This is a genomic window from Lactobacillus sp. B3795 (genome assembly GCF_026535805.1).
GTDB classification, from domain to species: domain Bacteria; phylum Bacillota; class Bacilli; order Lactobacillales; family Lactobacillaceae; genus Apilactobacillus; species Apilactobacillus kunkeei_C.
Window position 1 is genome coordinate 57,672 of sequence record NZ_JAFNPE010000015.1, and the last position, 57,671, is coordinate 115,342.

The window sequence follows — 57,671 nt, forward strand, 5'->3', positions numbered from 1 at the left end:
TACACGTCTCTTGCCGTAATGGAACTTCTTGTCTGTGTGAACCAATACTCCAGTCTTTCTGATGACACGGAATAATGGATGGTTAGTACGGTAGTATGCATCCCTAATGTTCTTGTTGAAGTAGATGTAACCACCATTAACCTTTAGACGTGGGTACTTGTTATGATCTAGAACAACGCCTCTAACCTTGAAGACATGTGCTAATCTTCTTGGTTTCTTAGCATAACCCTTCACACGATTCTTGATTGTGAAGTGAGCTGAACTGTGTAGGTATAGTCCCTTCACACTGTATACATATGAAGGAGCCTTTCTCTTCAATTCGGCCTTGTATGCTTTCATGTATCTAGATACATAATCGGCATCCTTGTGCTTCAAGTTTTCAACTGGTAATAGCTTAGCAGCACGTTTTCTACCGGCAGATTCAGGGGATTCACCTGCACGACTCTTAACCGCAACTACATGCATGGTTGTTGTACCATCGCTATTAACAACTACCTTAATGATTGTATTTTCATTAGCAGTGTAGTTGTAACCATGACCATTATTAACAACTGATTTGTGTTGAACAATCAAGTTGCCATTGCCATCAAGCTTGGCGATCACTTTTCCAATTGCATAGGTTTTATCACTGGCATCGAGGTGCGCATTGTCAATTGTAATTGTGCCGTCAGCGTTGATTGGGAATGATTCAACATGGTAGCTTCCATCTTGACTCTTGGTAACTGTTGACCCAGCAGGTACCAAGTACTTGTTATCACTTGAACGAGTTGGCTTAGTTACAATAATTGCTCCATTACCGTCACCCTTAACTGGGATGTTACCAATTGATTGAGTATCATTGCCACCGTGGTTGAAGTGAACATCGTTAATTTCATCATTAACAGGTGTTAATACTGGATCACTTGGTACTGGTTGACCTTCTGGAATAGTAGTTCCAGCGTAACCAGGGACGTTGGATTCAATTGTCTTTGAGCCATCGTTATTAGTGTGAATAGTTACCGCATCATCAACAGGTTTTGCATTTTCACCAGGACGAGCTGGTTGTGCTTCATCTTGTTGAATTGGGGTTGCGGCAACATGGTATGAAACATTGTTGTTCTCATCAACTTCAATTGTAATTGGTTCACCAGCATCGGCTTGGTAAGCACGGTGTGGAATGGTTGGGTCAGTTACAACTGAGGTCTTAGCAACTGTTAAGTCACCGGTATTTGGATCAACCTTAGCAACCAATGGTCCAATGACTGACTTAGTATTGTCATTCTTATCATCGTAGAATGCATTATCGATGTTTAGAGTACCATCAGCGTTGGTTGACATCTTAGTACCGTTTACTTGGTATGCTCCAGTGTCTTTATTCTTGGTGATTGATGAACCAGCAGGAACAATGTAGTAGTTACCATCGTTACCCTTAATGACCTTGGTCTTAGTTGTCACGATGTTTCCATTGTCATCAACTCTGGCCTTAAAGTCAGCTTGAGCTTGTGGATGACCACTATCATCAACGATGTTAGCGTTGGCGATATCAACATCACCGTTTGCATCGATTGGTAGTGAATCACCATGGTAAGTGCCGTCATCATTCTTAGTAATTGTAGTTCCAGCTGGAATTACGTACTTACCGTCGGTTGACTTAGTAGTCTTGGTTACGATGATGTTTCCATCGTCATCACCCTTAACAGGTAGGTCAGCCTTTGAACCGGTATCCTTACCACCGTTATCGAAGTGGACATCAGAAGCAGTACCTTGAGTTGGAGTCAATACTGGTTTAGTAGTGTCTTGACTAAATGGTACGTTTGTTTGGCCAGCGTAACCAGGGATGTTTGAGATGACATCCTTAGTACCATCACCGTTGTAGTGGATGGTTGCGCCATCTGGTTGAGCCTTACCATTCTTACCAGGTTGTGCTGGAACCTTTTCGTCTTGGACGATTGGAGTTGCATCAACGTGGTATTCAACACCACCCTTACCATCAGGCTTGATGGTCATTGGATCACCGGCAGTTGCCTTGTAGACACGACTTGGATCACTTGGATCAGGTACAACAGTGTCTTGACTTACGGTTAGCTTACCAGTGTTTTCATCGACGTTTGCCACGATACTGTTGATGACACCCTTACCTGGTTCTAGTTTGTCATCATAGTGGGCATTGTCGATTGTAACCTTGCCATCCTTAATTGGAAGAGGATTTCCGGCTACTTGGTATTGACCAGTTGCAGGGTTCTTGGTTACAGGTGAACCGGCAGGAATGATGTAATCATTGCCGTCATCACCCTTAGCAATTTCATCCTTGGCAGTTGTGATGTTACCTTGATCGTCAACGTTGGCTACTAAGTCCTTGTGAGCCTTAGTATCACCCTTACTATCGTTAACGTTAGCGTTATTAATAGTTACGGTGCCGTCTTCGTTGACTGGTAGAGAATCACCATGGTACTTGCCATTGTCACCCTTGGTAATGTTGGTTCCCTTTGGAATCATGTACTTACCGTCGGTTGACTTGGTGTTTTGAGTCACAACGATATTACCATCGTTATCACCCTTAACTGGAACGTCACCAGTTGAACCAGTGGCCTTCTTATCAGTATCAAATGATACGTCGTGAGCAACATCGTTAACTGGAGTCAACTTAGCATGACTGGTATCAGCATCGTTTGGTAGCCCAGTTTGACCAGTGTATCCAGGAACGTTTGAAACGATATCCTTAGTACCATCACTGTTGTAATGAACCTTGGCACCGTTTGGTTGAGTCTTACCATTGTCACCTAATTGAGCATCGATTGACTTATCTTGGTCAATTGGAGTGGCATCCATATGGTATTCAACACCACCCTTACCATCTGATTTGATGGTAATTGCGTCGCCTTCGTTGACTTGGTAAGCTCTGCCTGGGTTAGTTGGATCGTTGACAACTGCCGTCTTAGCAACTGTCATTGTACCCTTTTCAGGGTCAACCTTAGCAGTTACTGGTCCAACAGCAGACATTGTCTTATCATCTTTGTCATCGTAGTGAGCATTTGGAATATTAACGATTCCATCACTTGGTGAGTTCAACTTGCTACCAACAGCTTCATATGATTGGTCAGATGGGTTCATGTTGACGTTTGAACCACTTGGGATGATGTAGTAGTTACCATCTTTACCCTTGGCAATGACATTATCGTTTGTGGTGATGTTACCGTTATCGTCAGTTGTTACTGGTAGTGTTTGACCGTGGTCAACTTGAACGCTACCGGCTTGATCGTAAACTGAGGCGTTATCAATTTGACCCTTAGATGGGTAAATTGGTACTTGGTATAAGATCTTAGTTTTATCAGTTGGGTCAGTAACCATTTGAATTTGTCTACCAGTTGCGTACTTGTATCCATCTGGAATTGATGGAACAGCCTTGTAGGCGTCCGCACCACCTGCATAGATAGGAGTATTATCTTTATCACTTGCGTAGATGAAGTACTTAGTAGTGTCAGCTGAAACTGGCTTGTTGGTGTAGATATCAATGAATTGAACGTTATTTCTTGCTGAGTAAGGTGAGTTATCAGCAATTACAACCTTGGCATTTGGATCAACGTTTCCGTTGTTATCCATCCAATCAACCACTTGTGAGTCTGGGTTGTAAACGTGGAATCCATTGTTTTCATATCCGCCACTAGGTAAGTTAGCGTCTAGAACATGACCAGTGGTCTTATCGATGATAACTTGACCGTTACCCTTAGGCGCACCGTCGTTATTATCAATGAATGTAGCATTATTGATTACGGCGGTATCATCCTTGGCAGTCAATGAGAATGCCCCATTGTTGTTGTTAATTGGGGTACCAGCATTTGCTTGATATGCTTGCTTGCCCTTAACAATGTGAACACCGTTTTCATCAGCAAGAGTCATTGTGCCCTTGTTCAAATCGATGTTGGCGTGGACATCACGAACACCGATAACGTTACCTTGTTCATCCTTCACAGCAACGTTTGGCAATGTTACCTGACGAGTACCTGCATCATATGGATATGATGGAACTGTCCAGTTACCATTGCTATCCTTGGTGACTTCACTACCAGGTAGAATGATTCTACCGTTTGGAGTAGTTACAGGTTGAGTTACCTTAATTGTGCCATCGCTTTGACCTTGAATTGGAAGTTTATCAATGGTTGATCCAGTATCTTTTCCAACGTTATCTAGGATATGAACATTATCGATGGTACCAGTAGTTGGCTTCAATACTGGGTTAGTTGGTAGTGGTTCACCATTTGGAATGGTGTCACCAGTAAATCCAGGAACGTTTGAAATGATTGTCTTGCTACCATCATTATTTACATGAATTGTAGCAGCATTGTCTTGAACTGTACCGTTTTGACCGGTTTGGGCAGGAACCTTCTTATCTTGTTCGATAATCGTAGCTGGAATGTGATATTCAGGTTCACCGTTGTCATCCTTAGTGATAGTGATTGGGTCACCAGGATTTACTTGGTATGCCTTAGTTGGGTCGGTTGGATCAGTTACGACAGTGGTCTTGTTGACAGTCATTGTGCCGTTTGATGGATCGACGTTTGCTGAAACCTTACCAATTACAGACTTGGAAGGATCAGTCTTGTCATCTAGATGAGCTTTATCGATATCAACAGTACCATCTGGGTTAGCAACTAACTTGCTACCTTGAGCGGTGTAACTACCATCGCCAGAACTGTTTGGCACAACTGAGGTGTTCTTAGTGATGACGTAATAGTTGCCATCCTTACCCTTGGAAATGACATCCTTGGTAGTGTTGATTGAACCATCATCGTTGGTTTGAACTGGTAATGTTTGACTGTGGTCGACCTTAACGTCACCCTTTTGATCCAAGACGCTAGCATTGGTGATTTCACCTTGTGCTGGAACAACTGGAACAATGTAAGTACGCTTGTCCTTATCACTGTCATCATCATTATTAGTTTGTTGAACGGTGATTTGCTTACCCTTAGCGTAGCTGTATCCACTTGGAATACCAGTGACAGCTTGAGCAGCATTTGAACTACCAGCAAAGATTGGTAGTAAGTCATCATCGTTAACCTTAACTGATGGGTTATTAGTGTTATCAGTAAATACTTGGTTGTTGTAAACGTTTAGGAACTTCACATGGTTGTTTTCGTGGTATGGAGCATTGTCGGTAACTCTAACAATTGCGTTGTCATCAACGTTACCACTTGCATCGCTCCATTGAACGATTTGACCGGTTGGGTCATAAACATGGAATCCTGCGTTTTGGTTACCACCAGTAGTTGGTAAGTTTGCGGTTAAGACGTTACCAGTAGTCTTATCAACTCTAACTTCACCGTTTCCGACATTGGCATTATTTAGAACGTCAATCAATGTAGCGTTGTGAATAACGGCAGTATCGTTTTTGGTGTTTACATACAAGTGGTTGTTATCTGAAACGATTGGAGTTCCAGCATCAGCTTGGTATGCATCGGTACTTGTGGTTGCGTGAACTCCTTGTGGGTTAGCAACTGAAAGTGTCCCGCTTGCTAGGTCGACATTTGCGACTACGTCTTGGTGATCGATAACGTTGCCATTATCATCCTTGATTGGAAGTTGTGACAATGTTACCTGTCTATTTCCGGCATCGTATGGGTATGATTGAGCGTGCCAGTTACCATCTTTATCCTTAGTAAGAGTTGTGTTAGCAAGGATAATCTTACCGTCTGGAGTTGTGATTGACTTGGTAGTCTTGATTGAACCATCGTCTTGTCCAATAACTGGAACATTGTCGGTGGTTGAACCAGTATCGTTACCATTAATGTCATCCATGTGAACTCCATTAATAGTGCCTGCACTAGGTGTTAGCACTACTGGGTTTGGTACTGGTTGACCTTCTGGAATATCGTAACCCTTGAAACCAGGAACGTTTGAAATAACTGTCTTGCTACCGTCATCATTTACATGAATCTTAGCAGCGCCATCGGCCATGGTTCCGTTTTGACCAGCCTTTGCTGGAACTGGTTGATCTTGAGCAACCTTTTCAGCGTTAACGTGATATGAAACGGTGCCGTCTGGGCCGACTTCCTTGGTAATTGGTGCATTGGTGTGGGCGATGTAAACATTACCCTTATCATCCTTAGCAACAGTTGCCTTAGCGACGGTCATGTTTCCATTGTCATCAACCTTAGCAATTAGCTTACCTTGTTGTGATGTGTTGTCGGAAGCATCATAACTACCATTTGGAATGTTAATCGTTCCATCTGGGTTGACTGGGAATGATTCTGCATGGTAATTACCATCAGTTCCCTTAGTTATAGTAGAACCAGCCGGAACCATGTACTTGCCATCGCTTGACTTGGTGTTCTTAGTAACGACAATGTCACCATTTTGGTTACCCTTAACAGGAACGTCACCGGTTGAACCAGTGTCTTTGCCATCAGCGTTAAAGTGAACACCCTTGGCTACATCGTTAGTTGGTGTTAGGACAACGTTTCCAGTATCTTGATCAACTGGGACATTGGTTTGTCCAGCAAATCCTGGGATATTAGATTGAATTGTCTTAGTACCGTTATCTGGGTTGATGATAACTGTGGCAGCATTATCGATGCGTTGACCGTTAGTACCGGTCTTAGCAGGAATATTTTGAGTAGCTGGAACTGCATGTGCGGGTACGTGGTATTGAACGTCGCCGTTTTCATACTTAGGAGTTACTGTAGCCCCTGCATCAACTTGGTAGATTGTGCCATCTGGAGCCTTAGTTACTGAGGCCTTGGCGATGGTAATCTTACCAGTATCTGGATCAACGTTTGCGGTAATCTTACCTGGGTATGAAGTGTTTTCATCCTTGTCGTATTGTCCATTGGTAATGTTGAATGTACCATCTGGATTTGCGGGGATGGTGTATCCGTCAGCATGGTAAGTGCCGTCTGCTTCATGACGAACAGTTGAACCCTTTGGAACGAAGTAGTAGTTAGGATCATCATTCATTCCCTTAGCCACGTGATCTTCTGAAGTGGTGATTGAGCCATCACTAGCAGTGGTTACAGGCAACTTGGTAACTGCTTTTTCTTGGTTATCCTTACCGTCAATAACGGCTGTTGGTAGTTGAGCTTGTGTTGGAACAACTGGAATTACATATTCGTAACTGCCGTCAGCATTCTTGTTAACAATGATGTTCTTACCAGCATCGTATAGATAGTTATCTGGCAATTGATCAATTGCTTGGGAAACATTCTTGGTACCGTAATTAATTGGCATTCCATCTGAATGAGTAACCTTCAAAGTATATTTCTTGGAACCATCGGTAAAGACTTCACCAGTATATGAGTTCTTGAACTTAACATCATTGATGAAATCATATGGATAGTTTTCAACAACCTTAACAGAAGCGTTGGTGTCGACATTACCATTATCGTCGCTCCACTTAACGGTTTGAGTATCAGGATTACTAATGTGGTATCCTTCGTGGTTACCACCTAGAGTAGCAACATTTGATAGGTCTGAACTTGGTAGCACCTTACCAGTTGATTTATCAACATTGATTGAGGCTGTTCCATCAACCTTATTACCCTTTTCGTCGATTAATGTGGCATTAGTAATTCTTGCTGTGTCGTCTTCACTCTTAACTTGGTAACCGTTGCCGGTCTTAAAGACTGGAGTACCATTGTTAGCTTGGTATGCGTAACCGTCTTGAGTAATGGTGTGAATACCGCCGCCTTGTTGGTTCAATGTTAATGAACCATCATCATTTAGATGAGCAGTAATATTTTGACTGTTAATCTTGTTACCCTTGTCATCGGTAATAGCTGCATCGTTAATCAAAACGTTACCATCGTTATCCAATGGAAGAGTTTGAACATGGTAACTTCCATCAGGATTCTTGGTAACTGGTGAGTTTGCCATGGCAACATTAGCACCATCATCGGTCTTGGTGTTCTTAACAACGGTAATTGAACCATCATCGTGTCCTTGAACACTCATGTTGGAAATTGTCTTACCAGTATCATTACTCTTATCATCATCAGCATGAGTAGTTGGTAATGTAGTAACACCTGGAGTTAGAACTGGAAGACTGGTGTCAGTGTCCATTGAAACGTTATTAGCGCCAGTGAATCCAGGAACGTTGGATGTAATTGTCTTAGTTCCATCTGGATTGGTATGGATGGTTGCGCCACCTTGGACAGTTTGACCGTTCTTACCAGCCTTAGCTGGAACGACTTGATCTTGTTGTTGAACTTGACTGGCAATGTGGTAAGTAGTTGAGCCGTCTGGGTTAACTACTGGAGTAATGCTGGTGCCCTTCTTAGCAACGTAAACATTACCTTTTCCATCTTCAACGGCAGTATCGCTGTTAACAGTTAATGAACCGTCATCATTTAGATGGGCCACAACTGGTTGAACAACACTTGTACCGTTAGTACCATCATATGAAGCATTGTTAATAGTAACAGTGCCGTCTGGGTTTCTTGATAATGATTCAGCATGGTAAGTGCCGTCAGCATTCTTGGTGACCTTAGCACCTGCTGGAACGACGTACTTGCCATCCTTTGAAGTGGTGTTGGATACAACAGTGACAGTACCATCATCATGACCTTGAATTGGTAGTTGGTCGGTAGTTGAACCGGTGTCTGTACCGTTTTGGTCGTTGTGTACACCATCAATTGTTTCCTTGATTGGTGTTAGTTTGAATTGAGTAGTGTCAGTGTTTGCTGGAACTGTTTCGGTCTTTTGGCCGTTATCCAAACCAAATCCAGGAACGTTTGAAGTAACTGTCTTTACACCTGTGTTTGGATCGTATTTAACTGTTGCACCACCTGGTACAACTGGACCGTTTGCTCCGGCAGTTGCAGGTACGTCTTGTTTAATCTTGTTGCTTACAGTTTCAACATGGTATTCAATCTTACCTTGGTCATTAACAACCTTTTCAATTACTGTCTTGGCCTTAGCAGTGTATGCATTGTTGTCATTGCCGACTAATGTAGTGTCTTTTTGAACAGTAATAGTACCATCTGGGCCCAGTACACCCTTGATGTTTGTTTTTAGGCCAGTGTATTTTCTTCTGTGCATGAAGTGAACATTGCTGATTGTAACGGTTTGATCAGTTGGGTTGTATGCAAAACCATCAACACTTGGTTGGTTGTTAGCATCCTTAGTTACAACAGTTCCTGCAGGAATGATGTATGAACCATCCGCACTTGCTGTATTCTTTGTAACCACTTGATTGCCGTCAGCATCAGTCTTCACTGGAAGATTACTGATAGTTGAGTTGGTATTTTGACCATCAGAAGTGACAGGGACGTTACCCATTCCCACTAGTTGACCAGTGGTGTTGTAACCATTACCAACGGTGTTTGGTTGGTTTGGTTGAATGGTTTGACCAGTACTGATTTGGTAAGTGTTACCGTCAGATCCGGTAATAGTACCGTTATTTGGTACCTTGGTAATTGTAGTATTACCGTTATTATCACCACTTACTGTTACACTGACGTTTTGCGCAATCACATTTCCATTACCATCTGTAACAGAGATGTTAGTTTGCGCTGTGGTTGGTGTAACGATGTACTTATCTTGACCGTTGTACTTCTTAGCGTTTGATGATGTGAAACCAGGATTGTCTGGAGTTACAAATGGTGCACCGTTTCCGGTATTAGCGTTGTAAGTCCCCTTACCTACGCTTGAACCATTTGCAGTAACAACATCAACTGTTTGTTGGTCAGCTGGCGTACCGTCTGGTAGCAATGATAGGTAGTAGTAATCTGAATCAGAACTATTAGTAGCAACGTGAACTAAGATGTTCTTATTCACTGCTAAAGCATTACTGATTGTGTACTTGTTACCATCATTATCGGTAATCTTAACAACTGGTTTTGTAGTATCTGAAGTATCAGCAACAACACCGTCTGATTGTTGATCTGATACAGCTTGAATTTCAATATATACAGGTTTTGTATCTTGCTTTCTAGGATCATTGTGACCGTAAATTGATACGTTCACAACCTTATTAGTATCTCTACCAGTCAAAGCATTGTAAATGTGAATATTTACAGATTGGAGAGTTTGGTTAGTTGTAACGTTAAATGAACCACCTTGGTCATTTTGCGTTGCGTTATATCCTGGCAAATCAGGAGTAACAATCATATGACCGTTTTTGTCATAGCTGATTGTTCCAGGGAATGGAAGTGTGGTTCCATCTTCACGTTGGATAGGAACCTTATCACCTGTTTGATAGCTAAATGCTTGTTTAGTTACGTTAACAATTGGTGTGTAGTTACCTTGGCTATCCTTGTTCAAGTCAAGTGCAGTACCAGAAGTAACGGTGTAGCTGTAGTGCTTACCATCGGCATCTTGAGTTCCGACGAAACCGCCACTAACGACACTGGTAATGTATGAATTACCGTCTTCGTTACCTTGTACCATTACGGTCGCTGTACCAACCTTTTGGCCGGTTGCAGGATCGACAATATCAACGTTAGTTTGAACTGGTGCGGTAGCTGGTACTAAGACAGCATTACCGTTGTTGTCAAATTGAGCGTTAGTTGCTGTAGTGAATCCAGGGATATTAGCAGTAGCTTGTTTACCACCTGAAGCGTTAGCTGAGATGGTAGCACCACCCTTGATTGCGTTACCTGAATCAGTAACAGCGTTGACTTGTTCGGTACCAACATAAGTTGGGTTAACTGATACGCTGACCTTGCTTGGATCATTAGGGTCCACACTAATTGCAGTTCCGGTTGTAACGTTGTATCCGTTGTGTCCATCAGTCAATGTAGCATTGCTTGGAGTATCTACGGATGTAATGTATGAATTACCATCAGAGTTTCCTTGGACATGAACGGTCATGGTACCAATGTTCTTACCTGATTGAGCATCGTAAACATTGATAGTTGTTTGAACCGGACTCTTTGAAGGAGTCAATACAGCGTGGTTGTTAGCATCGATGTTAGCTGGAGTGCTGCCATCGAAACCTGGCATCTTAGAGATTGAACTCTTTACACCGTTTTCTGTATGAATAGTTGCACCTGCTGCGATTGGGTTACCCTTGTCAGTAACCGCACCTAAATCGACGTCTGCTGGTGTTTCAGGAGTGACTATGATTGTTGGAGTTACTCTACCACCATTGTATTGAGGAGTTAATGCTGCTCCTGTATTAACGGTGTAGGTATTACCATTACTGTCTGTGAAACTATTACTTTGTGAATCAACATTAGTAACGTATGAATGACCATCGTTTTTACCTTGAACATCCACATCAACGTTACCAACATGACTTCCGTCAACACTGCTGATTACTGGAACAGTAACCTTAACTGGGTTAGCAGATGGAGCTACAACGGCACTGTTACCCTTCATTTGACCAGGGTTAGTACCATCGAAACCTGGCATCCCTGGTTTGATAGTCAATGTACCATCACTATTTGTAACGGTAGCACCACCATCAACACTTGTCCCGTCAGCTAGAACGGCTGGAGTCTTGGTGATGACGTCCTTATCAACTTGTCCTTCAACGTATGTGATGACATTTCCTGAGTTGTCAGTGTATGCCTTCACATTATCACCAACATTAACCTTGTACTTACCAGAATCAGTGTTGAAGACTTGTCTACCCTTCACATCGGTAATCTTTGAAGTACCGTCATTTTGACCTTGAGCAGAAACGTCAACGTATACTGGTTGACCGTTAAAAGTTAATGGAGTTGTTGAGTTTGGTTGATATACCGGTACCTTAACGGTTACTGGTGTAGCAGATGGAGTCACAACATCCTTTTGGTTAGCGCCTGAACCAGTGGTTTGGGTAGTTGATGATGAATCGAATCCTGGTAGGTAGGTTACGGTGTGTAAAGTACCATCGGCATCTTGGCGTCTGTAACCACCTTGATCAACTGGGCTACCTGAAGGAGTAACAACGTTGACGTACTTCTTGTCACTAGTTGCGGTTAATTGAACGTGGTAAGTTGGGTTACCGTTAGCATCGGTAACAATACCAATCTTGGTCTTAGTATCAATGACGTATTGTAATCCGTCGTTCTTACCTGATGAAATAGTTACTGGTTTAACAGCGTTAACTGAACCATCACTGTTACCCTTTACTTGAACTGATGCGGTTAATCCAGTTGGGTTACCATTAGCATCATCTAGGTAAACAGTGGCAGTACCAACAGCTGGTTGAACTGTGTACATACCGTAACTATCAGGGTTTAGTCCTGTGTTGTTTTGGACAACGGCGAAACCAGGTAGTTGTGGAGTTACGGAAATTACGTTACCAGTATTCTTATCAACCTTAGCAATCCCCTTGAATGGAATTCTGCTTCCTGAAGGAGTATCGATTGGTAGCAATGTACCATCTTGCATGAATTGAACATCTGGAACGTAGATATCGTAAGTGGACTTATCGTATTGCTTCATTGGAGTCTTTGATAAATCAAGTGCGTAACCCTTGTTGTTGTTAGATACGTCACTAGCTAGCTTGGTAAAAGCAGTCTTAGCTTGGTAGTTAGAAGTATCTAGTGTACCATTTCCTAAGATTGTTGAAATTGGTAGTTTAGTAATACCAACCAGTCTAGTCTTGGCACCGTTAGAAGCGATAACTCTGACTGTGGCGTAGCTTGTATCTGTGTTATTACTATCAACACCACTATATGATGAATCATCAAATGGTGTGATGTTTTGGTTGTTAATTAAATATTCACGATATTCAGGACTTGGTAGTGGATCACTTGAAGTCTTATTTGTGTAGTATTGTGATTGACTTTGATCACTATCGTTTAAGTGACTCAAGATACCACTAATATTGTTCAAGAATCCTTGTGCTGTAGGCATAGCAGCAATTGAGTGCATATCGTTATCGGAACCGTAGTTACCCTTTAACTTAAGTTCTTGTCCATCATCTAGACGAGTCCATACACTGTTGAAACCTTCAACGTTGGTTTGGTAACTGTTGTTACCTGGACGAATGGAACTAGTTACACTGGCAATTGGTTGGTATGGGGATCCTTGCCAATCAGCTAAATCGGTACCCATGAATGTATTCAAACGAATACCAATAGTGTCAACTGCTTTAGTTCCTAAATCAATATCGCCACTGAACTTGATGCTGCCATCACTTTGGGTAGTATAATTGCTTGAATCAAGTGTAATGGTTTGGGCTAATGTTTCACTATTGTCATTAGCCTTGTACATATTACGGTAAACATCACCGTTGTTTGACTTCGCATCAAATGAACCAGTAACGAAGTGAACTTCAACTTGGTGTTCTTTAGCATCGTCACCTGGGTTGTTTAATGTGGCGTCAAACTTAGCATGGTAGTGACCATTATTATCTTGGTAAACTTCGATATTGTGGTCAAATTCAATTGAAGGAGAACCAGAGAAGTCGATGGAAGTATCGTTTCTGGCGTTTTGTCCTGAAATAACCTTTGGATTATTACCATTAAAGGCTTCATTGAATCTGCTGATAACCTTTGAATTATTAGACATACTTGCAACAGTCTTACCTAGTGCGTTGGCAATGTTGATGATAATGCCTGGTAGTTGAGGATCATTAATGTTCTTAAGCTTATTAATGAATTCCTTCTTACTCATTCCAGCAACTTCTTGGAATGTTTGACCATTCAAATATGATCTTTGACTATTAAGGCCACTTGCCCAGGTAGTATCATTTAAGACACCTGTTTGACCATTTACCCTGCTAACATCATTCTTCCAAACATTAGCAATTGCTGTATTGATTTCAGCTTGAGTTGGATTGTCACCATTCTTTGCTTTATCAGGATTGTATGCACCTGAACGACTTGTATCGTTGGTTACAATGTTACCGTTTTGGACTTGATCGCTGTATTGTTGCTTACTTGCAAGAATGTCTTCGTACAATTGAACAAAGTATTGTAGGTAATCAAAAGCGGTATCAAAGCTAACCCCATTGTCTGTAACACCAGTTGATGGAATTGTTGACCAAGTGTATGGATAACTGAAACTGAAACGTTTCTTACTACTATCAGATCCCGCTGGCTTGTAACCATTGGTTACCCCATTAATATCCTGGAAAATTTCACTACTGTTAAAGTTATCATCATTTTCACCCAATGCAGTACCATTACGACGGTAATGATAGATGTATGGGTTTAGTTGGTAACCACTGCTAGTTCTAATACTGTCAATGTTTCCATTATCCAAAATGGCACCAAAGACATCAATTGAAGATAGACTTAGCTTTGGACCAGCTGCACCGGTTAATGAGGTCCCCGGTGTAACGTTCAATGTTAAGTTAAACTTCTTTGGATTAAATGCAACGATTGGTAGGAAGGCAACACGAAGTGGGTGGTCCTTCGAACCAGTATTCATGTTAATATCCAAAGTACCGTTTTGTTGAACGATAATCTTACTTGTTGATTGGTTTCTACGACCACCGTTTTTCATTGTTGAGTAGGGTCCATAGATAAAGGCGTTGTACAATCCACCATTAGCGGTAGTAGGAATCTTGGCATCAACCTTGAAGGTACCACCACTTAGGATTTGCATACCATGACCTAGCCAAACAACGGCGTCAGTACGCTTGTTGTTCCATCCACTAGCAACAGATGATGTGTTCTTTGAACTATTAACTAAGTTAGGATCCAAAGCAGTTGGTGTAACTCCGTCTGGAACGACTAGGTTGATAGTCCCCTTGATAACAACGTTTCCGCTATCACCTGATCCAGTATCTGAAGGATCGTTAATGTTTCCAACACGGATACCGTTAGTATTGTTACCTAATGTGATGTTAACGGTAGCACCGGTGTGCACGTTAATGTTGTTATTGGCGATAATACCGTAGCTTGGCATGATAGTTGAATCTAAATCGGGTGTTTGAACTGTTTTTCCCCAGCTACTTTTGTATACATGATTATCAATTTCCACTGGGTTCAAGTTAACGGTTGAGCCTTCTTGAAACACAATATAGTTGGCAATCAATGAATTAAATGTGTATTGACCATTGGCACCAACAACGAACTTACCACCTTGGGTGTTTAAGTTCTTGTAGGTTTCATTGTAAGTGATGATACCATTGTTGGTAGTTGCATCTGAAGTGTATACATTGGCACCTAATACATAGTTACCATTACCGTTACTTGGATTGAATAGGTTGTCAAAAGTACCATTGTATCTAACGTTATCGTATTCAACGAATCCATTACCGTTTACAACGTATGAACTACCTAGACTGGTAACGTTTTGAATCTTAACAACAGAGCCACTATCGGACTTGTTGAAAGTGTATGCACCACTTAATGAGAACTTGTTTTGACCATCAATAGTCAAGTTCCCAAGGTTGGTAACAGTTCCACTTGAACTGATGTTGTTAGTCAACACAATCTTTTGAATGTTAGTAGTACCTGAGGCAACCATGGCACTATTAAATTGGGCATTGTTGTTAGCATAAACAATGCCGTTGTTAAAGTCGTTAACCATCTTATTGAAGGTTGCCTTGTATTGAGCAGCACTGGTATTAGTGTTGTTGTGTGGTACGTTCTTATCGTCTGGGTTGGCATCATATCCAGATGTGTTGAACTTGTTATTTGAATCGAATTGTTGATTTAAAGCGTTTCTAACACCCATGTAGGCGTTATCGTACATAGCTTGTAAACCAGAATCAGCACTAGGACGATTGCTTCCTTTAGTGTAATCATCTGATCCTGATGTGGTAGCATCATTAAATGCATCATCCGCGTTCTTCTTGAAATCAACACCATACTTGTAGGCAATGTATAGCATTGATGAAGTGTTGGCAGCTGCATTCTTGATATCATCAATTGATGAACTAGCCATGTTATCAGAAATACTCTTTGATTGGTCGGCATTAACCCCTTGGTAAGCAGCACTGTATAATTCCTTGATGTTGTTATCAGTTATGTCATCGTTGTTGGCATTACGGTTACTGTATGCGTCACTAACCCCTTGGTTAATTGCTTGAGTATATTGGGCATTGTTATCGTTAGCATCTTGAGTGTTACCTTGTAGATGCTTTTGGTAGTTTGCTGCAGCATCTGCAGATTGATTATTAACAATGTCGGTAGTTTGGTTTCGATTGTTGGATTGGTCACTAGAACCTAAACGATTTGATAGTTGTTGATCATCGTTATTGTTGTTGCTATCGTTTTGGTTTTGAGTACTATTGTTAGTAGTACTTTGACCATTATCCTTGTTAGCATCATTTTGGTTGCTTTGATTTTGTTGATCATTGCTTGATGCAATTTGACTATTATCATCCGTCTTTTGATCTGATGATTGCTGAGTGCTATTGGCTTGAACAACTGAAGTGTTGTTACCATTATCATCAGCGTGCGCGGAGACTCCGTGTGACATTAATGCCAACGAAGTTCCACCTAGAAAAGCAAAAGAAGCTAATGAGACTACAACCCATTGTTTCTTTACTTTACGTAGAATCTTTTTATCATTGGTCTTTTGAATTTCATTCTTATTGTATTGCAAAAGAAAGCCCTCCCCATTATTTTTGACTCTCTGGATTTTTAATTTAGTGTTTTATACAAACCGAACAACTAAATTAACCAATTTCAAAAGTTGAAGCCCTTTAAATTTGAACATAATATTCACGTAAATGCATTGTGAATGACAAAACTGATTGTAGATTAAATTTGGTTAAATACCTATGAAATCAACGTCCTTAAGCTTCACAATTTTATTCTACTACCACTATAACCTTTAGTTAATCTATCAAACTCAACCTTAAGGAAAACTTAAAAAAGATAAATAAACTGTATAAATTAGATTGGATTAAAAAAGACCTAGCAAAATTGCTAGGTCTTTTTTTCGACTATCTTACCTTCTTAACGAAGGTCTTGTTTGAAGTAAAGTATCTGTTGTGTCCTAGGTATAGTCTTGTCAATCCATAGTACTTAACAACCTTAACAACGTGAATCAATTGTCCTTGACGAACTCTTCTGATTACATTGTACTTGCTGTACTTCTTACTTGTATGGATCAATGCACCGGTAGGTTTAATTACACGGAATACCATTGGCTTGTTCTTAGTCTTCTTGTTGCCACTATTCTTAGTAGTCTTAGCAGTATCACCACGGTAATATGCATCTTGGACCATTTGACCGGCAGTAACTAGGCGACCACCAGATACAACATATCTTGGTACACGGTTCTTGTAGTACTTGATACCGATAACCTTGAATACGTGGGCGTTGTATCTTCTTGAGTACTTGTACTTGATGATTCTAGAACCCTTGGAGAACTTAGTTCTTCTGTGACTATAGATAGTCTTAACGTTGTAAATATATCTTGGCATGTGAGCCTTGAATTGACGTTTGTACTCTGCAATATATGCCTTAGCATATGCTGCTGAGTGGTTCTTGGTAATACTCATAGGAATTGGACTACGCTTGATTGCGCGGGCACTTCCGGACTTCTTACCAATCTTAGTTTGATGAGCTGTTTCAATCTTGAATCCTTGTTTGTAAGTGTATGCGAATACTTCACCCTTATCAGCCAATTGCTTAGCAGTTAACTTCTTGTGGGTACGAGCACTTGCTTGAGCTGCCTTAACACCTTGACGGTATCCGTTAAAGGCATTGACGTAAGTTACTCCACCTAGAGCCTTTAGTTCTTGGTTAGTCAACTTAGCGTTGGTCTTAGCCTTCTTCATTGCGGCAATCACAATCTTGGCAGCGTTGTAACCATTTACGTAGTAACCAGAATCAGGGTTCTTGATGCCGACATCCTTAATTCCATCAGCAAAGCCATCCCCGGTTTGCTTGTATGCTTGGTCATACGAGCTCTTGTCGGTTCTGCTGTCGAAGTCAGTCTTCTTACCATTGTATAGGTAATCTTCTTTAGCTGGAATAATGCTGGCAGCCTTGTTGTAACCATTGTTGTAAGCATTGACGAATGCTGGGTTATTTTGACTTGGGTTCTTAGGTTGTAGTCCTGCACCAGTCTTGTAACCTTCATAAGCACCGGCAAATACTTGACGATATGCATCTGGATCTAATCCATCAGGAACTGGAATGTCATTTACATTATCAAGCTTACCGTTGGCTTGAGCAAATGCTTGACCATCACGTAATGCGGCTTGAGCAGAATTGTAACCCAATACATAGTTTGGATCATCTGATTGTTGCTTGTTACCACTAGTTGCGTCGATAATTCCGGCTACGACTGACTTAGCCTTTTGGTAACCAATCTTTTGTGCAGGATTTGCATTGTCAGGAAGGTTATCATCGCCATTTACCAAGACATTTTCGTATTGTGCCTTAGCATCTTGGTAACCCTTGTTGTGGTCTAGACTATTTGCATCAACACCACTTGCAGAGTTTAGCTTGTTGTCATTGAATTCGTTAGCACCATCGGTGAATGAATTCATGGCTTCAGCTACTGCCTTGTCGTATGCCTTTTGGTAAATTGGATTATCTTCGCTCTTAGCGTGTTGTCCAGCATTTCCATTCTTCACATCGTTAAATGCGGCAGCTGCTCCACGGTAAGTGTCATCTAAATCATTTTGATCAATATGACTTTGAAGCATTGGATTTTGTTGTGCTAATTCGTAACCCTTCTTAGCATCGTTAAATCCAGTTGTAAATGAACTCTTTTCAGCTTGAGTGGCGAATGAATCCATCTTGTGGTCGTAATCTTGGCTATCAGTCAAGTATGTCAAAGCACCATCTTGGGTGTTTGATTGACCAGAAGTTAATGCCTTGTCGTATGCGGCAACGTATGCAGGATTATTTGAGTCATTTCTGTGTTGACCAACTGTGTGGTTGGAAACGTCGTTAAAGGCGTTTGCAGCACCGGAGTAGACTTCATCGTAATCACTGCCACTTCTGTGTTGGTCGACTTGACTAGCATCACTTTGGGCTGCAGCAAATGCAGCTTGAGCATCATTGTACCCCTTGGTGTAGTCCTTAACCTTAGCGCCAGAACTTGCAAATTGCTTAGTGTCATCACTTAGTGTGTGACCAAGACCAAATGCAGTAGCACCGCTATTTGCATTAACCTTACCTTCAGTAAATGCCTTGTTGTAAGCATTTTGGTAAACAAGATCAGCGATTGTTTGACCATGTTCACCTGGTTTGCCATCCGCAACATCGTTAAATGCCGCTGCGGCACCGGCATATGCTAGACCAGCATTAGTTGTTTCATCGGCTTTAGACTTATCATCAGGGTTACCTTGAGCTTCGCTGTATCCGTTTGTAGAATCATTGAAACCAGCTTGGTAAGCTTGCTTGTCAGCGTTGGTATTCAATTGACGAGCTTGCTTTGGACCGTTGGCATCGATAGCACCATCATGAGCTTTTTCAAATGCTTGTTGTGATGCTCTGTTGTATGCATCAACAAATGCCTTGTTGGAATCAACCTTGGCGTTTTGACCAGGTTGATGGTTGATAATATCACTAAATCCAAGTGCGGCACCACGGTAGACACGATCGTAGTTACTATCACTAGTATGGTCGTTTGCCTTACTGTGGTCATTTTCAGCATCCGCGTAGGCCTTAGTTGCATCATCGTATCCTGCGTTGTAGGCATCAGATAATGCCTTCTTACCAGCATATTGAGCAACATTAGTAGCTTGTGCTACACCCTTAACTGAATCATCAGCACCATTGTTTGCGATGGTGAATACTTCGTTGAAGGCCTTGTTGTAAGCAGATCCTGCAACGTCGTTTTCGGCATTGTCCTTAACTTGACCAGTTCTGTTGTTAACATCCTTAAATGCCTTAGCAGCATTGGTGTAGACTTGATCAGCATAGGAGTTAGTGTCGTGATGAGCTGCATCCAAATAATTAATTTCAGCAGCAGTGAAACCACTTTGTGCTTGGTTGTAACCAACATTGAATGCATCCCTATCACTTTGCTTAGTTTCATTAGCAAATGCAGCATCATGGTCATCGTTATTGAATGCCAATACACCGTTTAGGGCTGATTGCTTAGCTTGTGCTAATGCCTTGTTGTAAGTCAATGTTGCTAGGTCATTGCCACTCTTAGCAGGTGCTAATGGGTCGTTGATAGCATCATTGAAACCAGCAACAGCATTGGTGTAGACAACATCAAAGTTACTGTCAGTTGAATGAGTTGAACCTTGAGTTCTATCGTTTTGAGCTAATTCGTAAGCATCTTGTGCATCACTTGCACCCTTGTCGTATGCCTTCAACTTACCAGCAGCAGTTGGAGCATTACCAGTTGCGTTTGGTGAGATGAAGTCAGTTGCACCATTCAAGGCATCTTGAGTAGCTTCGACTTGAGCCTTAGCGTAAGCACTTGTGTATACATCACTTGTGGTTTCCTTTTCAGAAGCAGCCACACTATCAGTTGAAGCGTTAGCTCCAGGAGTGCCGTTGATGACATCTGTGAATGCGTTCATTGCACCACGGTATTGTTCATCGTCAACACTGTCTGATGTGTGTTTACCATCGTTTTCACCTGAGTCTTGGACGCTCTTGTATACGTCACTAGCGTTGTTGTAACCAGTTACGTAAGCATCCTTATCAGAACCAGCACTGATTTGTTGAGCTTGAGTATCTCTATTCAAACCATTGTTAAAATCAAGTGTGGCTTGATGGATTTGTGCTTGGGCTTCCTTAACGGCACGAGTGTAAGCATTTTGATAGGTTGGTGTTTGGTTATCGTTTTGATGTTTACCAACTTCACCGTTGATTGTGTCGGTGAATCCGGCAGCAGCACCGTTGTAAGATACATCGGAGTTACTATCTGAAGTGTGGTTGGCTTGGTCGTTTCTATTTTGTTGAGCAAGCTTGTAACCATCGCCTGAATCTCTGTAACCACGGTCGTATACGTCAATCAAACCTTGGTTACCATTCAAAGCATTGATACCAGTTTGTTCATCGACATTGTTAGCAGCATCAGCTGCACCTTGGTTTTGGTATTGCAAACCAAGTGCGTATGCCTTGTCGTAAGCAGTTGTGTATACAGGATCCGAGCTAATTGAACGACTAGCCTTACCATTGTTTCCGGCAATATCGTTAAATGCTGCGGCAGCACCGCTGTATGACTTATCGACATTACTGTTTGAAGTATGGTTGAAGTTCTTGCTTGGATCTTGGATAGCTGCAACGTAACCAGTGTAAGCATCGTTGTAACCAGAAGTTACGGCGTTGATTACAGCTTGGTCAGTTGAGCCATTCAAACCATCAGTAATTTGCTTACCAGTGTTACCTAGGATTGCACCTTGAGTTGCATAAGCAGTTGCTTCATTTGCAGCCTTAGTGTAAGCGTTTTGGTATACAGGGTTGCTATCGTTAGCAAATTGACTGTTGAATTGGTCACTTGCGACATCATTGAATCCGGCAGCAGCACCCTTGTAAGCTTCATCGTAATCACTTGTAGTGTTGTGATCGATTGTGTTGTTAGGGTTGGTTCTTGCATCAGCGTAAGCAGCGTTAGCGTTGGTTACACCGGTGTTGAACATCTTTTGAGCTGCCTGGTTGTTCTTGTAAACTGCAAGCGCTTGGTTGACAGCGTCATTACCAAGTGGTGCAGTTTGAGCACCCTTACTTGCGATTGCCTTACCTTCGTTCAATGCGCGAGCGTAAGTTGATGCGTAAACTGAGTTGCCATTTGTAGCATTCTTACCAGCTTGGTTGTTAGCAACATCATTAAATGCGGCAGCAGCACCATCGTATGCTTCATCGGCGTTGCTTTGACTTGTGTGGTTACCTTGATCACTTGGGTTAGCTTGTGCCTTAGCATAACTTACCCTAGCGTCATTGTATCCAGTAGTGTAAACAACCTTGGCAGCTTGGTTGTTACCAAATTGGGTACGACCCAGTGTTGCATCGACACTCTTACCGAAGTCAATTGCACCGGTTTGAGCAAACTTAGTAGCTTCTGCGAAGGCCTTGTTGTATGCAGCGGTGTAAGCCTTGTTAGTATCTGAAGCCTTACCAGCATCGGATGACTTGTGACTTGCTACAGCTTTGTAAGCGTCAGCGGTACCACGGAATGTTTCGTCAAAGTTGCTTTGACCAGTATGAGTGTTATCTGCTGGGTTAGCAGTTGCGGCTGCATAAGCATTCTTAGCATCGTTAAATCCAGTTGTGAATGCACGTTTTGCTGAATCATTTGGAAGGCTCTTCAAGCTATCATCTAATGTTTGACCATTTGAGAATGCTTGAGCACCATCATTGGCATGAGCAACGGCTTCAGCCAATGCCATGTTGTAGGCGTTTTGATATACAGAACTACTATCGGCGTTCTTACCAGCATTGATGGTGTTGTTGACAACATCATTGAATGCGGCTGCGGCACCACGATATGTGCTATCAAGGTTGCTGGTTGTACCATGTGCGCTTGATTTGGTCATATCGTTTTGAGCATCTGTATAACCCTTATCTGCATCGTTGAATCCAGTTGTGAATGCACTCTTAGCTGCGGTGTTGCCCATGTTCTTAACGCCGTCGCTTAGTGCTACGTTAGTTAATCTAGCGTTGGCACCAGAAGTGGCGTTTTGTTGAGCTTCGGCTAATGCCTTGTTGTAGACAACCTTGTAGACAACACTTTCGTTATCACGGTGAGCACCTGGAGTATCGTTTGTCACATCGTTAAATGCGGCTGCGGCACCCTTATAGGCATTGTCACTGTTGGTATCGTTAGTGTGTTGACTAGCTTGACTTGGATCACTTTGAGCGGCTGCGTAAGCAGTTTGTGCATCAGAGTAACCCTTATTGTACATCTTGGCATTGGAATCGCCAGCAGTTGATTGGTTCTTACCGTTAGCAAATGCAATTCCACCCTTCTTGGATTGAGCAATTCCATGACTCAATGCACGGTCGTACATTGCTTGGAATACTTCTGACTTACCATCCTTAGCGGTAGTGTCACTTTCGTTTCCGTTAACAACATTGTTAAAGGCAGCGACGGCACCACTGTAAGCTTGGTCATAAGCACTATCACTTGAATGATTTTCATTCAAGTTAGCTTGTGCTTCAACGTATGCACTTTGAGCTCCAACATAACCACTAATAATTGCATTACTGTAAGCAACTTGATTTGAAAAGTCTTTAACTGCTTCGTTGAATCCAGTTAGCTTACCGAATGCCACGGCACCACGGTTTACATAGGTCTTGGCATCATTTAGTGCCTTGTTGTATGCGGCAGTGAATACTGGATCGGTGTTTCCATTGGTACCTAGCGAAGTGTTTCCAACAGCGATTTCGTTAAATGCTAGTGAAGCACCATTGAATGTCTTATCGGCGTTACCACCTGATACGTATGAACTAGGTTCAGTTTGGTTAGGATCGGTAACGGCTGCGGTATAAGCACCAGTTGCATCTCTAACTCCCTTGTTGTAGATATCGGTATCAGCATTAGTACTTTGAGTAGCAGTTGTGTTATTCAAGTAATTCAATGCACCGGTTTGAGCAAGGTTGGTAGCGTAACGATATACGTTTGAGTATCCAGCGTTGTAAGGAGTGGTGTTTCCTGAAACCTTTTGTGGTTGGTTATTCAAGACATCGTTAATTGCATCGGTTACACCGTTGTATGTTTGGGTGTAATTACCAGTATCTGTGTTGTGGGCTTGCTTGTAGTTGTTGAATGCATCTTGTTTTGCCTTAGTAGCGTCGTTGTAACCTTGGCTAAATGCAAGTGATTGAATATCAGTCTTATTAGTATTCGCGTTACCAATTAGAGCATTTACTGCACCAAACTTAGCAGCTGCAGTACCTAATTGAGAGGTAACCCCATAGACGGCATTGTATACCAATGATTGAGCCGGATTAGTTGGGTTGCTGTTGGTAGTTACATTCTTACTACCATCAGCAAAACCATTAACAGCTGCTTGATATGCGGCATTGTATGCATCCTTGCTGTATTGAGCTGAAGAAGGATTGTTGTTACCAATTTGAGCATCGTTCATACCATTTGTTTGGTCAGTAGCCAAGTTGTACCCAGCCATGTATGAAACGTTTGAACTATTTGGATTACCTTCACTCATCTTATCTGAGTAACCAGATTGAGCTTGGTTGAATCCGTAGTTTTCAGCGTTAGATACTTGGTCGGTGTTGTTTGCACTAGCTGGTTGGTTTGCTCCGGCAGCGAATTCTGAAACACCCTTAACTGCAGCGTTAACAGCAGCTTGTTGGGCCTTCTTGTAAGCTGCCCAGTAAACTGGTTTAGCTGAAGTATCACTTGGGTAATTATTGTTACCTAAAGTACCATCAGCAAATCCGGCATTAGAACCTGCGTATGCATCAGTTGCATCGTTGATAGCAGTGTATGAACTTGCATTTTGGTTGGTGTTTGCATCGTTGTATGCCTTATCAGCAATTTGTTGACCGTATGCGTATGCATTTTGATCAGCTTGAGTCCAACTAGTTTGTGCGTTGTTTTGACCAGCTAACTTATCAATTGCACCAGCTTGAGCCTTGGATCTAGCTGAGTCGTAGGCTGCATTGTATGCATCTTGGTAAGCACGAGATTGACTTGAACTTGTATCGAATACTTGCTTTTGTTGACGAGCAATTCCGGCGAAGTATCCGTCACGAGTACCGTTAAAACCATCTTGGTCGTTTGCACTTGGGTTAGTGTTTGGATCAGTGGTGGTAGCAGTTGGATTGGTCAATTTGTTAAATGTTGCGATACCATTTCTGGATTCCTTAGCGGCTGCATAACCTAGTTGATATGCCTTAGTTTGACTAGTATCAACACTACCACTTGGGTTGCTTAGGTATGCTTGGTATCCAGCTTGAGCGTCATTGTAACCCTTTTGTTGAGCAATGCCGTCAGCAGTAATTACTGGAGCTTGGGCATCTGCTTGGATGTAAACATTGGCACCATTGATTGCTGAATTCAAACCACTAGCCTTAGCCAACTTGTAAGCATAATCATATGCATACTTTTGTGGAGCTAATGATGAGTCCATTGTGGTATTGCTGTTGTAACTACCGTCATGGTATCCATCACGGGTTGCTGCGTAGGCAGCCTTTTGAGTATCAGTACCAACGTAATCTGTACGACTTGGGTTGTTAGAAGCGTCTGAGATACCTAGTTGAACATCCTTAGCCATACGGATACCGGCCTTATATGATGAATCCTTGCCAGTAGAGTCTACCATTGCAGTTTGACCAATTTGAGCATTGAAACCAGCCTTGATTTGGTCATATGCATTAGTGTAAGCAACTGATTCTGCGTCATTCTTGCCTTGGTCTGCATTGTAAGTTGTATCCTTAACTGCTTGGAAGTCCTTAATTGCTTGAACTGTTTGAGCTCCAGCTTGGCTTCTAGAGTTGTTGTAGGCAGCTTGGTATGCAGCGGTTTGGGCAGTAACGTTAGCAACATTTCCTAGTTTTCCATCAGTGAATCCGGCTTGAGCCCCGTTAAAGACTTCTGAAGCATCGGAGTTATTGATGAACTTGTTCTTGTTGTTAACGTCATCGTGTGCCCATGCATAAGCACTTTGGGCATTGCTTTGACCGGCATTGTATGCGGCTTGTTGTAGAGTGTTGTAACCACTTGGGTTATTCTTTCCAGCAAGTTGATCCAATGCACCTTGGTTGGCGATTGACTTAGCATCATTGTATGCGTTGTTGTAAGCATCCTTGTAGGATTGACTTTGTTGACTCAAATCAGCTTGTGGGTTGTCATCTTGACCGTCAGTGTATCCGGCCTTAGTACCGTTGTAACCATCAGTGTAGGCATTGATGTAGTTTTGATCCTTGCCATCCTTAGATAGTTCATCAGCACTCTTGATTGAGTTACCGTTCTTAGCATCTTCAGAACCATCAGTAGCACCTGATAGTGAGTTAAAACCAATTAGGTAAGCAGTATCCGTTGAAGCATTGGTTGACTTGTTATCCTTAGCGTCTTGCTTACCAGTTTGAGCAGCAGCTGCACCATTATTTTGAGCATCGTTTGCCAATGTTTGACTACCAAAGTCGGTAGTTCCCTTAGATACGAATTGAGAAGCACCGTCATTTCTTGCATCGTTTGCCATCTTCATAGCGTAGTTGTATGCAGTAACGTAGTCTAATGATGCCTTGCTCAAATCACGCTTGGTGTTAGCGTTTGCATCACTGTAAGCGTCCTTGGTTGCTTGGTAAGCATCACTTGAATCCTTAGTGGTATCTTCATTTTGCTTGTTGAATGCATCCCTGTATCCATTAACAACCTTTTGACCTGCAGCGTAAGCTTGGTGACTCTTAGCATCTTGGTAAGTCAAACCACTCAATGGTTGGCTCTTCAACGCTTGAGCGTAAGCAGCCTTAGCGTTGTTGTAACCATCTTGGTCTGCTTGAGTGTCACCTGTTGGTGCAGACTTTCCTGCCATGAAGTCACTGTAACCTTGGTTGTAGTGTTGCTTCATTAGAGTCATCGCAGCACTGTAAGCGTCTTTGTAGACTTGGTTGTTGCTGTTTGGATCAGTTGATGGAAGGTTAACATCAGCATCTGGGTTGTTGTGCAATGCTTGCTTAGCAGCGATGGCTGCTTCAAATGCAGTATTGTACATTGGTCCAGTTTGTGATTGTTGGATTTCACCGTTAGCAACATTTTGAGCTGCAGCTAGTGCAACCAATGCTTGGTTGAATCCGACCTTCTTAGCACTGCTGTCGTTAGCACCTGGTTGAACGTTTAGGTTCAAAGTACCATCCGTGTTCTTAGCAGCTTGTAGCGCTTCTTCATAGCCGGCTTTCGCTTCGTTAAATCCTTGTTGTAGCAATTGCTTGGATTGATCGGAGTTAACTGCAGTTTCGTCGGCTGAAGTCTTACCATTTGAGTATTGTGAACCAAATTGGCTAGCACCGTTTTGGTATTGAGTTTGTAGAGCTGAGACAGCCTTGTTGTATACGTCTTGGTATGAAACAGACTTGCCTGCTGGTAGTCCTGCTGGGTTATCTGGATTGGATGAAACAGCGCTAGCAGCATCCCTGTAAGCTTGTTGTGCATCATTGTATGCACTTGGTTGCTTAGAAGCACTTGAGTTGTTTTGACCCTTGATAGCGTCAGCTAGACCATCTTGAGCAGCCTTGGCCATGTCACGACCCAATGTGTATGCGGCAGTAACGTTACCAGTTGGTTGCTTGTTATTAGCAAAATCATCGTGTCCACGTTTTGCATCGTTGTAACCGATGTTTTGGGCAAGTGATTGAATACCTTCATCAGTTGATGGTTGGTTACCACTTTCGTATCTTTGAGCCCCTTGCATTGCTTGCTTACCACCATCATTCCATGCTAATTGATATACATAGTTGTAGGCAGCAGCCTGAGCTGGACTTAGTGGGTTACTGTGGTCTTTATCTCCACTAGCACCATCTTTGTATCCGTTAACTGAAGCGTAGTATCCGTTAACTGCAGCATTGTATGCAGCAATTTCAGCTGGTGTCTTGGTACCATCAGCACCATAGTTCTTGATTGAACCGTTGGCATTAGCATCTGCAATCCCTTGTTTTACATGGTCTGACATTGCCTTACCAGCTAGGTATGAAGCGTCTTGGTTATTAGGATCAATGGTTTGAGGATTTGCGTTAGCATCATTGAAACCTTTTTGCATTTGGTTGTAACCATTTGATCTGGCAACACTCAACGCGTCTTGACCAGAACTTGCTCCATTAATGTTACCAGCTTCGAAGTCAGCTTGACCTTGTTTTGCAGCAGCGATTGCTTCGTTCTTAGCCTTATTGTAGGCATCCTTGAACAATTGTGACTTGCCGTTTAGGATACTGTCATCATTTGAACCGGTAGTTCCCGCAGCAAATCCAGCCTTAGCACCATCGAATGCTTCAGAAGCATCAGAACCACTTGTATTCTTGTTTACAGCGCTAATATTGGCCTTAACTGCGTTGTATGCTGATGTAGCATTTTCTTGACCTGCAGCATAAGCGTCCTTTTGTGGAGCACTCCAGTTGCTTTGAATATTGTCTTTGCCAGTCATTGCATCGTCAGCACCTTGGTTGGCGATTTCCTTGGCTTTTTCGTAGGCCTTCTTGAATGAGTCAATGTATGCTGGTGACTTACCAGTCATATCAGGAATACCCTTACCGTTTGGTCCGGCTTGGTAACCTGCTTGAGCACCATCGTAGGCGTCCTTTTGAGCTTGACTAGCGTTTGGATCCAATTGACCACCGTTTTCATAAGAATCATAGCCACTCATACTGTTTGAGTATGAATTGTAACCGGCCATGAATTCCTTATTGGCCTTTTGAGCATCTGTAAGAGCTGTTCCATTTGCAGCCGCGTCGTGTCCAGACTTGGCATCGTCATAACCTTGAGCCTTTGAGTTTTCAATTTGGGTTGTACCTGTTGGTCTGCTTTGACCTGATAGGTATTGTTGGGCCCCCATTGATCTTGAGTTTTGGGCTTCGTTAACAGCCTTATCGTAGGCTTGGATGTAGTCGAATGACTTACCATTAGCCTTTAGTTGAGCATCACTTAGCACTGTGCCACCGGCTGTCATTGCAACTTTGACACCATCGGAAGCACCGTTGTAACCATCAACTTGGTGTTGGTTTCGACTTCCGGCACTAGCTTGGTTGTTCATAGCATTAGTGTATCCGTTGTATACAAGTTGTCCTTGGTTGAAACCAGTTTGAACACCACTTGTTGAATTGGATGCCATTGTTGAACCTTGCATTGCTGTGGCGTATCCAGTCTTAGCATCGTTGTAACCTTGTGTTAGTTCACTAGGTACGTTGGATGGAGTAGCTTGTCCACTTAGGTATTGTGAAATACCTGCTTGGTAGTTAGCCTTCATTTGATCCACAGTTGCCTTGTAGGCGTTAGTGTATGGAGCAGTTGAAGAATTGCTATCACTTGTAGCTACCATATCTGAGATATCTGGGTTAGCATCGAATGCAGTCTTAGCCACGTTAGCTGCAGTTAAAGCCTTTTGGTAAATTGCGTCATTGTTACCTGCATCACCGGTAGTGTTTCCGTTAGCTACTTGGTTAGCAGCCTTCAATACAAGTTGTCCTTCATTGAAACCAGCTTGTTGAACTGGGGTGTCTGATGAACTTGCACTACCGTTTAGGTTGTTACCATTAATGGATTCGTTATAACCGCTTAGCATGTCATTGAATCCTTGGTTAACCAATGTTTGAGCTTGCGTTGAAGCAACACCACTTAGGTTAGCTGAGTTGTTTCCATTTGCGTATTGGCTGACGAATTGGTTTTGACCCGCAACGTATTGACCATGTAGGTAAGTCTTAGCTGCATTGTATGAGTCGTTGTATGCAGTTGACTTGTTAGCAAATGATTGATCTGCTGTGTCTTGTGGATGGGCTGTTACATAGTTGAATGCATCAGTGTATGCAGTTTGAGCATCACCATATGCAGTTGCATCTAGTGCGGTACCTTGACCACTGTTAGTTGCGTTTTGCGCATCGGCTAAACCACTAGCAGCTGACTTGGCGGCATTGTAACCAGTCATGTAAGCAGCAGTAGTTGATTGAGTGGACCTGTTTGCGACAAAGTCATCATGACCACTCTTAGCTTGGTTGTATCCAGCTAGTGTAGCGATTGAATTGTAGTCACTACCATTTGCTGGTTTACCAGTGTTTTGAACGAATGCTTGCGCACCGGTTGCAGCATTAGTTAAAGCAGTTGATTGAGCTTGACCATATGAATCCAAGTAAACCTTGGTTTCAGCGGTATCGTTGGAATCTGGAGTTTGGCCAGTAGCTGTACCGTTAATGACATCCTTGAATCCAGCGATAGTTGCGTTAAATGCGGCAACTTCTGCGGCTGATCCTGATGCTGTGGCATTTGGATTTGCGATTGCTGCATTGATACCGTTTCCTCTATCGATTGCCATTTGAACACCGGCTACGTATGCAACGTTGGTGTTAGTGCTATCAGCAGTACCACCAATTTGAGCAGCATAACCTTCACTAGCATTGTTGTAACCATTGTATAGAGCTTGGTTAGTAGCGTCAGTTTGGCTTTGCTTGCTGGTATCGTCAGCGTTCTTGGCGAAGTCAGCCACACCATTTAAAACGTTGGCGTTAGCTTCTGCTTGAGCCTTGTTGTAAGCGGCTGTGTAGACTGGGTCGTTTGATGCTGGTGTACCATTACCACTAATTCCGGCTACGAAACCATCGTGGGCACCATTGAAGGTGTTGTATGAATCGGTTCCGGCAGTGTATGGATTAGTGTTTGAAGCAGATAAGTCTGACTTAGCTTGGTTGTAACCAGTAACTGCGTTGTTCTTACCTGTTTGATATGCATCCAATTGTTTTACTTTGAATTGAGAAGTATCAGTTGTTGGATTGGTTGATAATGCATCGATTGCACCTTGAGTTGCCTTAGCTTTGGCATCTTGGTATGCAAGGTCGTAAGCAACTTGTGAGGCTGGGAAGACTTCGTTGTTAGTGTATTGAGCAGTTCCGTTCTTACCATCTCTGTATCCATCAATTGCTCCTTCGTAACCACGTGTTTGTTCCTTGTAGGAAGCGTTGTATGGAGCAGTATCAGATGTTGCGTTTTGCGCATCGTTGTAACCAATTACAGCGTCAACATAAGCGTAGAACCCTCTCATGAATGATGAGTTGTTCTTTTGATCATCTGTTAAACCGGTTGTGTCCTTGCTTTGATGGCTCTTAGCGTATGCAAAACCTTGAGAAGCATAATTGTATCCTTCCATAATCTTGGAGTATTGGCTGTTTGACTTGTCAGGAGTTTGTCCTCTTACGAAGTTAGTTGAACCTGTTAGAACAGCGTTCTTAACGTCATCATAAGCCTTAGCGTATGACTTTCTGTATGCCAAACTAGTTTGTGCTAATTGTGCATCAGTTTGCTTAGAACCAGAAATTGCATCCTTGTATCCGGCAGTAGCACCACTGTTAGCATCATTTTGAACTGAGTCGGTTGTTGGTGTGGTGTTGTTTTGCATTGCGGCGTTGTAACCAGACAATGCTCTTTGACCTACTGCTAGACCTTGTTGAGCACCGGAAGTAACGTATCCATATTGATTAGTATCTGGATAGTTAGGACCGTTCAATGCGTTATCGAAACCATTGTTGGCATCATTGAAACCAGCAGTGTATTCAGTTGAGGCGTTAGCTGGAAGTGGTTGACCACTTAGAAGTTGTTGTACCCCATTTGAGTAAGATGTTGAAAGTGTGTAAACAGTTGCACTGTACGCTAATGAGTAAACTGGGTTTGAGGCATTAGCATCATTTGATGGCACCTTACTTGGGATATCTGGGTTCATATCAAATGCAGTCTTAGCAGCAACGGCTGCGGCAAATGCCTTTTGGTATGAAGCATCGTTGTTGCCAGAATCTGGAGTAGTTTGGCCACCAGTTACTTCGTTTACGGCATTGATAGCTTGTTGTCCTTCAGCAAAACCAGCAGCGGCAGCACTTGTTGATAATGTAGGAGCACTGGCACCAGTCATACCATCTTGGAATCCTTTAACGGCTTCATTGAAACCTTGGTTGATTGCACTGATTCCTTGAGTTGACTTAGCAGAACTAGTATCAGCTTGAGTGGTTCCTGCTGCATATCTGTTCAAGAATTGTTGCTTACCAGCATTGTATTGAGCATTTAAATCTTGCTTAGCTTGATTGTATGCGTATTGGTAAGCTGGAGAGTTGTTTGTTTGAGTAACAGATGTGTCATCTGGGTTACTTGCAAGAGCTGTGCTTGCGTCATTGTAAGCAGTTTGAGCATCATTGTATGAATTCAAATCACTAATAGTACTTTGTGAATTCTTGTTGCCCGCTTCTGCTTCTGCCAAACCAATCTTAGCAGCGTTAACAGCTTGGTAACCAGTCTTGTATGATGCGTTGTTACTGTTATTTTGGTTGTTTAGTCCATCAGCAAAACCAGTTCGTGCTTTAGCATAACCAATTTGTTTAGCTTGAGCAGATAAACTGTCGCCTTGAGGAATGCTTGTGTTATTTACATATGCATTAGCACCATTTCTAGCATCTTGAGAACCTTGCTTCTTGGCTTGCTTATATGCGTCATTGTATACGTAAGCTTGTGTAGGATCAGATGGTTGAATGTTGTCACTTGTTCCATTTGCACCATCTTTGTATCCAGCGATGAAACCAAGGTATGCTGCCTTTTGAGCGGCACTTCCCTTGTATGAGTTACCTTGAGTTGGATCAAAGTTGGCATCATCAATACCACTGTATTTATCCTTATCCATTTGGGCACCAGCTTGGTATGAAGGATCAGTATTCGAACGACTTGCACCACTAAAGTCTTGATCACTGTAACCTTGTGATGCAGCTTGATAGCCCTTACTTTCAGCGTTACCTAAAGCATCGGTTGCGCCATACTTAGTATCATTACCATTTGCAGCAAAGTCTGCGACCCCTTGCTTGGCAACGGCCATTGCGGCTGCTCTAGCTTTGTTGTAAGCAGCTTGGTATTCAGCTGGTTGACTTGAAATGTCACGGGTTGCACCGACTGTTCCATCTGCGAAACCAGCCTTGGCACCATTGAAGGTATTAACCATGTTAGTACCGTTGTTGCTTGGTTTTGTTGCGTGGATGTTAGCTTGTGCTTCGTTGTATCCATCTTGAGCATTTTGCACACCAGTATCGTATGCCATTTGTTGTTCAGGGTTCCAACTTGAGTAAGCAACTGGCTTAGTGCCACTAAACGCGTTTTGTGCACCTAAGTTAGCCTTAGCGACCGCATCGTTGTATGCATCTTGTTGAGCTGCAGTGTATGAGTTGGATTGAGTATCTGCACCCTTGTTGTCAGAAGGCTTAGTTGAAAGAGTATTTCCGGCGTTGGCACCTTGTAGGTAACCATCCTTAGTACCGTAGTAAGCGTTCTTGGCATCCCCAGTTAATCCTGAGTCATCTTGGTTACCAGAAGCAACCGCAGCATTTGAACCACTAGCAGTAGCGACCCCTTGGTTGAAACCAGTTACGTAAGGTTTGTCAGTATTAGTTGGTTGAACTGAGCCTGAAGTTTGACCCGCTTGTTTACCATCTTCGAAACCACTAGCAGCGGTGTTTACACCGGTTGCATAGTTGCTGTCTGATTGCTTAACTTGTTGATCAACAGTTCCCTTGGTGTAGTCATTAGCACCGGCTTGTTGACGACCAGAAGCATTACCTTGGTTGTAGGCGTTTTGATAAATTGCGTTGTCGCCTTCAGTTGTTTGGTTAGCGTTCTTGTTTGTTGAATCACCCTTAGTGCTTGCAGCACCGTCTTTGTAACCATCAACGGCACCCTTGTAACCTGATTGGTAAGCACTAGCGTTAACACTGTTTTGACGAGAAGCTGGAACTGAAGTATCGCTTGAAGTGTTTGGATCGTTCTTCACAGCGTTAATACCATCGTTAGCACCGACTTCTTGTGAGTATGTCACTGCGTATAGTGGTGATGTGTTAGTTGTGTTTCTTGTGTTGTTTTGAGCATCGACTAAGGCACCCATAGTGTCCTTGTAGCCTGGTTCGGCGTTAGCATTGATATCTCTCTTACCTGCTAAGAAGTCGTTCATAGCGTCTTGGTAACCCTTTTGAACGGACTTAGCCATGTCGTATCCGGCCTTGGCATTTGGATTAGCTGGTTCGCTTGTAGGAGTTGTGCTTAATCCTTCCTTAAATCCAGCAGTGGCATCGTTATAAGCTTGTAGGTACACAGCTTGGTTAGCAACTGTTGATTGACTACTTGGATTTGCAACTAGACCAGACTTAAAGTCTGATAGACCTTCTTCACTAGCGGTAATAGCGTCATTTCCGGCCTTGTTGTAAGCCATTACGTATGCCGCAGTATGGCTTGAATCAACGGCAATTGGAGAGAATCCACCCGTTTGTTTTACTGAAGCGATTACGTCAGCAACACCCTTGTAAGTGTCTGAGGTAGAGTCGCTTGCACTTGGTGAGGCCTTGCCTTCAGCTGCTTGGTAGTCAGCCTTGGCTTGTTTACCTACTGCATATCCACGGTTGTATTCCTTAGAAACGTTGGCGTTGTTAGCACCACTAATTCCATCGGAGTAACCTGCTTGGGCATCAGTATAACCAGTTTCGTAGTTATTATCTTCTGCGCCCATTGCGCTACCCTTCAAGAAGTCGGTTGCACCGATTTCTTTTCTACCGACGGCATTACCTTGGGCATAGCCTTCTTGGTAAGCTGGGTTGTTCTTGTCAGGAGAAGCATCTTTATTAGCAGTTGATCCTTGGGTGCTTGCATTACCGTCGTGGTAACCATCCAAGACGGCGTTGTATCCAGTCTTGTATGAGCTATCACTTGAGACTTGGTTATTATTAACCGCATCATTTGGTCCAAGATTTTGAGCAGTTGATGCTGATTGAGCCAACTTAGTCATTGCATCGTTGATACCTAATTGTTGAGAAGCAGCAATTGAGTATACAGCTGAAGTGCTTTGCTTGTTAACTTGGTTGTTATTAGCATCGATGATTGCTTGGATAGCATCCTTGTAACCAACTAATTCTGGGTGCGCATTAGGATTTAGGTTACCAGATTGAGCATCTAATAATGCTTTTTGGTATCCAGCTGAGTAAGTTTGCGCAGCTTGGATTCCGGCAGTTTGGCTAGCATTGGCTCCGGTTGCGTTTGGATTAGTTAATCCGTCTTGGAAACCAATTTGAGCGTCTTTGTATGCTTGATCGTAAATCTTTTGAGGTTCGCTGTATGGAAGACTTGCGTGACCTTGACCACCGATAAAGTCGTTAGCACCTTGAGTAGCACTTGCTCTGGCTTGACTCAATGCAGTGTTGTAAGCATTAGCGTATTCAGCATTAACGCTGTCGCTAATTTGTTTTTCAGAAATACCGTTCTTGGCTTCATCAGTAGTTGCGTTATTGTAGTCATCCAATGCCTGTTTTGCACCGGCGTAGGTTTGACTGCCATCTGAAGCTTGGTCATTGACAGCTTTAACGTAACTATCATGCTTGTTTGCACCAGCGTTGTATCCAGAAATGTATGCCTTGGTCTTACCGGCTTCCATTTGGGTTTGTTGGTCTGTTCCATTGATCAAACCATCTTGGTAACCAGATTTGGCAATGTTGTAACCATCAATGTATTCATTATTAGTTTCTTGTTGAGGCTTACCGTTTACAAAGTCACTAGCACCAATTTGCGTTTGGTTAGTTTCTCTGGATAACTTGTAAGCATTTTCGCTCAGGTCGTTATCTTGATCAGTTGGGATTGGTTGTTGTAGATATTGGTAGTATGCACCTGTATAGATTGCTTTGTACGCCTCTGTTTGACCGTTATCGTATCCAGTCGGAATAGTTAGGTTGTTAATATCAACCTTAACGTCGTTATCTGAGTCATCCTTAGCTTGTTTCAAAGCAGCTTGTGCGGCTACGTAACCCTTGTAGGCAGTGGTAGTTGTATCGGCCGGTTGACTTGAAGCCATGGCACCAGCGTAGATGTTCTTACCATATACATAACCTGTACTTTGGGCGTTTTCACTCGGCTTAGCATTGTTAGCCTTGAATGCGGTCAATAGACCGGACTTAGCCTTGTCCCAACCGTTTTGGTAAGCAAAACCATCAAGGTTGTTTGGATTGTTAGGATCGGTTCTAGTTGTTCCGTTAACAAAACCAATTGCACCGTTAGTGTATGCAGTAACGGCATCTTGGGCGGCAATGTAGTAAACCTTCTTGTATAGACTTGATTTACCATCTAAAGCAGTCTTGGTTACCCCACTGTTTTTAACATCGTTAAATGCGTCGAAGACAGCTTGGGTAACATCGTCACTTGCTGTGGTTGCAGGAGTTGATTGGTTGTTAGCGTTTTGGAAGGCTTGTGCTTGAGCTTTACCTTCTGCTAGACCGGCTTGGAATGCGGGACCAGTGGTGATGAAACCTTGGTTCTTGTAGTTGGTCATATCTGAATCAGAAGTTGATCCAGTGATTCCAGCTTGGAATCCAAGTGCCTTGTTCAAGTAACCTTCACTGTATGCTGGTGTGTTATCGTATTTGAATGCACCAGTGTATGGAGTTTGGTTATCAAATGCACTTTGACCGTTGTTGTATTCAGTTTGTAGTGAGTTGAATAGGATGTTGTAGAAAGCATTGTAGACAATACTATCCTTGTTCAAGTCACTTTGGTTTTGACCAGTCCCTCTCAACATATCGTTGTATGCGTCGATTACGGCATTACTTGCATCATTGTTAGCGTATGTGCTAGTTGGCAAGCTTGTGTCGTTCTTGACGTGCGTTGCTGTTGAAATGTTGGCAGCAGTGTTAATAGCTGCTTGGTAAGTAGATTGACCTAGTTGGTAACCATTTTGGTATTGTGGTGAGTTACTGCTACTTGAACCTGATAGTCCGTCTTGGAAACCAGCAAGAATTGCATTAATAACAGCGTAGTATGCTAATGTCTTACCACCCTTGTCTTGTGGTGTAGTAGCACCAGTTACTCGACCATATACCAAGTCATTGTATGCTTGAGTACCAATTTGTTGACCAGTAGTCAATGCTTGGTTGTAGGCCAACTTGTAGATCTTGCTCTTGTTTGTAAGAGTAGTTGTGGTTTGTTGTGAGTTTGGATTGTATGCACCATCACTGTATCCTTGAACAGTTGCGTTGTATGCATCGTTAGCATCAGCGTTACCAGAAATGTTAGCTGGTTCTGAACTTGCATCAGCGTTTGCAGCATTAACTCCAGCTTGGAAGTTTTGGTATTGAGCTAGACCCGCTTGGTATCCAGCTGAGTTAACGTTGGCACCGTTTTGGGCTGCCTTTTGGTTGAAACCATCACTGGCGTCGTTGTATCCAGCGATACCGAAACCGTTAGTTGGTGTTGCATTACCTGCTAGGTAGGCGTTGTAACCATCAGCGTAACGCTTGTTACCACGAGCATCGATGAATTGACGTAGTGCTTGGTATAGCGGTGCAGTTGTATCGTTAGTTGCATTGTAGGTAGTTCCTTGAAGGTTTGCCAAAGAACCGTAGTACGCGTCTACGGCTGTTCCATATGCAACTGTTGGATTGTTTTGTGATGTGATGTTCTTTCCTTGAGCATCAAGTACTAGGAATGCTTGCTTTGCACCTACGTTTTGCGCGTTAAATGCATAGTAACCAATTGCAGTGGCACCGGCTGTGTCAGCTGTGTAGGTTCCAGCATCTTCGATTCCTAGATCTTTGTTTGTCTTGTTTAAGTTAGTTAATGCAGTGTTCAAACCTGCACTGGCGGCATTGAAACCGGCAGCGTAGTTACTTTGATAAGCAGCAGTTTGACCAGATGGAGTGGTTAGCTTTTGGTTGTTAGCAAAAGCGTTGGCACCATCAATGTAACCTTGAGCGTCTTTTTGAGCTTGAACGTATGCTGCGTACTTTTGAAGACCAGCATTAAAACCAATTACGTAAGAGTGATCAGTACTTGTAGTAGTTGGGTTTTGAGTAACTTGAGCTTGACTGTAAGCATCGTTAAAACCTTGAGTAGCAGCTGAAATACCGTCTGCGTACTTGGCATCAGTAGTTTTAACGGCGGTACTAATAGCGTTATTTACATAATCGTTAGCACCAGCAGTACGACGACCTTCATTCATACCAAATTGGTAACCAGAGTTGTAAATAGCTGGTTGAGTTGTGTCCTTGTTAGTTAATGTTGGGTTAGTTCCAGCGGAACCATCCTTGTAACCATCAACGGCAGCTTGGTAACCTAGCTTATATGAGCTTGGTTCACTGCTTTGGTTAGCAGCACCATCACTTGCAGTGTGACTTGCATTTGCGTTAGCTAAAACTGCGGAAAGACCGTCTTTCTGACCTTGAGCAAAAGCAGATTGAGCTTGTACATATGATTTTCGATAAGTTGTTGCAAGAACAGTCGTATCATTTTGAGCATAAGGTTGAGGCAAACCATTTTGGAAGTCTCTAATTGCATTTGCACTAGCAATTGGACCAATGGTCTTAATGTATCCAGCTAGTTGAAGTTGGTTTAGACCAGCATCTGACTTGCCTAGAAGTGCTTGGTAAGCACCAAATTTTGCTTGCTTATAAACAGTAACGTCACCTTGATAATTGTCTGAGCTCAATTGATCTGGACTGGTTGCTTGGGCTTCTTTAAGCGTTCTTATATCCTTACCATTAAGAGAGTTAACAGCTTGTTGAACGGCAGCAAACCCACTTTGTGCTGAGGCAAAACCAACATCTCCAGCACCTAAAAATGGGATATCATCCTTATTTACAGAAGGACTTTGTGAAGGTTTTACACTTGATCTAGCACCATTTACTAATGATTTACCCAGGTTAAATCCGTAGATTTCTGCATAATTTGCATTAGCATCCGGATTAGGATCAGATGGATTAGAAAGTGATAAAGCATTATTGAAACCAATTGCTACTGATAAGTATGAAGACATAACATCAGTAAGATTTGCAGATTGGATATATTTATACTGTTGACCGTTAAAACTACCAATTTTTGTTGAAGATCCAACATTTTCATCTGCGGTGAAATAATAAATAGCGTATTTATCATTAATTGCTTGTTGAATACCAACTTGTGGGAAGCCTGCTATATTGATATTTTTTGTTGAATCATAGGAAGGTATAGATGAACCCTTAACTGTGGTTTTATAATCATTCATCCCCTGAGTGAAAGCTGGATTATTAAAGTTCTTTAAATTTTTTAAATCAGAATTTCTAGCATAAGTAACACCAGCCAAGTATGAAGCTTCTTGATATCCTTGAATAAATGCTGCTGGGTTGGCAGAGTTATTGTAACTAGCTAGTTGTGTGTAGTCTGCATCTGGATTACTTGCATTAAATGCTTTGTAACCAGCCACAGCACTATCATATCCACTCAAGTAATCAGCACTGGTTTGGACATTAAATGTTCGACCAGCCTTTGCATTACCATTACCGTTGATGGAGTCATTGATACCATCAGTAGCACCTTGGTTAGTTTGGGCAACATTACCTTGACTAGTTTGCATAGCCCCATTGCTGTCGTACTTAACCTTTCCGTTAGTTCCCTTGTTGTATCCTTCAGTGGTATTCGTGTATGTTGTACCATCAGTAGTTTGAACAACAGAACTGATTCCATAGGTAAGTCTCATCCCAACGAATGAATTGTTTACCAAAGTCTTAGGGATGGTAAATGTTATTGGTACGACTTGACCATCTTGATAATTTGATGACAATGCTTGAGTAGCTGAGTATTGATTTGGATCAGCTGGGGCATTGGCATTTGTGATTGTTGAATTGGTACTTGGATTGTTAATTAATTTACTTGGCGTTCTTACAATTGTTGAATCTCCACCAGTGTATACACCGACATAGATTGGACCGTTGGATGGGTCATACTTGGCAACTTTAGCGTATGCAGTCACTACAGCTGTTCCGTCTGCGTTTAATGTCTTAGTAACTGGACCAACGAATGAGACTGATGGAACGTCACCAATTTCTAGTCGATTAGGATCGGTAATCTTACCAGAAACACTATTTCCGGAGCTGTCGATACCAGTGTAGTTAGTTGAACCAGAAGGTAAATTGAAGTAGTAGAATAGCTTATTATCAACTGATACGGTGTATGCACTAATTGCATTATTACTAAATGAACCTGTACTTGGGTTTTTGGCTAAAATAACGTGACTAGCACCGACGTTATTTACATTCAAATTACCATAGAATGGAATCATTCTTTGACCGGTACTATCTGTAGTAACAACTAGATTCCCACGGTTACCAACGTTCATTGATCCACCGGCAGCAAAGTTTATAATTCCATCAAATGCAGTGGCTTGTCCAGGGTTGTTAGTTAATTTAATTTGAATTAAACCACCATTTAAGACGTTCACGTTTGTATAAGCCTTAAAGTCGAATACTTGGTTATAAACACCTGGTTGCATTCCATCTACAATGTAGTTAATAGCACCACCATTAACGTTGATTGTAGTTGAACCATTAGTGGCAATACCACCACCAGCGTAGTTACTACCACCATTTTGTGAATAACTTGGGATAATATTTAATGTAGCATCTTTGTTAACGTTTAGTTGGCCACCACTATAGAAGAAGATTCCCCAGTCACCACCATCAAATGTACTTTGACCGTTATTTTGACCACGTGGAATCAATGTCATCTTAGAACCTTGTCCTAGAGTAACATTCCCGGTGGCGTTGATTATGGTTGCACCAATGGATTTACCAACTGTACCGAAGTAGTTAGCATTTGGTTCAAGAATGAAGTTTTTAATTTCCAAGTTTTCTTGATTCCCCCCACCTTCAACAACGACTCCATTGCTTCCAACAAATGGAGAGTAATATGTTGGAGTGGAAGTATCTTGAGGTACCAAAACGTTAACGTTACCAGCAAAATAAGTATCGTTGCTAGTGGCACTCAATAATTGAGAACCAATGTAGTTGATGTTCTTGTAGTGTAGGGTTTGACTACTGTTAGCAGGCGCAAATGGACCGTAGTAGTTGTATCCATAAAGTGCTTGCATGTTTTGAATATTGATTTGAGAAGCAGTATTAACTCTATATGATACACCGTGCATATCCAACATGTGGAATTGACCATCAACGGTAAATGGACCATTGTTACCTGTGTATGTGTTGTTGTTTTCACCACTGAATGGTGCACCAGTGAAGTCAACATCAGCTGCTAGTTTAACAGTCTTAACATTGCCTGGGGTGTTACCGCCCCATGAATAGCTAGCTTGTCCGTTAGTCATTACGGCGTCGAATTGGTTTGAGTTAGTAACATAAGCTACTCCTTGGTTGATGTTTTTTACAACATCGTTAAAACCAGTGACATAAGCTGAACCATATTGAGATGATGTGATTGCCTTTGGCAAGTTATTGTTTAGATAGTTGTTCTTACTATCATATTGTGCCTTAATGGCATCCTTAGCACCAATGTATGCCAAGTCGTATGGATTTTGTGAGTTATGTAAATCCGTATTGCCGTTGTCATAGAAGTCATATGATGTAGAAGTTCCATCCCCCTTAACACCTGTCCACTTACCTGCTTCGGCATCAGCATATCCTTGTTGAGTCAAGGCGTATGTCACCCCTTGATCAAATGCTGTAGCTAGCCCCGCTTTTTGGGCGTACTTGTTCCTATCATTTGTGATTAAAACGTCATTTGCGGTGGGAACATTAATTGTAAAACCATTAGTGAATTGCACACTACGGTTTGTGGTTTGATTTAATTTTCTCAAAAGTGTGTCTTGGTAATTTTGAGCAGAAGCATATCCAGCTTGAGTATCATCAGCACCACCCTGGTTAGGGTTACTTGGGGTGTTGTAACTTAGTGGAGTACCATCTGTAGGAGCTGAGGTGTATGAAGCGTTATTACCAGATCCAGTATCTTGGTTGGTAGTGTTGTTAACACCACCAGTATCACCTTTGGCACCGTCTGAAGTATTACCAGTGTAACCTTGTGGTCTATTAGGGGTGTTACCGTAGTATGTTGTATCTTGAGTACCTGTACCTTGGCCTTTAGTGTCAGTGTTGTATGCGTTCATTGCACTAAGAGCACCAGCATAACCAGCTTGGTAGTAGTCTTGGGCTTGGCCACTATAGTTCACTGCGTTATTTCCCTTGTTGTTATAAGCATCAGAAGCACCTTGGCTGATTTGTTGACTGAATTGCGCTGAGTTATCAGTATTGTCAGTGGTGTTTGATGAGCTATCTCCATCACGGTTAGTTAATTGATAATCGCCATCGCCTTGTTGACTATTATTAGAGTCTGATTGATTTTGGGCAGACTGATCCCCTGAATTATTAGAATTATTACTATCTGAACTATTGCCAGAATTAGAATTATTTTGATTATTATTATTTGATTGGACCACTTGTTGTGTGTTGTCATCAGCTTTAGCAGAAACACTATTCATGCCATAAGCGGATGCACCCAAAACAGACAAAGTCGCAATGGATACTACTACCCATTGTTTCTTTACCTTTTTCATGATCTTTTTATCATTAGATTTTATGAATTGATTTTTATTATATTGCATACATATCGCCCCTCTTGTCACGATTTTATGTACCTATACAAGGTGTACAATTATCCTAATCTTAATTTAACACTATTCTACTCTTATGTTCATAAAAAAGGCCTAATAATCATATTCTTAAATATTTCTTAATTATTTTGATTAAGTTTATATATGTATACAAAAAAGAGCCACTGGAATTAACCAGTGGCTCTTTTTTGTTAGCAATTATTTAATAACTGCTTTGACATAAGTCTTGTTAGAAGTAATGTATTCATTCTTGCCAACGTATAGACGAGTAATTCCATGGAATTTAACCACTTTACGTACGTGGAATACTTCTCCACGGTACAATCTTCTTACTGAATTACGTTCACTGAATGTCTTGCCTGTATGGATCAATGTTCCAGTAGGCTTGATTACACGGTACTCCTTGTATTGTTTCTTGTAGTAAGCGCTTTGTACTTGTTGACTTGCGGTTACCACATCACCATTACTCAAACGGTATCTTGGGATACGGTTCTTGTAGTACTTCACACCAACAACTCTAAATACAGTTGAATTGTATCTTGCTGAGTAAGCATATTCTCTGATTCGAGTGTGGTTAGTGAATTTAACACGGTTATGAGTGAAGATAGTCCCTACATTGTAGATGTATCTTGGCATATGTCTCTTCATTTCCTTCTTGTATGTCGCAACGAAAGTACGAGCATAAGTTGCAGAATGATGAGTGTAAATGTCCTTAGGAATTGCATGACGTTCTAGCGCCTTGTTAATTCCGGCCTTCTTACCGTGTGATCTTTGAATCTTGATTTCGTGCTTCAAACCTTCCTTGAAGGTGTAGCTGTATAGCTTGTCCTTGTTTAGAAGATCCTTAGCAGAAAGCTTCTTGTTCTTCTTAAGAGTTCTCTTAGCAGCTTCGATACCCTTTAGGTAACCATTGTAACCACTTATGAATGCAGCATCCTTAGTCTTAAGAATGTCGCGGTTGGCCTTAGTGTCACCCTTAGCGGCAAGTCTCATTCCAGCTAATCCGTCCATAGCTGTCTTGTAACTTTCCTTGTAGTATTCGTTGTTTGACTTAGAGCCTCTCTTCTTAAGAGCATCGTAGAAACCGGCCTTAGCTTGAGCATATTGTTCTTTGTATGCCTTAGCAACTGCAGGATCGGTAATCTTAGGTGCCTTATCGTTCTTCCAGAAGTCTAGCGGAGCAGAAGTATCTGTTGGGATACTTGCCTTACCCTTAGCAAATCCGATACCAAATGCAATGTTGTAGTAAGCATCATTTATACCAGCTTGAGTTGACTTACTGTTGTAACCATTGTAGAAACCACTTAGGATTCCAGCATAAGCATCGCGGTAAGCAACTGGGTCTACACCGTTTGGAACTGGGATTTGACTTAGGTCAGCTGGTAATTGCTTGTTAGCCTTTGCATCAGCAACAGCTTGAGCAACAGCAGCTTCAGCAGTAGCTAGTCCCTTTTGGTAATCAGGATCTGTGCTACCAGTGTTTGGATGACCATCAGCAATATCTTGTAGTGCTAGTACGTATTGGCTAGCTCTTTGACGTCCAGCAACAGCAGCTGGAGTGTTTGAAGTTGCGTCCTTGTCGTCTACACCATGTAGCTTGTCTAGGAATGCATTAGTTGCATCGTTGTAAGCTTGTGATTGCGCCTTTTGAGCAGCACCGTTTTGGCCCTTAGTTGCGTCTGGTTCGTTTGCGTTTGCAGCATCTGCACCAGTCTTAGCAACCTTTAGACCATCTAGGTAAGCTTTCTTGAAGGCGTCACGGTAAGCGATTGACTTATTGCCTAGGTTATTAGCGATGTATGCATCGATATCTTCAGGCTTGATGCTTCCATCAGTAGCAGCCTTGTTGTATCCATCAACAGTACCGTTGAATCCATCCTTTTCAGCTTGAGGAGCAGCGGCAGAAGGTTGGTTAGTTGCGTCAGCCTTAGCTTCTTCAACACCCTTAGCAGCATCTTGAGCACCCTTCAAACCAGTTAGGTAAGATGGATCCTTAGCGATTGATTGGTTATCATCGCTGACACGGCCACCGTTGTTAACTGCGTCTTCGTGACCCTTTTCAGCACGTTGTGCAGCTTCCTTAGCAACTTCACCTAGTCCTGCGTTGTCACCTTCAACAGATGGAACGTCGTTGACTGCCTTACCACCTAGGTAAGCATTAACACCATCAATTGCGGCTTGACTAACAGCAGCTTTGGCCTTTTCATAGTATGCCTTGTAAGCTTGAGCATTAGCTGGATCCATACCTGCAGCGGTTGGGTCCTCCTTAGCATTACCATTGTTCTTCAAGTAGTCATTGATAGCGTTTTGAGTTGCTTGGTAAGCAACTGAACTCTTATCAATACCATTGTGATCCTTTAGTTCTGGATCTTTGTTTTGAAGAGCATCTTTGTAAGCGTTGTTTGCGCCATTTCTTGCCTTTTCGTAAACAGCTTGAGCAAGACTATTTGGAGCATATGATGAACCGTTATCGTTAGTGTCAGTAGCACCATTAGTTGATGCAGTTTGAGCACGTGATAATGCGTTCTTGTATGCTGCGGCGTATACAGGATCCTTAGCAGCTAGTTCACTAGCAGTCAATGGTTGTTGACCATTCAATACAGCATTGTATGCATCTTGAGTTGCGTGGTATACGTTACCAGCATCTGTGTCGGCATTGTCGCCACTGTATTGTGCATCCTTAGAAGGATTATCTGCTTGGGCGTCTGATAGAGCGTCCTTAGCATTTTCTAGACCCTTGTTGAATGCCTTGTCTGAAGCAGTAGTTGCGTTTGGCTTAGCCAATGTTGATGCGCTAGCAGTTGAGTTTGTTGGGTTATCGTCACCAAACAATGCTTCAGCACCATCAGAAGCGTTGTTCTTACCTTCAGCTAATGCCTTTTGGTAAGCAGCTTCGTATACTGGGTTGTTGTCAGAAGTTGCATGATCTCCTGGCTTAGCATTGTCCTTACCAGCAACATCGTTAAATGCTGCAGCAGCACCCTTAGCAGCTTCATCACCATTTACAGAACCTGTATTTGGATTTTGACCTACTGCATCTGGGTTTTCTTGAGCATCTTGGTAACCTAAACGCGCATCAATGTATCCTTCTTGGTTAGCAACGGCATCTACTGATTTGTTGTTAGGGTCAGTAACGTGGTTACCTTCTTTACCGTCGGAAACGAATGCCTTGGCACCATCTTGAGCTGCCTTGGCAGCGGCGTTTTCAACAGTTGCATATGCATCAGCATAGATTTGAGCGTATGGCTTAAATGCATCAGGTACTTGACCTGCATTTGTAACCTTGTCTAAACCATTCTTACCGTCAGCTAATGCAGCCTTAGCGGCAGCGGCAGCAGCTTGAGCAGCACCGGATACATCAGCGTCAGTTGAGCTTTCACCTGGAGTAGGTTGAGCATCGTTACCGTTGTTTAAGATGTTGTCACGAGCAGCCACAGCCACCTTAGCCATTTCAACACCCTTTTGGTAACTTGCATCAGAATCACTTGAGAAGTCACCTGATGGATTACTCATCGCATCGTCGTAACCAGAAGCAGCTTTACTATAACCATTGTCGTGTGCATCAATAGCAGCTTGAGCATCTTCTGTTGGTTGACTAGCTGATAATCCCTTAGCAAAGTCTTCAACACCAGCTTGTGCAGCGGCCTTAGCATCTGCATTAGCCTTGTCGTAAGCAGCCTTAAATGCTGGACTTACATTTGTTGGTTCATTAGTTGATCCAGTCTTACCGTCAGCGTAACCAGCCTTAGCACCGGCGTATGCTTGAGCCGCAGTGTCATCTTTAGGAACAAACTTGCCATCCTTGGTAGTACCGTATTGGGCATCCTTGGTTGGGTCATTTAACTTAGCATCTGCAATACCTTGAGCAGCCTTAGTAGCAGCATCGTCGTATGCAGCCTTTTCCTTAGGTGTTGCAGCATTGTAATCATTTGAGTTTGCAGCAGTTGCAGCAGTACCACCGTTTGCGGCAGTATCTTGAGCAGCCTTATCAGCAGCAGTCTTGTACTTGTTGTAAGCAGCATCAAATGTATTATCGTATTGATCAGAAGGAGTAACACCTTCTGGAGTTGGGTAATGACCGTTGACCTTGTCAGGCTTAGGTTCACCGTTAGTTGCTTTGTCATAAGCTTGTTGAGCAGCTTGGTAACCAGCAGCAGCAATACCAGCTGGTTGTTGTTCGTTGTTACCAAATGCACCAGCACCCTTACCGAAAGCATCACCAGCAGCTTCAATTGCTTGAGCAAATGCAGCTTGCTTCAATGAATCGTTTGGATACTTAGCTTGAGCAGCTTGGTTAGCGGCGTTCTTCAAGTCGTCACCAGTCTTACCAGCGTACTTATCTGGGTTAGCTGAGTATTCAGCTTGACCAGCTTCAGCAGCAGGCTTGATGGCGTCGTAAGCAGCCTTTTGAGCATCTGAAGTTAAGCTTGCCTTACCAGCATCTGGAGTACCATTTACAGCATCTTGAGCAGCCTTTTGGATTGCGGCAGCATCGTCAATACCTTGCTTGTATGCAGGGTTGTTAGCTTGCTTAGTAGCATCAGCCTTGTTTGCTAGTCCGGCATTCAAACCAGCAAGAGCATCGATTTGAGCCTTGTCGTAAGCAGCCTTATCAGCTGGGTTAGCTGGTTGTTGAGCCTTGTTACCATTACCAAAATCAGTTAGTCCCTTAGCAGCGTCATCCTTAGCAGCCTTGTAAGCTTGAGCATAAGCCACTTGATCAGCAGGACTGAATCCACTTTGATCAGTTGGTTCGTCACCATTAGTATGGTTGATTGCATCGCTGTAAGCGTTAGCTGCAGCAATGTATGCGTCATCCATATCTGACTTGTTGTCAGGGTTGTTGTATCCATTTGCGTTTGCTAGGTCAGCATCCTTGTCAGATTGACCGGAAGCAACATGTTGACTACCTTGAACAGCAGCAACAGCGTTTTGAACGTTTTGTGCTTGTTGCTTAGCGAGTGCATAAATTGGCGAAGAACTCTTAGGATCATTGTGGTCTGAAGCAGGTGTTTGTGAACCATCCATCATACCAGCTAATGCGTCCTTGTAAGCTTGTGCAGTATCACCAAATGTTTGAGCTATTTGGTCGATATGGGTTGGGTCAGTATTTCCAGCAGCGAAGTCCCTAGCAGCCGCTTGGTATGCAGCTTGTAGTGGAGTACCAGCTTGAATACCAGCTTGTTCGTTTGCGTTATTAAGGTTAGAACTACCTTGCTTACCACTTAATACTTCAGCCATACCCTTGTTAGTGTCATGCTTAGCAGCATCGTATACAGCAGCTAAAGCAGGATCAGTTGGTTTTGTATCGTTTTGACCTGGAGTTGCAACAGCATTTTGACCAGCCTTGTTAGCAGCAATCGCATCTTCTAATGCTTTTTGGTAGGCAGCCTTGTAATCTGAAGATTGTGAGTTAAAGTCAGTTGGACGGTCAGTTTGAGCAGCATTTCCGTTCTTAGCCTTAACTGCGGCAATTGCATCAGCGTAACCCTTGAAGGCGTCAGTAGCTGGTTTGTTACCTTGAAGATCAGAAGGAACGTTGTTTGAGTCAGGAGTACCTTGTGCCTTAGCTTCGTTAACACCCTTTTGGTCAGCTTGTCCTTGAGCGTATGCCTTTTGGTAAGCTGGAGTTGCTTGAACATCTTCAGGAGCAGTTTTGGTTCCATTTAATCCATCTGAGTAACCGGATGAAGCTTCATCCACACCAGCGATGTATGATGGATCAGCATTTGTTCCATCCACATCTTTAGCGGTTGTAGAACCATCTAATAGGGCATCAGCACCACGAGCAGCTTCACCAGCAGCCTTAGCATCTTTAAATGCTTGTTGGTCGGCTGGGTCTGAGTTAGTTGGTGTAACACTTGAATCGTCAGCCTTTCCAGCGTTGTAACCCTTGATAGCATCGTTAAATGCATTCATGTATGATTGCTTATCTGGTACATCAGCAGGAACATTGTTGGCATCGGTAATTTGTTGTGGATCAGTACCATTAGCAGCCTTGTTGGCATCATTGATAGCATCCATTGCAGCCTTCTTAGCTAATGCTTGTGAGTTAGCAACTGCGTATACAGGTGACTTGTCGTTAACATCAGTTCTACCTTTAGAAGCATCATCCAAAGCCTTCAATGTTTGTTGGTATACTGGGTCACTTGCGTTTGCAGGATCAGCAGCCTTCGCAGCATCTACATTACCATTGGCAGTTGCATAATCATTAACAGCAGCTTCGTACTTAGCTTTGTCGTTAGCACCAGCTTGTAGACCAGCTTGTTCGTTACCGTTATTAGGATCTGAAACTGATTTGCCAGTTAATCCTTCTGCATAACCCTTGCTTGCATCGGCTCTAGCAGCATCGTATACGGCAGCTTGAGCTGTGTCACTTGGACGAGCAGCAGCTGAACTTGGGTTAGCAACAGAATCTTGACCATCCTTGTTAGCATCTACAGCATCTTGTAGAGCCTTTTGGTAAGCAGCCTTGTAATCTGAAGATTGTTGACTGTAATTTGCTGGAGTTTGAATGGCACTTGGATTACCATGGGCGTTCTTAACTGCGGCAATAGCGTTAGCATAACCCAAGTAAGCATCCTTAGCAGCGTTGCTAGGTAAAGTATCGGGTGCAGTGTTAGTATCTGGATTTTGAGTTTCTTTAGCTGCACTAACACCAGCTTGGTCAGCTTGTCCTTGAGCGTATGCCTTTTGATAAGCTGGAGTTGCTTGAACATCTTCAGGAGCAGTTTTGGTTCCATTTAATCCATCTGCGTAACCGGATGAAGCTTCATCCACACCAGCGATGTATGATGGATTAGCATTTGTTCCATCCACATCTTTAGCGGTTGTAGAACCATCTAATAGGGCATCAGCACCACGAGCAGCTTCACCGGCAGCCTTAGCATCGTTAAATGCTTGTTGGTCAGCTGGATCTGAGTTATCTGCTGTAACACTGGAATCATTTGCCTTACCAGCGTTGTAACCCTTGATAGCATCATTGTAAGCATTCATGTATGATTGCTTGTCTGATACACCAGCAGGAACGTCATTAATGCTATTAATTCTTGAAGGTTCAGTACCATTAGCAGAGGTATTTGCAGCCTTGATTGCATCCATTGCAGCTTTCTTAGCTAGTGCTTGTGAGTTAGCAACTGCGTATACAGGTGATTTATCATTAGAATCAGTAATACCTTTAGCTCCTTCATCCAAAGCCTTCAATGTTTGTTGATATACTGAATCATTTTCCTTTTCAGGATGAGCAGCCTTCGCAGCATTCACATCACCATTAGCATTTGCATAATCTTGAACAGCAGCTTCGTATGCAGCAGCATCTCCAGATCCCTTTTGGAAACCTTTACTTTCGCTAGTGTTATTGCCATTTGATACTGATTTACCAGTTAATCCTTCAGCGTAGCCCTTTTGAGCATCACTTGCAGCATCATTGTAAACTTCGGCTAAAGCTGCGGATGTTGGAGCTGCAGCTTGACCATCAGAGCTGTTAGGATCTAATTGTGAAGCAATACCTTGTCTAGCAGCTTGCTTAGCGTCTTCTAACGCAGCGTTGTATGCGTTGTTGTATGCAGCGGGCTTGCTTGAATCGTTAATTTCAGATAATGAATCAACATTACCTTTGGCATTCTTAACTTTAGCGATAGCATCAGCAGCACCCTGGGCAGCCTCTGAGTTGTCAGAGATACCGTTTTCAGCATTTTGGAAACCAGATTTATCATTACTTGCGGCGTTATAACCTAAGGCATATGCATCTGAAGCGTTTGGTTGAGAATCCTTACCATGTAATGCATCTGCATAACCTTGTTTAGCCTCCTTGTAACCATCAGTAATTGTTGGATCACTTTGATTATTTGCACTACCATTTGTAAATAAATTAGCACCTTGAAGTTTTAATCCATCCGCTTTGGCAGCGTTGAATGCGGCAGCACCGATAACATCATTATTGATACCTTTAGAGGAAGCTGTAGCACTTGGATCACTATTTTGGTATGCCTTAAGAGCAGCAGCGTATGCCTTGTCGTATACATCCTTGTTATGGGCGTTACCGTCATTAGGAGTTGGATTAGAAGTACGTGCATCACTCTTAGCTTGAGCAACAGCAGCTTGAACGTCATCATATGCTTTTTGTTCTGTGGCTAAATCATCTTTACCAGTAGCTTGTGTTGGTCTGGTAGATGCACTAGCACCATCAGTTAATGCTTTTGCATAGTTGTATCCTTCAACAGCAGCGGCTGGAGAAGTTGGAGCTTGTTGGCCACTCAATGCTAAATCGTAACCAGATTTAGCTTGATCATAACCCTCTTGTTGTTTGGCAGTTAAACCTTGAGGATCGTTTGCAGTTGCTGGATTCTGGGCATTCTTAAGAGCGGCGATTCCTTGACCGTATTCAAAACCAGCTTTGGTTGCTGGATCAGCATTAGCAGGAGCAGAATCAGTTAACTTAGCACTTTCACCTTGAGCTTTTCCGTCGTTAAAGTTGCTGTAAGCGTTAGTGTATTCTTGATCCTTGTTAGCCGAATTATCTTTTGATTTACCATTTTCAGCGTCACTTACACCCTTGGCAATGTCGTAACCAGTCTTGTAAGCAGGTGTCTTGTCAGAAGCTGGTGTGTCTGCGCTGTTTGCGTTATTAGCATCGCTAGCCCCAGCAGCAGCATCGTTTTGAACATTATCATAAGCTTGTCTATCTAAACCGTTACCTTGTGGTCGATTTGCTTGTGAACCAGACTTGTAATCAGCAAGCGCATTAGTTGCGGGTTGACCTGCAAGTGCAAGTGCCTTATTGTATGCGTCTTGATAAGCTAATGATTTTTGCTTTAGTTGATCGGCTGTTAATTTGGTTTGCTTACCAGTTGCAGCATCTAAAGCATCTTTGGTTGCATTGAAACCATCAGTTTCAGCTTGTGATGGAGTAGCTGGTAGACTTTGACCAGCGGTTGCTAAATCAGCACCGATTTTTGAGTCATTCTTAGCTTTTTGACCAGCTTGGTAAGCAGTTGTTTGATTTTCAGGAGCATTGTTGTTGTCACCGTTAAATCCATCAGTTGCATTGTCGAATGCATCCTTGTATGCATCATCATTGTTGTTGGAGTTCTTTTGAGCACCGCTCAGAGCGTCAGCTGAACCCTTCGCAATGTCGTAACCTTCCTTATATGCATCTGATTGACTTGAATCAGGTGCTGCTGGGCTATTTGGTTGGTTAGCATCAGAAGCACCGGCAGCAGCAGCATTTTGAACTTGAGTATATGCTTGATTATCTACTCCGGTACCTTGAGGAGCATTTTTATTGCCATTCTTGTAATCAGATAGCGCATTGCTTACAACTTGGTTAGCATTTCCGATAGCATCATTGTAAGCTGCTTGATATGCCAATGATTGTTGTTTTAGTTGATCTGTACTTAATTGCTTCTTTCCAGTAGCAACTGCATAAGCGTCTTTTGTCCCGTTGTAACCATCAATTTCAGCTTGTGATGGAGAAGCTGGTAGGCTTTGACCTGTTTTGGCTGAATTAGCACCAGTTGTTTCATCAGTCTTGGCAGCTTTACCAGCTTGGTATGCTGGTGAATTTTGTTCTGTTGTTGGATCAGATGAAGTTGGATTTTCATTGAAACCATCTTTTGTATCATTGTATCCAGCAAGTTGTTGAGGATCTGATGGGGCTCCCTTTCCATTCAATGCAGCTTGTTGACCGGTTTGATATTTAGCATATGCATTGGCGAATCCTTGCTTGTATAGCGCTTGTTGTAATGGTGTCATACTATTGTATGGAGCTTGTGAGAAATCTGTTGCCGGAGCAGTCTTACCGCTTCTAATGTCTTTCACAATTTGTCCATATGCTTTTTGTGCTGCACTGAAAGCAGTTGGATCAGTGTTATCTGGGGCACTAGGAACTCCCTTAGCAACAGCATCCATTGCGGTTATACCAGAATTATATTGTTGTTTAACTTTATCATAAACTTGTTGACCAATTGGATCTGTACCCTTTGGTCTATTACTTGTATTACCAGCAACAGCATCATTGATGGCGTTTTGTGCATTTTGATAAGCATTATTAAAGTTACTCTTATATAATGCATCATTACTACTACTATTTACCTGAGCTGGAGTATTTACATTATTAGGAGTATTAATATCACTTACTGCGTCTTTGTTAGCAAGGTAATCTTGATAAGCTTGTCCCATTGCTTGTAGATATGCAGTTGGATTTTTAGCACTTTGATAAGATGGTAATGCTTGAATCTTGCTTAGTAATTCAGGGTTATTCTTAATAGAATCAAAACTTGGTGCAACTGTTGGATCAGTTACTCCTAGTTGTCTCAAGAAATCAGGAGTCAATGCACCAGCACCTGCCATTACACTATCATAAGCGTTTGTGTAATCGGCATTTCTACCGTATTTTGTTAAATCTGGATTGTATTGACCGTTTCCAAAGTCAGATATGGCTTGTTGATAACCATTTTCAGTATCTTGTCCATTACCTGATGCAATAGAAACATTTGCAGAAGGAGCAGTTACTAACTTACCATTGCTCAATTGATATCCTTCAATGTTAGATGCATAAGTACTTCCACCTGACTGATTATTGCCTGATAAAGCAGTCATGTAGACACCGTTAACACCATATCTAAGGTATACACCAACAGTTTTAGCGTTACTTAGTGGCACTGTGAACTTGATTGGAATAATTGAGGATGAAGGATCTGCGTCATCGTTATAAGCATTAGTATCAGCTTTATCAAGATTTGAAATAGTTCCTGTGGTTGGAATACTTGAATCATTCTTGTTGGCAGATGACACGCTAGTACTAATAGGTGTTAGATTATGGTAATCACCTGGACCAGTTGAAGCATTACCAAGGGAATCGTATATAGTTCCAGTTGTATTTCCAGTTGCATATTGGATATATACTTTATTTTTAGCGTAAGCTGCATCAGTTCCACCACTATTAATTGCACTTTGATATCCTGAAACCTTTGCATATCCAGTAACAGTTACTGTTTGTTGTTGAGAATCATTAGGATTATCATAACCTACACTTGTTGTTAAAGGACTTGAGAAGTATACAGATGGAATACTTTGAATTTCCAAAACTTGTGGTGTTGAAGTTAGTGTTGAATATTTCTTATTACTAATGCTTTGCATGTCTTTATTCAAAGCATTAACAGTTTCACTTCCAGAAGATCCATTTGAAGTCATTGAGTAGTTGTAATAAATTGTGCCGTTAACCTTACCAGTGTAAGAATTGATACTACCAGAAGAGTTAACAAATACAGCCTTTGAAGATGTTGATCCCTTGTCTAAGATAACATGACTATCACCAGAATCATTAACTGTCAAAGTACCAGAAATCAATGGGAATGCGCTATTTCCACTACCATCAGGAGTAGATACAATAAGGTTACCTCTATTAGCAACGTTGATTTGACCAGCTGATCCAATGTAAATTAAACCGTTTGGTTGAACATTGTTACCAATGTTTGTGGCTTTAGCTTGTAATACACCACCATTAGTAACTAAAACTTTACCCTGTTGTACATAAACTAATTGATTACTTCCTATATTTGAGAAATTGGCTGTTTCAATATTAATTCGACCACCATCTACTGTAACGGCATTAGAATTAGAACTGTTACCATTAACATAAATACCACCATCAGAAGATCCTGCAGTTGTGTTATCTTGCATAATATTTAGGTTAGCGTTTTTATTAACATTTAAAGAACCACCAGCAATTTGAACACCGTAACCATTAGCTCCATCTGCACCGGTACCTCTATTAATAACAGTCATACTTGAGTTTTCTGATAGAGTTACATTACCACCTGAAACGTATACAACTGATGTCCCAGAATGTGCTCCTGCAGTACCAAAATAGTGAGCACCTTTATTAAGAACCAAGTTCTTAATATATAGATTTAATTGGTTACCCGGTCCCGCTTCAACGACATTGCTTTCCCATGGTGAGGTATAGAAATCATCACGTTGAGAAACATTAACATTTCCGTCCATAAATACTTGGTTATTTATGGCACTAAGTAATTGGGCCCCAATATAATTAAAGTTTTTAAAGTAAACATTACCGCTACCACTAAATCCAACAGGACCGAAGTAGTTAGCTCCGTATATTGTCTTAAAGTTTTGTAAATGAACTGATTGGTTTCCATCGCCAACTGTACTAAAGGTATAATTTTGATTATACCAATCGGCAATATGATTATTTCCATCAATCGTTAAATTCTCAAAACTGTTACTTAAACTAGGGTTTGAACCATTAGAGGCGGAGTTGCCTACTAAACTAATATCATTAATAATATTAATGATATTTTTATGATTCGTATCAATTCTAGAGTTTACTGTTCCACCTACACTGGTTGAGCCACCAGTCAATAGTTTATTCATTTGAGTACCAGTACTTACATAGTAAACACCTTGTTGATCCTTGCTGTATACATCATTGTATCCAACTTTATAAGCAGAAGTGAAATTGGAAGGATTACTCAATTGAGCAACTCCTGTGTAATTATCACCTTTGAATTGAGTATTAATAGCTGCTTGGGCACCTAAGTAAGCTTGATCATAAAGGTTATCTGAATTTGAGTTTGGAGTATAGATACTTCCAGTTTTTCCGTTAGCACCCGTAATACCTTGCCACTTACCAGTTTCAGCATCCTTAATACCTTGTTGAATCAAGGCATTGTTGATTCCATAACGATAAACAACAGATAGAGCACCTAATAATGAACTGTTATCTTGAACATCGTGTTGAGATGCAACAGTTACTCCTGTTGTTGAAGCATTTATTCCTGCGTTATTGGCATTATCGTATAAGTTACTAATATCGTTTTCATAACTAATAGCTGTATCATGGGCAGTCTTAGGATCATCAGCTCCACCAACTGTACCTTGTGGAGCATCACTGTATTGACCAGTATATGTTGCAGCATAAGATGCATTGTATGAAACATTTGAAGCATTTACATATCCATTAGTTACGTTAGCACCACTGGCTGAACCAGGTGCATAGCTAGTTGAATAAACACTATTAGCAGTGTTCTTGTAGTATACATAAGCTTGTGATCCAGTACCTTGGGTACCTACTTTATTGTTATATTGAGCTAAAGCAGCTTCGGCACCTGCATAAGCCGCACTATAGAATGCAGATTGTACAGCGTCAGTTGCATATGATTGTTGGTTGTTAGTACCGTAAACAGCATCGCTGATGGCTGCAGACATTGCGGCAGCATAGCTACCACTTGCGTAACCTACACCCTTTTGGTAGTTTGAATCGCTTGCATTTGATTCTGCAGCACTATTACCGTTTAAGGTGTCGTTAAACCCACTGCTTGCCATACTGTAAGCAGTGTTATATGTAGATTGGTTAACAGAGCCTACGTTTGAGTTTACTGTGTGTCCTTCAACGTAATCATCAATACCCGCACTTGTAGCGTTTGCAGATGCAGCAACACTATTGTTGATAGATGTTTGTCTAGCCGAACTAAATGCTGAATTGTAAAGGCTTTGATCTGCAACATTGGATGCTTGGGAGCCTGTTGTATTAAAATCATGAGCACCTTGACTAGCAGCACTTGAAGCTGTTTCAAAAGCTGTATCATAAACGTCTTGGTCAGTACCATAATTTGATGCTTTAGAGTTTCCAGTTACAAAGTCATTAAGACCTTGGAATGCAGCGTTTGATGCAGCATTAAAAGCTGTATCATAGACATCTTGGTCTGAACCTAGACTAGTTGCATGTGAGCTACCTGCTGCAAAGTCATTGTGACCTTTGGCCGATGCACTTGAAGCAGCTGTGTAAGCAGATGAATATAGATCATTGTTTGATGATAATGTTGCTTGTGAATTACCAGCTGCGAAATCATCGTGTCCACGTTGAATAGCAGCTGCTTGTTGTGATTGAGCAGTTGATGATGCTGCATCATAACCAGTATTATATGCATCTTGGTGGTCTGGATATGAGGCTTTTGATTTTTTAGCAGCAAAATCACTTGAACCTGCACTTGAAGCTGCAGTACTTGCTGCAGTAGAAGCAGCACTGTAAGCAGCATTATAATCATCTTGGTAGGATGATAATGCTGATTGAGTTACTCCGGCAGTTCCATCTGAGCTACCTTGAGATGCAGCTGCAGACTTTAGTGCTGCTGTATCAACAGATGCACCAGAGTTTTGTGAACTACCTTGTTGTGATTGAGACTCACCGGAGTTTCCACTGTTAGTAGTGGCTGTTCCGTTTGAACCACCTTGTTGTGTGGTTGTTTCACTTGAACCTGTGGTTGTTCCGTCAGCGTGGGCAACTACTGATGAAGTAGATGTCATGCCATAGGCGGATGCACCAAATAGAGCTAAGGTAGCAACGGATACAACGACCCATTGTTTCTTAACTTTTTTCATGACTTTTTTGTCATTTACTTTATTAAATTTGTTCTTATTATATTGCAATATATCATCCCCTAAAGTGCAATCTATATAAAATATTGGACCTATCGTCTTAATCATGATACCACTCTTAATATTTTTTTAAAACTTTTTAACCTTTAATTAAGGATATTAATTTTATTTAAAAATTATATTAGTATGTTTATTATCTTTTACAAAAAAACACCGATCAAATGATCGGTGTCTTTTTTTGATTCTATTTAGTTAAATCAACTTATTTAGTTTCTTTAACAAAAGTTTTATTACTTGTAATGTATTGGTGAGAATTAATGTATAGACGTGTGATGCCATAGTACTTAATTACCTTGCGGATCTTAATGACACTATTACGTTTATAATGCTTTATTCTGTTACCAACATTGAACTTCTTACTGTCGTGTAACCACACCCCAGTAGGTCGAATTACCTTGTAATAACGTCTATTGTTCTTCCTTGAGTAGTAAGCACTTCTCATTGAAGAAGGAGTAGCTGTCAAGATACGGCCACCAGATACTCTGTAACGAGGAATACCATTCTTGTAGAATGCAATTCCTTTAACCTTGAATACATGTGCTGCATATCTTGGTCTCTTAGCATAGAAGATAACTCTATTACCCTTGGTAAATCTTACTGATCTATGAGTGTAAACAGACTTAATATTGTAAACATACTTAGGTAGACGACGTTTAATTTCCTTCTTATAAGCCTTTTCATAAGACTTGACGAAATCAACGTTTTGGTTTTTCAACTTAGGAATATGGTAGTGCTTGCTACCACGTGCTCTACCAGCTCGAGTCCCATCAGACATTTGTTGCTTTCTTTCAACTTGGAATCCTTGTTTAAAAGCATATTCTGCAATTGTACCCATCTTCGCATAGTTGATACGTTTAGCTTTTCTGTTCTTAACATTGTTCTTTTCTGCCAACACCCCTGCTTTATAAGCATCGAATGCTTTAACGTAAGCAGCAGGTTGTTGTCTTCTTTGTTCATTAGTAAGCTTCTTAATCTTCTTAGCGTCTTTAATTGCAATCTTAACAATCTTCGCTAATTCAATTCCTTGGTTAAAGTAGAACTTCTTTTTATCCTTTTGGCTAACCTTTTCATTATCAATACCAGCCTTAAATCCAACAATAATGTCTTTATAGTTATCGTCGTACTTAACTTTTTCTGGCTTGGTAGTAGGAGTTTCCTTTACACCATTAGTAAATGATTCAACTACCTTATCAGATTTAGCCACAGTATTAGTGTTAATTATTGTTGGCTTAGGTTCTGAATTTGAACCAGTTTGAGCAGAAGTGTTATTGTTTTCTGATTTATTAGGTTTGCCAGAATGATTATCATTCGATGTTCCACTATTTGAAGTATTAATGTTTGAAGTGCTGCCAGTCGAAGTACTTCCGTTTGAAGTATTACTATTAGAAGTACCAGTGTG

Annotated in this window: 4 protein-coding genes (2 of these 4 cut by a window edge); all 4 read right to left on the reverse strand. The window is 41.9% G+C overall.

Going from position 1 to position 57,671, the window contains the following annotated elements:
- Positions 1-16,407, reverse strand: partial view of a DUF5776 domain-containing protein gene (locus tag J3U50_RS06610; protein ID WP_301945882.1) — the 5' portion only. It extends 561 nt beyond the left edge of the window; only the first 16,407 of its 16,968 coding nucleotides appear in the window; it begins with the start codon at positions 16,405-16,407; its stop codon lies beyond the left edge, outside the window.
- Positions 16,408-16,750: 343 nt separating this feature from the next.
- A complete protein-coding gene (locus J3U50_RS06615; protein ID WP_301945883.1) occupies positions 16,751-41,803 on the reverse strand; it encodes a DUF5776 domain-containing protein in 25,053 nt (8,350 codons plus the stop codon).
- A 207-nt stretch (positions 41,804-42,010) separates the two neighbouring features.
- Complete coding sequence (locus J3U50_RS06620; protein WP_301945884.1) at positions 42,011-56,263, reverse strand: DUF5776 domain-containing protein; 14,253 nt, start codon at positions 56,261-56,263, stop codon at positions 42,011-42,013.
- A gap of 211 nt (positions 56,264-56,474) precedes the next feature.
- Positions 56,475-57,671 carry the final stretch of a DUF5776 domain-containing protein gene (locus J3U50_RS06625; protein ID WP_301945885.1) on the reverse strand. 15,525 nt of this gene lie beyond the right edge of the window, so only the last 1,197 of its 16,722 coding nucleotides appear in the window; the start codon falls outside the window, past its right edge; it ends in the stop codon at positions 56,475-56,477.

What these genes read in the sequence shown, in the direction of transcription:
- J3U50_RS06615 (WP_301945883.1), bottom strand. Translation starts at nt 41,803, where the DNA reads ATGCAATATAATAAAAATCAATTCATAAAATCTAATGATAAAAAGATC.